The organism is Comamonas sp. 26 (assembly GCF_002754475.1).
GTDB lineage: Bacteria > Pseudomonadota > Gammaproteobacteria > Burkholderiales > Burkholderiaceae_C > Comamonas.
On the sequence record NZ_PEFL01000002.1, the window covers coordinates 344,947 to 402,027 of the forward strand.

50 protein-coding genes (2 of these 50 cut by a window edge) are annotated in these 57,081 nt (G+C 59.4%); 22 read left to right on the forward strand and 28 right to left on the reverse strand.

The features are described 5' to 3' along the window. The 4 genes from CLU84_RS16125 to CLU84_RS16140 all read right to left on the reverse strand — a co-directional run. Nucleotides 1-420, reverse strand: partial view of an ABC transporter ATP-binding protein gene (locus CLU84_RS16125; protein ID WP_099738347.1) — the 5' portion only. 363 nt of this gene lie to the left of the window's left edge; the window shows 420 of its 783 coding nt (coding positions 1-420); the start codon lies at nt 418-420; the stop codon falls past the left edge of the window. Nucleotides 421-450: 30 nt separating this feature from the next. Beyond that, complete coding sequence (locus CLU84_RS16130; protein WP_099738349.1) at nt 451-1,530, reverse strand: ABC transporter ATP-binding protein; 1,080 nt, start codon at nt 1,528-1,530, stop codon at nt 451-453. A gap of 9 nt (nt 1,531-1,539) precedes the next feature. After that, on the reverse strand, nt 1,540-2,469 hold the full coding sequence (locus CLU84_RS16135; protein ID WP_099738351.1) for a branched-chain amino acid ABC transporter permease: 930 nt from the start codon (nt 2,467-2,469) through the stop codon (nt 1,540-1,542). Between the two features lie 368 nt (nt 2,470-2,837). Next, nucleotides 2,838-4,205 (reverse strand): replication-associated recombination protein A, encoded by a 1,368-nt coding sequence (locus tag CLU84_RS16140; protein WP_099738353.1) that lies wholly within the window; start codon nt 4,203-4,205, stop codon nt 2,838-2,840. Between the two features lie 407 nt (nt 4,206-4,612). Here CLU84_RS16140 and brnQ point away from each other — a divergent pair, with 407 nt between their 5' ends. Beyond that, entirely contained in the window at nt 4,613-5,938 is a 1,326-nt protein-coding gene (brnQ, locus tag CLU84_RS16150) for a branched-chain amino acid transport system II carrier protein (RefSeq protein ID WP_099738357.1), read from the forward strand. 150 nt (nt 5,939-6,088) lie between these two features. Here the strand turns inward: brnQ and lolA are convergent, their stop codons facing one another. Together lolA and CLU84_RS16160 are read right to left on the reverse strand one after the other, a co-directional pair. Further along, nucleotides 6,089-6,724, reverse strand: a complete 636-nt coding sequence (gene lolA / locus CLU84_RS16155; protein WP_099738359.1) for an outer membrane lipoprotein chaperone LolA — start codon at nt 6,722-6,724, stop codon at nt 6,089-6,091. 105 nt (nt 6,725-6,829) lie between these two features. Then, nucleotides 6,830-9,193 carry a DNA translocase FtsK gene (locus tag CLU84_RS16160; RefSeq protein ID WP_099738361.1) on the reverse strand — a complete coding sequence of 788 codons (2,364 nt, stop codon included), beginning with the start codon at nt 9,191-9,193 and terminating at the stop codon, nt 6,830-6,832. A 258-nt stretch (nt 9,194-9,451) separates the two neighbouring features. Between CLU84_RS16160 and trxB the strand changes: the two genes are divergently transcribed. From trxB to CLU84_RS16180, 4 genes are all read left to right on the forward strand, one after another. Beyond that, nucleotides 9,452-10,405 (forward strand): thioredoxin-disulfide reductase, encoded by a 954-nt coding sequence (gene trxB, locus CLU84_RS16165; protein ID WP_099738363.1) that lies wholly within the window; start codon nt 9,452-9,454, stop codon nt 10,403-10,405. 277 nt (nt 10,406-10,682) lie between these two features. Beyond that, a complete protein-coding gene (gene rpmB / locus CLU84_RS16170) occupies nt 10,683-10,916 on the forward strand; it encodes a 50S ribosomal protein L28 (protein ID WP_066539714.1) in 234 nt (77 codons plus the stop codon). A 22-nt stretch (nt 10,917-10,938) separates the two neighbouring features. Next, nucleotides 10,939-11,109, forward strand: a complete 171-nt coding sequence (rpmG, locus tag CLU84_RS16175) for a 50S ribosomal protein L33 (protein WP_054067538.1) — start codon at nt 10,939-10,941, stop codon at nt 11,107-11,109. Between the two features lie 128 nt (nt 11,110-11,237). Beyond that, complete coding sequence (locus CLU84_RS16180) at nt 11,238-11,996, forward strand: hypothetical protein (RefSeq protein WP_099739074.1); 759 nt, start codon at nt 11,238-11,240, stop codon at nt 11,994-11,996. A 15-nt stretch (nt 11,997-12,011) separates the two neighbouring features. Here CLU84_RS16180 and CLU84_RS16185 read toward each other — a convergent pair whose 3' ends face one another. After that, complete coding sequence (locus CLU84_RS16185; protein ID WP_099739076.1) at nt 12,012-13,544, reverse strand: PLP-dependent aminotransferase family protein; 1,533 nt, start codon at nt 13,542-13,544, stop codon at nt 12,012-12,014. Between the two features lie 197 nt (nt 13,545-13,741). Here CLU84_RS16185 and CLU84_RS16190 point away from each other — a divergent pair, with 197 nt between their 5' ends. Next, entirely contained in the window at nt 13,742-14,167 is a 426-nt protein-coding gene (locus CLU84_RS16190) for a hypothetical protein (RefSeq protein ID WP_099738365.1), read from the forward strand. Here CLU84_RS16190 and CLU84_RS16195 read toward each other — a convergent pair. Continuing rightward, the gene (locus tag CLU84_RS16195) at nt 14,142-15,365 is read right to left on the reverse strand and encodes a fatty acid desaturase (protein WP_099738367.1); all 1,224 of its coding nucleotides are present in this window, start codon (nt 15,363-15,365) and stop codon (nt 14,142-14,144) included. The two genes, CLU84_RS16190 and CLU84_RS16195, sit on opposite strands and share 26 nt — an antisense overlap. Nucleotides 15,366-15,490: 125 nt before the next feature. After that, entirely contained in the window at nt 15,491-16,822 is a 1,332-nt protein-coding gene (locus CLU84_RS16200; protein WP_099738369.1) for an RsmB/NOP family class I SAM-dependent RNA methyltransferase, read from the reverse strand. Between the two features lie 139 nt (nt 16,823-16,961). Between CLU84_RS16200 and CLU84_RS16205 the strand changes: the two genes are divergently transcribed. Continuing rightward, nucleotides 16,962-17,219: a DUF1653 domain-containing protein gene (locus CLU84_RS16205; RefSeq protein ID WP_099738371.1), complete on the forward strand. Its 258-nt coding sequence runs from the start codon at nt 16,962-16,964 to the stop codon at nt 17,217-17,219. Between the two features lie 51 nt (nt 17,220-17,270). On the opposite strand, the gene purN is transcribed toward CLU84_RS16205, so the two are convergent. Next, on the reverse strand, nt 17,271-17,849 hold the full coding sequence (purN, locus tag CLU84_RS16210; RefSeq protein WP_099739078.1) for a phosphoribosylglycinamide formyltransferase: 579 nt from the start codon (nt 17,847-17,849) through the stop codon (nt 17,271-17,273). Nucleotides 17,850-17,934: 85 nt separating this feature from the next. Between purN and CLU84_RS16215 the strand changes: the two genes are divergently transcribed. The 4 genes from CLU84_RS16215 (at nt 17,935) to CLU84_RS16230 (ending at nt 21,856) form a co-directional block, all read left to right on the forward strand. Then, the gene (locus CLU84_RS16215; RefSeq protein WP_099738373.1) at nt 17,935-18,639 is read left to right on the forward strand and encodes a YceH family protein; all 705 of its coding nucleotides are present in this window, start codon (nt 17,935-17,937) and stop codon (nt 18,637-18,639) included. Nucleotides 18,640-18,885: 246 nt separating this feature from the next. After that, nucleotides 18,886-20,067, forward strand: coding sequence for an acyl-CoA dehydrogenase family protein (locus CLU84_RS16220; protein ID WP_099738376.1), 1,182 nt, complete (start codon nt 18,886-18,888; stop codon nt 20,065-20,067). 18 nt (nt 20,068-20,085) lie between these two features. Next, the gene (locus tag CLU84_RS16225) at nt 20,086-21,201 is read left to right on the forward strand and encodes an acyl-CoA dehydrogenase family protein (RefSeq protein ID WP_099738378.1); all 1,116 of its coding nucleotides are present in this window, start codon (nt 20,086-20,088) and stop codon (nt 21,199-21,201) included. Nucleotides 21,202-21,361: 160 nt separating this feature from the next. Then, on the forward strand, nt 21,362-21,856 hold the full coding sequence (locus CLU84_RS16230) for a nucleoside deaminase (RefSeq protein WP_099739080.1): 495 nt from the start codon (nt 21,362-21,364) through the stop codon (nt 21,854-21,856). Nucleotides 21,857-21,936: 80 nt separating this feature from the next. Here the strand turns inward: CLU84_RS16230 and CLU84_RS16235 are convergent, their stop codons facing one another. Both CLU84_RS16235 and CLU84_RS16240 read right to left on the reverse strand, forming a co-directional pair. After that, nucleotides 21,937-22,884: a bestrophin family protein gene (locus CLU84_RS16235; protein WP_099738380.1), complete on the reverse strand. Its 948-nt coding sequence runs from the start codon at nt 22,882-22,884 to the stop codon at nt 21,937-21,939. 83 nt (nt 22,885-22,967) lie between these two features. Then, nucleotides 22,968-23,525 carry an HNH endonuclease gene (locus CLU84_RS16240; RefSeq protein ID WP_099738382.1) on the reverse strand — a complete coding sequence of 186 codons (558 nt, stop codon included), beginning with the start codon at nt 23,523-23,525 and terminating at the stop codon, nt 22,968-22,970. Between the two features lie 170 nt (nt 23,526-23,695). On the opposite strand from CLU84_RS16240, the gene CLU84_RS16245 reads away from it, so the two are divergent. The 3 genes from CLU84_RS16245 (at nt 23,696) to lspA (ending at nt 28,347) form a co-directional block, all read left to right on the forward strand. Further along, nucleotides 23,696-24,757: a bifunctional riboflavin kinase/FAD synthetase gene (locus tag CLU84_RS16245; protein ID WP_099738384.1), complete on the forward strand. Its 1,062-nt coding sequence runs from the start codon at nt 23,696-23,698 to the stop codon at nt 24,755-24,757. 105 nt (nt 24,758-24,862) lie between these two features. Beyond that, nucleotides 24,863-27,718: an isoleucine--tRNA ligase gene (gene ileS, locus CLU84_RS16250; protein ID WP_099738386.1), complete on the forward strand. Its 2,856-nt coding sequence runs from the start codon at nt 24,863-24,865 to the stop codon at nt 27,716-27,718. 116 nt (nt 27,719-27,834) lie between these two features. Next, nucleotides 27,835-28,347 carry a signal peptidase II gene (gene lspA, locus CLU84_RS16255; protein ID WP_099738388.1) on the forward strand — a complete coding sequence of 171 codons (513 nt, stop codon included), beginning with the start codon at nt 27,835-27,837 and terminating at the stop codon, nt 28,345-28,347. 79 nt (nt 28,348-28,426) lie between these two features. Here the strand turns inward: lspA and CLU84_RS16260 are convergent, their stop codons facing one another. After that, nucleotides 28,427-29,149 carry a hypothetical protein gene (locus tag CLU84_RS16260; RefSeq protein ID WP_099738390.1) on the reverse strand — a complete coding sequence of 241 codons (723 nt, stop codon included), beginning with the start codon at nt 29,147-29,149 and terminating at the stop codon, nt 28,427-28,429. 211 nt (nt 29,150-29,360) lie between these two features. Here CLU84_RS16260 and CLU84_RS16265 point away from each other — a divergent pair, with 211 nt between their 5' ends. Beyond that, a complete protein-coding gene (locus CLU84_RS16265) occupies nt 29,361-31,025 on the forward strand; it encodes a Na/Pi cotransporter family protein (RefSeq protein WP_099738392.1) in 1,665 nt (554 codons plus the stop codon). 739 nt (nt 31,026-31,764) lie between these two features. Here CLU84_RS16265 and CLU84_RS16275 read toward each other — a convergent pair. Continuing rightward, complete coding sequence (locus CLU84_RS16275) at nt 31,765-32,568, reverse strand: NUDIX domain-containing protein (protein WP_099738396.1); 804 nt, start codon at nt 32,566-32,568, stop codon at nt 31,765-31,767. A 151-nt stretch (nt 32,569-32,719) separates the two neighbouring features. Between CLU84_RS16275 and CLU84_RS16280 the strand changes: the two genes are divergently transcribed. Continuing rightward, a complete protein-coding gene (locus tag CLU84_RS16280) occupies nt 32,720-33,619 on the forward strand; it encodes a DMT family transporter (RefSeq protein ID WP_099738398.1) in 900 nt (299 codons plus the stop codon). Nucleotides 33,620-33,680: 61 nt separating this feature from the next. On the opposite strand, the gene CLU84_RS16285 is transcribed toward CLU84_RS16280, so the two are convergent. From CLU84_RS16285 to CLU84_RS16325, 9 genes are all read right to left on the reverse strand, one after another. Beyond that, entirely contained in the window at nt 33,681-34,478 is a 798-nt protein-coding gene (locus CLU84_RS16285; RefSeq protein ID WP_099738400.1) for an SDR family oxidoreductase, read from the reverse strand. Between the two features lie 102 nt (nt 34,479-34,580). Beyond that, nucleotides 34,581-35,888 carry a DUF3422 family protein gene (locus tag CLU84_RS16290; protein ID WP_099738401.1) on the reverse strand — a complete coding sequence of 436 codons (1,308 nt, stop codon included), beginning with the start codon at nt 35,886-35,888 and terminating at the stop codon, nt 34,581-34,583. Nucleotides 35,889-36,014: 126 nt separating this feature from the next. After that, nucleotides 36,015-37,526: a tripartite tricarboxylate transporter permease gene (locus tag CLU84_RS16295; RefSeq protein WP_099738402.1), complete on the reverse strand. Its 1,512-nt coding sequence runs from the start codon at nt 37,524-37,526 to the stop codon at nt 36,015-36,017. A gap of 15 nt (nt 37,527-37,541) precedes the next feature. Then, complete coding sequence (locus CLU84_RS16300) at nt 37,542-38,030, reverse strand: tripartite tricarboxylate transporter TctB family protein (RefSeq protein ID WP_099738404.1); 489 nt, start codon at nt 38,028-38,030, stop codon at nt 37,542-37,544. A gap of 379 nt (nt 38,031-38,409) precedes the next feature. Next, nucleotides 38,410-40,212 (reverse strand): GspE/PulE family protein, encoded by a 1,803-nt coding sequence (locus tag CLU84_RS16305; protein WP_099738406.1) that lies wholly within the window; start codon nt 40,210-40,212, stop codon nt 38,410-38,412. Nucleotides 40,213-40,318: 106 nt separating this feature from the next. Then, nucleotides 40,319-40,672, reverse strand: a complete 354-nt coding sequence (locus CLU84_RS16310) for a FlxA-like family protein (protein WP_099738408.1) — start codon at nt 40,670-40,672, stop codon at nt 40,319-40,321. 67 nt (nt 40,673-40,739) lie between these two features. Next, nucleotides 40,740-41,594, reverse strand: a complete 855-nt coding sequence (locus CLU84_RS16315; protein ID WP_099738409.1) for a spermidine synthase — start codon at nt 41,592-41,594, stop codon at nt 40,740-40,742. A 15-nt stretch (nt 41,595-41,609) separates the two neighbouring features. Next, complete coding sequence (locus CLU84_RS16320; RefSeq protein ID WP_099738411.1) at nt 41,610-42,140, reverse strand: DNA-deoxyinosine glycosylase; 531 nt, start codon at nt 42,138-42,140, stop codon at nt 41,610-41,612. Nucleotides 42,141-42,245: 105 nt separating this feature from the next. Beyond that, nucleotides 42,246-43,073: a TatD family hydrolase gene (locus tag CLU84_RS16325; protein ID WP_099739082.1), complete on the reverse strand. Its 828-nt coding sequence runs from the start codon at nt 43,071-43,073 to the stop codon at nt 42,246-42,248. A gap of 169 nt (nt 43,074-43,242) precedes the next feature. Between CLU84_RS16325 and CLU84_RS16330 the strand changes: the two genes are divergently transcribed. Next, nucleotides 43,243-44,667, forward strand: a complete 1,425-nt coding sequence (locus CLU84_RS16330; protein ID WP_099738413.1) for a methyl-accepting chemotaxis protein — start codon at nt 43,243-43,245, stop codon at nt 44,665-44,667. A 71-nt stretch (nt 44,668-44,738) separates the two neighbouring features. Here CLU84_RS16330 and lolD read toward each other — a convergent pair whose 3' ends face one another. Together lolD and CLU84_RS16340 are read right to left on the reverse strand one after the other, a co-directional pair. After that, nucleotides 44,739-45,428: a lipoprotein-releasing ABC transporter ATP-binding protein LolD gene (gene lolD, locus CLU84_RS16335; protein ID WP_099738415.1), complete on the reverse strand. Its 690-nt coding sequence runs from the start codon at nt 45,426-45,428 to the stop codon at nt 44,739-44,741. Beyond that, entirely contained in the window at nt 45,421-46,674 is a 1,254-nt protein-coding gene (locus CLU84_RS16340) for a lipoprotein-releasing ABC transporter permease subunit (protein WP_099739083.1), read from the reverse strand. The genes lolD and CLU84_RS16340 overlap by 8 nt, the downstream gene beginning before the upstream one ends. 127 nt (nt 46,675-46,801) lie before the next feature. Here CLU84_RS16340 and CLU84_RS16345 point away from each other — a divergent pair, with 127 nt between their 5' ends. Next, nucleotides 46,802-47,773, forward strand: coding sequence for a phosphoglycerate mutase (locus tag CLU84_RS16345; protein WP_099738417.1), 972 nt, complete (start codon nt 46,802-46,804; stop codon nt 47,771-47,773). Nucleotides 47,774-47,816: 43 nt separating this feature from the next. After that, entirely contained in the window at nt 47,817-49,556 is a 1,740-nt protein-coding gene (gene recJ, locus CLU84_RS16350; protein WP_099738419.1) for a single-stranded-DNA-specific exonuclease RecJ, read from the forward strand. Nucleotides 49,557-49,609: 53 nt separating this feature from the next. Here recJ and CLU84_RS16355 read toward each other — a convergent pair whose 3' ends face one another. Both CLU84_RS16355 and CLU84_RS16360 read right to left on the reverse strand, forming a co-directional pair. Then, nucleotides 49,610-51,355 carry a methyl-accepting chemotaxis protein gene (locus CLU84_RS16355; protein WP_099738421.1) on the reverse strand — a complete coding sequence of 582 codons (1,746 nt, stop codon included), beginning with the start codon at nt 51,353-51,355 and terminating at the stop codon, nt 49,610-49,612. A 309-nt stretch (nt 51,356-51,664) separates the two neighbouring features. Then, on the reverse strand, nt 51,665-53,401 hold the full coding sequence (locus CLU84_RS16360; RefSeq protein ID WP_099738422.1) for a methyl-accepting chemotaxis protein: 1,737 nt from the start codon (nt 53,399-53,401) through the stop codon (nt 51,665-51,667). Between the two features lie 203 nt (nt 53,402-53,604). On the opposite strand from CLU84_RS16360, the gene CLU84_RS16365 reads away from it, so the two are divergent. Further along, nucleotides 53,605-54,507: a 3',5'-nucleoside bisphosphate phosphatase gene (locus tag CLU84_RS16365; RefSeq protein ID WP_099738424.1), complete on the forward strand. Its 903-nt coding sequence runs from the start codon at nt 53,605-53,607 to the stop codon at nt 54,505-54,507. Nucleotides 54,508-54,525: 18 nt separating this feature from the next. Next, a complete protein-coding gene (locus CLU84_RS16370) occupies nt 54,526-55,170 on the forward strand; it encodes an L-threonylcarbamoyladenylate synthase (protein WP_099738426.1) in 645 nt (214 codons plus the stop codon). Between the two features lie 78 nt (nt 55,171-55,248). Here the strand turns inward: CLU84_RS16370 and CLU84_RS16375 are convergent, their stop codons facing one another. Continuing rightward, nucleotides 55,249-56,502: a methyl-accepting chemotaxis protein gene (locus tag CLU84_RS16375; RefSeq protein WP_099738428.1), complete on the reverse strand. Its 1,254-nt coding sequence runs from the start codon at nt 56,500-56,502 to the stop codon at nt 55,249-55,251. A 231-nt stretch (nt 56,503-56,733) separates the two neighbouring features. Between CLU84_RS16375 and CLU84_RS16380 the strand changes: the two genes are divergently transcribed. Further along, nucleotides 56,734-57,081 carry the 5' portion of a site-2 protease family protein gene (locus CLU84_RS16380; RefSeq protein WP_099738430.1) on the forward strand. Its footprint extends 321 nt past the window's final position, so only the first 348 of its 669 coding nucleotides appear in the window; its start codon is at nt 56,734-56,736; its stop codon lies off the right edge, out of view.

Below are 57,081 nucleotides of genomic sequence, written 5' to 3' on the forward strand. Positions count from 1 at the left end.
CTCTCGCGCCCGCTGGCGAATCGCAGCTTCCTCGGCCTTGAAGCCCTTGGTACGAAACACTGCCCCCAGCAAGCCTGAATGTGTGCGTACATGGCGGCCCACCATCACATTCTCAAGCGCCGTCATTTCGGCAAACAGGCGAATGTTCTGGAAGGTTCGGGCAATTCCCGCTCTTGCCACCTTGTGCACGGCCGTAGGTTCGTAGGGCTTGCCAGCCAGCTCAAACTTGCCGGTATCTGGCGTATACAGACCGGTGATGACGTTGAAAAAAGTCGTCTTACCTGCACCATTGGGGCCAATCAGGCCATAGACCTGCCCCCGCTCTATCTTCATGTTGACGTCGGACAGTGCCTGCAAGCCGCCAAAGCGCTTGGAGATGCCCGAGACGTTGAGGACCGTGGAAGTCGTGTTCTCTGCCATATCAGTTCACATTCCTTGTCTTCACTGTCATCAGGACACATGGTCCAGGTTTTTGGCGCGCTCTGGCGTGGGCCACAGCCCGCGTGGACGCATGAGCATGATGACGATCATGGCCAGCGCAATCAGCAACTGGCGCAGGATGGAGGCGTCTAGCCGCCCGCCCGTCATCTCCTGCAGAGGGCCAGCCACATAGCGCAGCGCCTCGGGCAAGGCCGAGAGCAGAACCGCCCCCAAAATCACGCCGGGGATATGGCCCAGACCACCGAGAACCACCATGGCGACGATCATGACGGACTCCATAAGGCTGAACGACTCTGGCGAGACGAAGCCCTGAAAAGCAGCGAACATGGCCCCGGACACACCGCCAAACGATGCGCCCATGCCAAAGGCCAGCAGCTTCATGTTGCGCACATTGATACCCATGGCCTTGGCGGCGATTTCATCTTCACGAATCGCCATCCAGGCACGGCCAATACGCGAGTCCTGCAGGCGGTAGCAAATCAGCACCGTGAACAGCACCAGCACCAGAAACAGGTAGTAGTACATCGTGACCGATGCCACATCAAAACCAAAAAACTCGTGGCGCTTGGCCAGGTCAAAGCCAAAGACCTTGACCGAGTCGATCTGACCAATGCCTTTGGGGCCATTGGTGATGTTGACGGGCTGATCCAGGTTGTTCACGAAGATGCGGATGATCTCGCCAAAGCCCAGCGTCACGATGGCCAGATAGTCCCCGCGCAGCCGCAGCACTGGCAGCCCCAGCAACACCCCTGCACACGCTGCAATCAGCATGCCTAGCGGAATAACCAGCCAGATAGAGGTGTGCAGCCCGTCCGGGAACATGGCCGCGAACCCCTCAAAAGTCTCAGCCAGATGAGGCGATGCCATCAGCGCAAACATATACGCGCCCACGGCATAGAAGGCCACATAGCCCAAGTCCAGCAGACCGGCGTAGCCCACCACGATGTTCAGGCCCAGCGCCAACATCACGTAAAGCAGGGCCAAATCGGCAATACGCACCCATGCGTTGCCAAAGTACTGCAGGATGAATGGCAACACCAGCAGGCCAATGCCACCTAAAACCCAGGAAAGTATCTTTTTGTTTTTCATGGGTAATCCTCAGGCTCGATCAGCCACACGCTCACCCAGCAGACCCGAAGGACGCAGCGTCAGGATGATGATGAGCACGACGAAGGCAAAGATGTCGGTGTACTGGCTACCCAGAACCCCGCCCGTCAGATCGCCGATATAGCCCGAGCCTATGGACTCAATCAGCCCCAGCAGCAGGCCACCAACCACCGCACCGGCCAAGTTGCCGATACCGCCAAATACCGCTGCCGTAAACGCCTTCAGACCCGGCAAGAAGCCCATGGTGTGGTGCGCCGTGCCATAGTTGGAGGCATACAAAATACCTGCAATGGCCGCCAGCACCGCACCGATGATGAAGGTGGCAGAGATCACCATGTCCGGCTTCACACCCATCAGCGAAGCCACACGCGGGTTCTCGGCCGTGGCGCGCATGGCGCGGCCCAGCTTTGTGTAGTTCACCAAGTACATCAGCGTAGCCAGTGCCAGAGCCGTGACCACCAGCACCAGAATCTGCGTGGGCGTAATCACCGCTGTGCCAATTTCATAAGGCGTGCTGGAAAGCAATGTGGGGTAAGCCTTGTAGTTAGGCTTCCAGATGATCATGGCCAGCGTCTGCAGCAGGATGGAGACGCCAATGGCCGTAATCAGCGGCGCAAGGCGCGGGCTGCTGCGCAGCGGGCGGTAGGCCACTTTTTCGATCACGAAGTTCAGCGATGCAGCCACCACGCAGGCAATGATGGCGGATATCAAAAGCATGAGCCAGCCCGGCAGATAAGGCATGGCTTCCTGCATCAGACCGATGCAGCTCCAACTAGTTAAAGCTCCCACCATCAGCACTTCACCGTGGGCAAAGTTAATCAGCTGAATGATGCCGTACACCATGGTGTAGCCCAAGGCTATCAAGGCGTACATGCTGCCCAACACCAGACCATTGATGATCTGTTGCAGCAAGATATCCATAAGCGCGCTCCCCTTCTCTCGACCCAAGACGGAGACACAGCGAGCCTCTCATCCCGAACGACGGAGCCAGCAATGCCATGGTTCCTCTTTTGCAGTCCGCCGCTTTGTGAGCCGCTTGTCGCAAAAGAGTGAATCGATTCTAGGGAGCAGTTTTCATGCCAGAGGGCGGGGGTTTCCCGTGGCAGAGGCTGTTGATGCCGCAGCGCAAAAAGTTATCGGCCACGCAAGTTCAATAAATTCAGACACTTAGTCAGCATCAAGCGGCACAAATAGCGATAAAAGCCAAAAGCATCAGTAAGAGTGCCGCATTCCACTAGTCACCGTCTTGCAACACTGAGCAAATGGCCTACGGGCAGCGCTTGACGAAGTTACAGCTCAGGCTCAGGTTCCTGCTGCGGCTTGCCAGCACGCGCCGCCTCATTCAGCTCGCGCAGTTGCTCCAGCTTCTGGCCAATCTTGATTTCCAGCCCGCGCGGTACCGGCTGGTAAAAGCCGGGGTCTTCCATGCCATCGGGCAGATAGCTCTCGCCGGCCGCAAAACCGCCTTCTTCGCTGTGCGCGTAGCGGTAGTCCTTGCCATAGTCCAGCTGCTTCATCAGCTTGGTCGGTGCGTTGCGCAAATGCAGGGGCACAGGGCGCGTGGCGTCGGCCTTCACAAAGGCCTTGGCCTTGTTGTAGGCCATGTAGCCCGCGTTGCTCTTGGGAGCCACGGCCAAATAGATCACCGCCTGCGCCAGCGCCAGTTCGCCCTCGGGACTGCCCAGGCGCTCGTACGTCGCCGCTGCGTCATTGCACATCTGCATGGCGCGCGGATCGGCCAAACCAATATCTTCCCAGGCCATGCGCACAATGCGGCGCGCCAGATAGCGCGGGTCTGCACCGCCATCCAGCATGCGAGTGAACCAATACAGTGCGGCATCCGGGTCAGAGCCGCGCACGGATTTGTGCAGCGCGCTGATGGTGTCGTAGAACTGCTCGCCGCCTTTGTCGTAACGGCGCATGCGCTCTCCCAGCACCTTGAGCAGCCAGACATCGGTAATCGTTTCCACCTTGGCCTGCTCAGCCGTGATGGATAGAGTCTCCAGCGTGTTCAGCAAACGGCGTGCATCACCGTCGGCATAAGCGATCAGGCGTTCAATCGCTTCGTTTTCGATAGCTGGAAGCGCTTTTATGGCCTGCGCTTTAGCCACTATTTGCTTTAAATCTGCTTCCGCCAGCGACTCCAGCACATAGACCGCCGCACGTGAGAGCAACGCCGAGTTAACTTCAAACGACGGGTTCTCCGTCGTCGCGCCGATAAAGGTGAACAGGCCGCTTTCCACATGAGGCAAAAACGCATCCTGCTGGCTTTTATTGAAGCGGTGCACCTCGTCCACAAACACGATGGTGCGCTGCTGCATCAGCCCGTCGCGCGCCAGCTGCGCCTGCTCCACGGCTTCGCGAATGTCCTTGACGCCGCCCAGCACAGCGCTGATGGAGATGAACTGCGCATCAAACGAATCGGCCATCAGGCGGGCAATCGTGGTCTTACCCACGCCGGGCGGGCCCCAGAGAATGCAGCTGTGCGGGCGACCCGACTCAAACGCCAGGCGCAGCGGCATGCCCTCACCCAGCACTTGTTGCTGACCGACCACCTCGCCCAGCGTGCGCGGGCGCAGACGTTCTGCCAGTGGCTGATGGGAAACCGCCGAGTGATGGGAAACCGCCGAGGAATGAGTGTTGTTGTGCATGACCATGACCCCTCAAGTATCCAACGCGCCAGCCCTGCGCGCAGCCGAAGGGGCTGAGCTGTTTGGCACAGCTACCTGCATAGCCAGTGCCACCTGCGTTAACCTTTATTTCCTATCAGAATTATTGATAAGAGAAAATAGCGTTTTAACGGATTAAATCTCTCCATTAACGAGGTCACCCCTCGCCTTCATGGAGGTACTGCCCCTGTTCTGCCTGCCAAAAGCCAGGTCAGCCATGCGCGGCAGCGCGTTTAGATTCATTGCCAGCTGCCCCACCTTCGGCAGGCAATGCCTGAGACTGATACGGCTACCGCCTGTCAGCCAGCACTCAATCGAAAGCATCCGCAACTTTCCTTGATTCCAACTGACTCTGGGCGCGCTGCTGCAAGCACCGTGCGCCAGATCCTATGCGTATGAAAAAACTCAAGACGTGGGACATTTTTGCCCTCGGCTTCATGACCTTTGCCTTGTTCCTCGGGGCAGGCAACATCATCTTCCCCCCCATGGTGGGCATGGCTGCGGGTGAAAACCTGCTGGGCGCATCGGCCGGCTTTTTGCTGACCGGCGTGGGCCTGCCACTGCTTGGCGTGATCGCTCTGGCCCGCGTGGGCGGTGGTCTGGACACCCTGACTCACCCCATCGGCCGCATTGCCGGTCTGGTTCTGGCGGTTGCCATTTACCTCACCATAGGCCCGCTGTTCGCCACGCCGCGCACAGCCACGGTCTCGTTTGAGATGGGCCTGGCTCCGTTTGTGGGCAACACACCTGGCATGCTGCTGGCCTTCACCATCACCTATTTTGTGATGGTGGCGCTGCTGTCGCTGTTCCCCGGCAAGCTGATGGACAACGTGGGCAAGATCATCACCCCCGTGCTGATTGTGGCTCTGGCTGTACTCGGCGGCTCTGCCGTGCTGGCCCCCGTGGGCGGCTACAGTGTCAGCACCACGGCCTATGCCACGCAAGCTGCAGCCTTCTCCGAAGGCTTTTTGCAGGGCTACCAGACCATGGATGCGCTGGCTTCGCTGATCTTCGGCATCGTCATCGTCAACGCCATCAAGGCGGCTGGCGTGCATGACACCAAGCTGCACACCCGCTACTGCATCTACGCCGGCATCATTGCCGCCGTGTGTCTGGGTCTGGTCTATGCATCACTGATGTACCTGGGTGCCACCAACAGCAATCTGGCAGCCAATGCCACTACCGGTGTGCAGATTCTCACGGCTTTTGTGCAGCAGACCTTTGGCCCCGCAGGCCTGTGGCTGCTGGCCATCGTCATCATGCTGGCCTGCCTGACGACCGGGATCGGCCTGATCACGGCATGCAGCAGCTTCTTCAGCGAGCTGACCGGCATCAATTACCGCGCCATGGTCATCGGCCTGTCCGTCTTCAGCGCTGTTGTCGCCAACCAAGGCCTGGCCCAGCTGATTGCCGTGGCCGTGCCTGTGCTCGTGGGTCTGTACCCTCTGGCCATTGCCCTGATCGCCCTGAGCCTGCTGCACCGCTGGAACCAGCCATCGCGCGTCTACATCCCCGTCATGGCCGTCGCACTGGTCTTTGGCATGTTCGACGCAGCCAAGGCTGCCAACTTTGATTTGCTAGTCCCCGCATGGCTGAACAGCCTGCCCGGTGCCGCTATGGGCATGGGCTGGGTCACTCCCGTTGTCTGCGTGCTAGTCATTGCGGGCGTGCTGGACTTTGCCACCGGCAGCAAACAAGCCATGAGCGCCAAACGCGCCTGATGGCTCCATCTTGAACCGGCCCAGCCACTATCAAAAGCGCAGCACGTTACGCTTATATATAAGGGCCACAGCCTGATTCAACAATAAAAAAGGCCTGCGGAGATTAATCCGCAGGCCTTTTTTGCGCTCGCCACCCAGGGCTAGCCATGTTTACTGCTTGAGCACGTCCGCACCCTTAGGCGCTTTGAACTGGAAGGTCGATGCTGGCAAAGAAGCCTGTGTCTGCAAAGACTGGAACTTCATCAGCGAATGCTGGCCGAAGCTGTCTTCAATGCTGAGCGCCGCCAGCTGCCCTTCGGGCGTAAAGCCAATGCGCACGCTTTTAAGCTGACCGCCCTTTTGCTTGGGGCTGGCCAGCACCCATTCCATACCATCGCCATTGGGCTCGTTGCTCAGCTCAAAGTCTGCCTTGAGCGCCTTCAGATCCGTGGCCGAAGTCAAAATTGCCGCCGGCGTGCTGCCCAGAGCCTGCGCCTGCGCGCGCTCTGTGACTTGATTCAGGTCGGCGTCATACAGCCACAGCGTCTTGCCGTCCGCCACGATCAGTTGCTCAAACGGCTTGACGTAGTTGAAACGAAACTTGCCGGGGCGCTGAAATTCAAAGCTACCGCTGGAAATCTTGGTGCGCGCCTCCTGCCCCTGCTTGGGAGGAGCCGTCACCGACTGCGTGAACTCCGCCTTGCCTGCGCGGACGTTCTTCATAAAGGACTCAAGGCTTTTCAAGCCATCAGCCATTGCTGTGCTTGCGCCAGCAGCTATCAAAATTGCAGTCAAAAGACGTTTCATCTTTTCTCCAAAAATTTATCCATTGAGGCAGTGGCTTAGCGAGAGACACCAAGCAAGAGCCGCCTCAGGACGCAGTTTCCCCTCAAAGGGAAGCCGCAACGGTGCTCAGGAAGCATCCCGGTTCGGCACCAGCACATCACGCTGCCCACTGGAGGTCAGCGAGCTAACCAGTCCGGCCTGCTCCATCTGCTCCAGCAGGTTGGCCGATCGGTTGTACCCAATGCGAAGTTTGCGCTGAACGTAGGAAATGCTGGCCTTGCGGTCTTTCAGCACAATTTCCACAGCTTGGTCATAGAGTTCATCTTTCTCGCCACCGCCGCCTTCGCCACTCGCTTCTGCGTCACCATCGACAGTTCCGCCTTCCAGAATGCCTTCGATGTAGTCAGGATCGCCCTGCGCCTTGAGGTAGCTGACCACGCGGTGCACCTCGTCATCCGACACAAAAGCGCCATGCACGCGAATCGGCTGGCCCGTACCGCTGGCCATGTAGAGCATGTCACCCATGCCAAGCAAGGATTCGGCCCCCATCTGGTCCAGCACGGTACGGCTATCGATCTTGCTAGATACCTGGAAGGCAATACGCGTGGGAATATTGGCCTTGATCAGACCGGTAATCACATCCACGCTGGGGCGCTGGGTGGCCAGAATCAGGTGAATGCCTGCAGCACGCGCCTTCTGCGCCAGACGGGCGATCAGCTCTTCAATTTTCTTGCCCACTACCATCATCAGGTCGGCCAGCTCATCAATGACGATGACCACATGCGGCAAGCGCTGCAGCGGCTCGGGCTCTTCAGGCGTCAGACTGAACGGGTTGGGAATCGATTCCTCACGCGCCTTGGCCTCATCAATTTTGGTGTTGTAGCCGGCCAGATTGCGCACTCCCAGCTTGCTCATCAGCTTGTAGCGGCGTTCCATCTCGGCCACGCACCAGTTCAAGCCATTGGCCGCCTGCTTCATATCCGTCACCACAGGGCACAGCAGGTGGGGAATGCCTTCATAGACCGACATTTCCAGCATCTTGGGGTCGATCATCAGCAAGCGCACATCGCGGGCCTCGGCCTTGTAAAGCAGAGACAGAATCATGGCGTTGATACCCACGGATTTGCCGGAGCCGGTGGTACCCGCCACCAGCACGTGGGGCATCTTGGCCAAATCAGCCACCACGGGGTTGCCCACGATGTCTTTGCCCAAGCCCATGGTCAGCATGCTCTTGGCATCGTGATAGACCTGTGAGCCCAGCACTTCAGACAGGCGAATCGACTGGCGCTTGGCATTGGGCAGCTCAAGCGCCATGAAGTTCTTGCCCGGAATGGTCTCAATCACCCGCACAGACACTAGCGACAGTGAACGCGCGAGATCCTTGGCCAAGTTGACGATCTGCGAGCCCTTGACGCCCGTGGCGGGCTCAATTTCATAGCGCGTAATTACAGGACCGGGCATGGCCGCAACCACCCGCACTTCCACGCCGAAGTCTTTCAAACGCTTTTCAATCAGGCGGCTGGTCATCTCCAGCGTCTCGGCAGAGACTGACTCCTGGCGCTGAGGTGCCTCGTCCAGCAAGTCAACCTGCGGCAGCTTGCTGTCGGGGTGATCTGTGAACAGCGGCTTCTGGCGCTCCTTCACCACACGGGCGCTAGGCTGGGCCGCTTCTTGCAGCACAGGCTCAATAATCTGCACCGGCTGATGTACAGGGGGACGAATTTCGCCGTCAGTGCGGTCAAACACGACTTCCTCGCGCTCGCGGGCTGCCTTTTTGCCGACGGAAACATCCTTGGCGATCTCGCGGCGCTCGCGGCCAAATTGCACCAGACCATCCAGGCGCGCGCCCAGACCTTCGGCCAAAGAACCCCATGAAAAGCCAAATACCATGGCCGCACCCAGCACGAACAGGCAGATGCCAATCAGGCCAGAGCCTGCAAAGCCCAGCCATTTGAGGCTATTGAAGCCCATCATGTAGCCAAATACGCCGCCAGCCGGGCCAGGCAGCAGGCTTTCAAAACGATAAAGACGAGTCCACTCCAGCGCACAGCTGGCCACCATCAAGACAGCCAGACCGCCCCAGAACAGAAAGCGGCGACGCCACAGCGGCATCAGCGCTATTGGTGAGCCATCTTTGTTCACGCCACCACGCATCCAGCGCACCAGCGATGTGATCCAGGTCTGCACCGAGGCCAGCACCAGCCACCAGATGGACATGCCAAAGCCGAAATAGCAGGCATCTGCCAGCCAGGCACCAACGCGGCCCATCCAGTTTTGAACAAACGGCCTTTGCCCGGCACCAGAAGTGGACCAGGCGGCATCCTGCGGGGAATAGGTCAGCATGGCTGTGAGCCAGAAAACCAGAGCCAGCAAGCCAATGAGCAGCAAAACTTCCTGACTGAAGCGAATCACTCCATAGCGCGGAGTGGTTGCCCGGGCTTTGGATTTGCTGGAGGAAGACGCCTTCGAAGCGTTCAATGTGTATGTCATACGCAGGCGCAAGCTTACCTTAGCCCTTTATCCAAGCGGTGATTCAGCCAGTACGATTTTCCAGCCTAATGCAAGCACATGCAACAAAGCTGCCAGTCAGCACAAATAAACGCTTACTCACTATCATTTTTAACAATTGCAGTGATTAAAAACAGCAGAGCACACAGTCCTTGATACGGAGCGATACTCCCATACCTTTTCAATGCTTTCATGACTGCGCGCCGGTTGTCGGCCTGCTTATTTTCAGAGTCACGCTTCATGTCCTCCACCAAACACGCACAAGTTCTCATCCTGGGCTCCGGCCCTGCTGGCTACACGGCCGCCGTGTACGCCGCCCGCGCCAACCTTAATCCGCTGCTGATCACTGGCATGGCCCAAGGCGGCCAGCTGATGACCACCACCGAAGTGGACAACTGGCCAGCCGATGTGATGGGCGTGCAGGGTCCCGAGCTGATGCAGCGCTTTCAGGAGCACGCAGAGCGCTTCAAGACTGAAATCGTGTTCGATCACATCAACAAGGTCGACTTCTCCAAGCGCCCGTTCACACTGACTGGTGACAGCGGCACTTACACCTGCGACTCACTGATTCTTGCGACCGGCGCATCGGCCAAGTATCTGGGCCTGCCCTCTGAAGAAGCCTTCATGGGCCGCGGCGTTTCTGCCTGCGCCACCTGCGACGGGTTCTTCTACCGTGAACAGCCTGTCTGCGTCATCGGCGGCGGCAACACTGCAGTGGAAGAAGCGCTGTACCTGTCCAACATCGCCAGCAAGGTCACTCTGGTACACCGCCGCGACAAGTTCAAGGCTGAACCCATTCTGGTCGACAAGCTGATGGCCAAGGTCAAGGAAGGCAAGATCGAGCTCAAAACCCACTTCACGCTGGATGAAGTGCTGGGCGACCAGAGCGGCGTGACTGGCATCCGCATCAAGAGCACGCAGGACGGCCACACCGAAGAAATCAAGCTGCTGGGGGCCTTCATTGCCATTGGCCACCACCCCAACACCGACATCTTCCAGGGCCAGCTGGAGCTGGAAAACGGCTACATCGTCACCCAAGGCGGCCTCAAAGGCTTTGCCACACAGACTAGCGTGCCCGGCGTGTTTGCCGCTGGCGACTGCCAGGACCATGTGTACCGCCAAGCCATCACCAGCGCTGGCACGGGCTGCATGGCAGCCCTCGACGCACAGCGTTTCCTGGAGCAAGAGTCCTGATAGACAGCAAGCGCCGTTATTAATGGCGCTCACAAAAGCCCTTGAGCTTGGCCTTCTTTGGCCCGCCTCAGGGGCTTTTTACTGAAAACGCTATAATCGCAGACTTTGCTGAATTCAAGGTAGTACAGACCAAGTGCTTTATGCACTTTGTGCCATCGGGACTTCCGCAATCGGGCTACCGCCACCCATTACAAACTGGCGAGGTGAGGTTGTCGGCACCTTCTGCGCAATGCAGGATGGCAGCGCTGGCAGCCGATTCAACTATCGGAGTGTCCAAATGGCACGCGTATGTGAAGTTACGGGCAAGAAGCCCATGGTGGGCAACAACGTTTCCCACGCCAACAACAAGACCAAGCGTCGTTTCCTGCCTAACCTGCAGTACCGTCGTTTCTGGGTCGAAACAGAAAACCGTTGGGTGCGCCTGCGCGTTTCCAGCGCTGCTCTGCGTTTGATCGACAAGAACGGCATCGACTCCGTGCTCGCAGATATGCGCGCCCGTGGCCAAGCTTAATTTCCACTAAAGGAGAATCAACATGGCTTCCAAAGGCGGACGCGAAAAGATCAAGCTGGCTTCTACTGCTGGCACCGGTCACTTCTACACCACAACCAAGAACAAGAAGACGATGCCTGAAAAGATGTCGATCATCAAGTTCGACCCCAAGGCTCGCAAGCACGTCGAGTACAAGGAAACCAAGCTGAAGTAATTCAGCCTGTTTCTTGAAAAACCGCCTCACGCAAGTGCAGGCGGTTTTTTTATGCTGGCAGCGGTGCAACAGCTCGGGCCAGGACCCTCTCTATACTGGGTGCTTTGCAACGAATAGGGATGGATCACATGAATCGCAAGACGCTGAGCACATTGCTTTTTTCGCTTGCCGTGTCGCCAGCCGTCTTCAGTCAGACTTTCATCTGCCCCACGGGCCCCGGCCCCGGCCAGCGCCAGGTCGGCATGACAGGCGGCTCACCAGGCCTAGCTTCCGTGCCTGTCTGCGAACAGTTCAGCACAGCGCCCGCAACCACCCAACGCGCCGATCCGTCCCCCGCAGATGCCCTTGGCGGCTTGGTACGGAGTCAGATCGAGCTATTGCGAGAGGGGCAGGAGCTGGTCAAGGAAGGGCAGAGAATTGCACAGGACCCGCAGTACCAGAAACTGCGCAAGGGCTACTGGATGTTTTCGCATGACGAGAAAAACCCGCGCTCGGGTCTTGAATGTGCGGCGATTTTCGGCAACATCTCCGGTGCCGTTCAGCTTTCAGGCCCCACAGCCAAACACAACGGTGCCCTGCTGACTTTTCTGGGCATGGACATTCCTCAACCCGCTAGCCCGCGCAAGGTCAGAACCACGCTGACCCAGAACCAGGACAAGCCCCAAGAGGTTGGAGCCATCAACTACACCATGTCCAATGGCAAATGGGGAGCCATCGTCTATGCGCTTGGCGGATCCGAAGCGCTGGTCAAAGAGCTTGGGGAAGAGGAAGAATCCCGCTTCAAGGTCTCTGTCGAAGGCAAGGAGGTTATCAACACCTTCTACAAAGAGGGAGCCAAGGCCCGTGAGTTCCTGCGCCAGTGCATGGCCGGTCAGCTAGCGAAATAAACACACAGGGCCGCTCTAGCTACGCGGAGCCTGCCCCAGTTGTCGGCAAGCCATCGCTCCGAGATCCTGCATCGCCCTCTCCATGAGTTCGTCGACCGGATGGGTGCAGGCCAAGCGCATGCAGTTCTCGTAGCGACCAGAGTTGGAAAACATGCTGCCCGGCGCAATCCTGATGCCCTTGTTCAGGGCCGCCGTGAACAGCTCCGAGGTGCGCATTTCTGCGGGAAACTCCAGCCACAAACACAGCCCCCCTGCAGGCAGGCTCATGCGCGTGCTCAAGGGAAAAAATCTGGCCACCAGTCTGGCCATGGATTCACGCTGCTTCTTCAGCTGCTGCCTGAGCTTTTCCAGACTGCGCTGATGCGTGGGCGAGCCCAGCACCTCGGCCACCACGAGCTGCCCCAGCGTCTGGGTATTGCGGCTTTGCGCAAATTTGAGCATTTGCACCCGACCATGCCACTGGCCGCCATTCATCCAACCCTGGCGCAGACCCGGTGCCAGACTCTTGTTGAAAGCCTGGCAGTAGATCACATGACCCGAGACACTGTCCCAGGCTTTGAGCGGCTTGACGGCCTGCTGCCCCTCCACGAACAGGCCGTAGGAATCATCCTCAATCAGCGCAGCGCCATGCGCAGCGCACAGGGCGACCAGCCTGGCCTTGTTCTCGTCAGGCATGCGGGCACCCAGCGGCATCTGCAATTCCGGCACCACCACCACGGCCTTCAGCCGTGGCTGGGTCTGAAATGCCAGCTCCAGCGCCTCGATGGACATGCCTGTGCGCGGACTGCAGGGAATCTCCAGGGTTTGCAGCTGCAGCGACTCCACCACCTGCAGCAGCCCGTAATAAGTGGGTGACTCGACCGCCACCAGATCACCTGGCGAAGCCACGGCCGCCAATGCCAGACTCACTCCTTCTGAATTACCCGTCGTAGCCAGCACATCCGCCGGGGCCACGCGTATCCCGGCGGCCAGCGCCCTGCGCGCCATGGCCTGCTGAAACTGGGGATGATTGCCCTGATTGGCCAGCAAAGAGCGGCCTTGCGAAAGCAGCGTCGGGTGCTCGCGCAACAGCCGCGTCACGGTCTTATTCAGGTAATGGTGGTCGAACAGCGCGGCAGGGGGCGTGCAGCCGCCGATATCCATATACACATCCGACTGGCGACCACGCTCCAGCAGCAGCGAAATATGCTCATTGATGCCCACAAAATGCGCATAGGGGTTGGGCTGCACAGGCTGGCTCAAGTCGGGCTCGCTCGTCAAAGGCACTGTGGCAACTGCCCCCGTTTCGCGCACGAAATAGCCCACGCGAGGCCGGGCTTCAAGATAGCCGTTCTCTTCCAAATAGCGCAGCACCTGCAAAGCCGTGGACAGACTGACCTCATGCCGCACCATCAGCTCACGCACCGAGGGCATGCGCTCGCCGGGTTTCAAGGTTCCCAGCGCCATGGCGGCGCTGTAGTTGGCAGCCAGCCGCTGATACAGCGGCAATGCCGGGCTATTGGCCTGGCTGTTGGCGAATGACGAATCAAGAGTGGCGGAAGTCAGCATGGTGACGGTGCGAGCTGCTGGGCCTGCATCATGCCAGCAAGACCTGTTCTGCAACAGATACAGAATCACCGCAAACAAGGCAGAACAGGGCAACCCCGATCTGCACTGATACGCCTTGGCAACTTGTGCGCTGTACCTGTTGCGCAAGCCGTGTCAAACCTACGCTTGAGGCTTGGAACACTTCTGACAAAAATCCCATGCATTGCCCTCAAAGCACGCCATCACAGTACCAGCTTCGCAGCGGTCAGGCCTTGTCACTGCATCTGCCTCAAGGCCACGAACTGTTCTGCCAACAAGGACCGTTGCAACTGGCCATCGGCCCCTTGAGCTTTACCGACAACCATTTCGGCCAGCTCATGGTGCTGCACACGGGCCAGAGCTGGCGCTCACCCTCAAATACCTGGGTACAACTGAGCACCCGGCAAGCGGGTCATGCCCAAGTGCAGGTTCATCAGCCCCAGATTCAGCAAAGCTGCACTACTCCCATCGAAGAAGCAGTGCAGCTTGCTAAAAATGACCAGCCTCCGGGCCTGAACTCCACACCGGCCAAAACCTGGCGGCAGGTACTGAGCATGCGCAGTCTCAGCTGGAGCAGCTTCAGGCGCGGGCAGCGCGCAGCTTGACCGAGAAGTCTTTGAGCGCGGCAATACCACTGGCTTCTGCACGCTGGCACCAAGCCTGCAGCTGACTGGTCAGTTGCTCGCGGCTCAGCGTGGTATTCAGCCACAGCTGGCGCAGCTCTTCACGCATGGTCAACATCTGATCAATCACCGGGTGGGCGGCCCGCGCCTGCGCCAACTGGCCTTGTGCGCGCTCTGGCACTTTTTCTGCATCACGATGCAGCCAGCGCTGAACACCCTTGAGTAAAGAAACATCTGATTTTTGCGCCTGCTTTTGCTTGAGCAAGTCCAGCTCTTGCTGAACAGCAGAGCGCACGCCGCGCGCATAGCGGGCCATGACTTCGTAGCGGTTGGCGATGATGGCTTCCAGAGTCAACTCATCAGCCACCGGCTTGACCGCGCCCATGCGCAGGCGCGGCGGCGTCTTCTTGACCTTGGCCCAGCCCAACTTCTGCATGATGCTGATATAGAGCCAGCCAATATCAAACTCATAGGGCTTGACCGAGAACTTGGCCGACGTTGGATACGTATGGTGGTTGTTGTGAAGCTCTTCACCACCAATGATGATTCCCCAGGGCGACAGGTTGGTGGAGGCGTCCGTTGCCTCGTAATTGCGATAGCCCCAGAAATGGCCTAAGCCATTGACCACGCCAGCGGCCCAGAAGGGAATCCAGACCATCTGCACCGCCCAGATGCTCATGCCGATGACGCCGAACAGCGCCAAATTCAGAATCAGCATCAGCGTGGGGCCCCAGACCGAGTGCTTGGAGTACAGATTGCGCTCCAGCCAGTCATCGGGCGTGCCATGGCCAAACTTCTTGATCGTTTCCGTATTCTTGGCTTCGCTGCGGTACAGCTCAGCGCCTTCGCGCATGACTTTGCTCAGGCCACGCGTCTGCGGGCTGTGAGGGTCGTCCACGGTTTCGCACTTGGCGTGGTGTTTGCGGTGAATGGCCACCCATTCCTTGGTCACCATGCCCGTACCCAGCCAAAGCCAGAAACGGAAGAAATGGGAAGGCACAGGCCCCAGATCCAGAGCCCGGTGCGCCTGACTGCGGTGCAGAAAAATCGTGACACCCGCAATCGTGAAATGGGTGGTGATCAAGGTGTACAGCAGCAACTGCCACCATGACAGATCCCACAGCCCGTTGGCCATCCATTCCACGACTTCATTCCAGAGCAAGCCAATATCCAGCGACATAAATAACAAAGCCTTTGGCAAAAAACCATGCTCTACCTTATAAAGCACGGTCGTGCAATTTTAGGTGAGCTGCTTACAAGCCTACTGCTGATACCCTGACAGCTGATACCGGATTTGCACTGAAGTTACGCTTTCTTCACCCAAACAGCGGCGAAAAACCCGTCAGTTTCGTGCTGATGCGGCCACAGGCGCAGATAGCGCTTACCGTCACCTCCACCGCTGCACAGCTTGTCGCCATCGGCAATCTTCAGCTGCTCCAGCACGTCGGCAGCATTCAAGGGCTCAAACTCAGGGTGAGCAGCGCTGAAGGCTTCGGCAATGGCTTCGTTTTCCTGCGGCAGGATGGAGCAAGTAGCGTAGATCAGGCGGCCACCGGCCTTGACCAGACGGGCGCTGCTTTCCAGAATAGCGGCCTGCTTGACAGTCAGCTCTTCCACGGCCTTGGGGCTTTGGCGCCACTTCAGGTCAGGGTTGCGACGCAAGGTACCCAAGCCCGAGCAAGGCGCATCCACCAGCACGCGGTCAATCTTGCCGGCCAGGCGCTTGACGCGTTCATCACGCTCATGAGCAATGGCTGCGGGGTGCACATTGGACAGACCCGAGCGCGCCAGACGTGGCTTGAGTGCATCCAGGCGGTGACCCGACACGTCAAACGCATACAGGCGGCCGGTGTTGCGCATGGAAGCGCCAATCGCCAGAGTCTTGCCGCCGGCACCGGCGCAAAAGTCCACCACCATCTCGCCGCGCTTGGCATCCAGCATCAGTGCTAGCAGTTGCGAGCCTTCGTCCTGCACCTCAATCGCACCACGATTGAAGGCATCGACCTTGGCCAGCGCAGGCTTGCCATCGACACGCAGACCCAGTGGCGAGAACGGTGTGGGCTTGGCCTTGATGCCAGCTTTTTCCAGTTCTTTGCGCACTTCAGCGGGCTTGTCGTTCAGGGCGTTGACGCGCAAGTCCAGCGGCGCAGCCTTTTCCATGCTCGCAGCCAAGGCCCAAAATTCGTCACCCACCTGGGCCTTGAGCGGCTCAACCAGCCACTCGGGCAGGTTGTGGCGGTGGGATTCCATCAGCTCTTCAGGCTTGATGTTGTCGCAAGCGTCCAGCCACTTGAGTTCCTGAGGCGTCAGCGCAGCCTTGATAAAGGTCTCGCTGTCCTGGCCGTCCTTGTTCTTGACGTTGCCTTGCTTCTTGCCCTGCTCACGCAGGACAGCAGCAAAGCCGAGAATGGCCAGACGGCGCTCACGCGGGCCGCTGCCGGAATGTGCCAGGCCTTCAAACAACAGCTTCTTGCGCAGCACGGTGTAAGTGGTTTCGGCCAGAGTGGCGCGCTCACGCGGGCCGAGGTAACGGTTTTCGCGGAAGAAGTAAGACACCACGGAATCAGCCGCGTGTTCAAAAGTCATGGCGCGCTTGACGAGTTCAGCGCAAGCGTCGAGAAGCTGTTTGGGATGCATAGCCCCAATTGTCCCACTGTCACCCTGGCCTTGGCTTGCGCCAGAAATCTATGGCCCCAAGCGTCAACGAAGATTCATAGTAAAAACAGGCTCTAGCCCTTTTAGAGCATGCACTAACCGCTCATCTTTTAAAAACATCATGTCCGACCACAACCTGCCGCCCCTCATCACCACCCCGCCCGGCCTGTACGAACATTACAAAGGCATGCCCTATGAAGTGATTGACACCGTGCGCCACAGCGAAACGCTGGAGCCTCTTACGCTGTACCGCGCCCTGTATGGCGAACGTGGCCTGTGGGTGCGCCCTGCCGCAATGTTTAATGAAACCGTGGTGATTGATGGCGTGGAGCAGCCACGCTTTCGCCGTCTGCCGGAAGAGCAACAGAAATTGGCATAAAAATGGCTGCTAGCGCTTATTCAATAAGCGCTAGCAGCTATCAAATCTGATTTAGCTCTTGATCAGATCAAGCACCGCACGCGGGTAAATGGCGTGCTCTTGCACCAGCACGCGCGCGGCCAGCAGGTCGGCTGTATCGCCGGGCAGCACAGGCACCACGGCTTGCTCCAGAATCGGGCCCACATCCAGCTCAGCCGTCACGCGGTGCACGGTGCAGCCTGCAAACTTGCAACCTGCATCAATGGCGCGCTGATGGGTGTGCAGGCCCGTAAAGGCGGGCAGCAGCGAGGGGTGGATGTTGATGAGGCGACCTTCGTAATGCGCCACAAAGCCGGGCGTCAGAATGCGCATAAAGCCAGCCAGCACCACCAGATCGGGCGCATGGCGGTCAATCACCTGCATCAGCTCGGCATCAAAGGCCTCACGGCTATCAAACTGTTTGTGATCCAGCACCTCGGTGGCGATGCCGTTATCGCGCGCAAAGACCAGTCCTTTGGCCTCAGCCTTGTTGCTGACCACGGCCGCGACCCGGGCGTTGTACTGCTTTGCCCAGTTCTGCTGCTGGGATGCACGCACAATGGCGGCCATGTTCGAGCCGCCGCCCGAGATCAGGATCACGATGTTTTTCATGGGCGGCGATTGTCGCATTGACGGGCTAACCCTTGGTGGCTTGCAGCCGTTCCCGTGCGCCGTTCTAGACTTTTGAGGAGACAACATGCCTTTTGACCCACGCAACATCCCCCTCACTCCCATTGAGGCCCGCGTTCTGGCCACGCTGATGGAAAAGGCCCGCACCGTACCGGATAGCTATCCGCTCACGCTCAACAGCCTCATCACCGGCTGCAACCAGAAGTCCAGCCGCGACCCGGTGATGGAAATCAGCGAAGGCGAAGCCCAGGAAGCGCTGGACAACCTGCGCATGAAGACGCTCGCCGTGCAGATCAGCGGCACCCGCTCAACCCGCTGGGAGCACAACTTTCCCCGCGGCATCGGCGTGCCCGACCAATCCGCCGTGCTGCTGGCCCTCTTGATGCTGCGCGGCCCCCAGACGGCGGGCGAGCTGCGCATCAACTCCGAACGCTGGCACCGCTTTGCCGATATCTCCTCGGTCGAGGCATTTCTGGATGAACTGCGCGAGCGCAGCGAAGAAAAAGGCGGCCCGCTGGTCGTACTGCTGCCCCGTGCGCCCGGTGCCCGCGAATCGCGCTGGGCCCATCTGCTCTGCGGCCCGGTCGATGTAGCCGCCCTGCAAAGCGCAGCCAGCGCCAGCGGTGGCACGGGCGGCGGCAATGCATCTGCCCTGCAGCAACGCGTGGATACGCTGGAAGCGGAAGTGGCTCAGTTGCGCGCCACCGTGCAGATGCTGTGCGAATCACTGGGCGTGGAGCCACCTGCCATCCAGACAGCGCCAGTTGAGTAAGCCGTCGCATTGAAATTGATAGCTGCTAGCGCTTGATGAATAAGCGCTAGAGACATATTTCAATCAAATGTAAAAAACTGGCGCGCTCCAAGCCAGAGACAGCAGGGCCGCCATCACACTCAGGGGACGGCGCAAAGCGCCTCAGGGGGGTCAACAACCTCGGGGGAACCCTTCCTTGTCACGACCCGGACAGGAAGAAAAAGAACGTGCGTGCTACAAAACATCCAGATTTTCTGGAGACACCGCATGGACTTGGCATTCACCCCTGAAGAACAGGCTTTTCGCGATGAAATCCGCACCTGGGTGCGGGCAAACCTGCCCGAGGATATTGCGCACAAGGTGCGTAACGATCTGCACCTGACGCGTGACGACATGCAGCGCTGGGCCAAAATTCTGGGCAAAAAAGGCTGGCTCGGTTACGGCTGGCCCACTGAATTTGGCGGCCCCGGCTGGTCAGCCGTGCAAAAGCACTTATTCGAGGAAGAATGCGCTCTGGCCTGCACGCCGCGCATCGTGCCCTTCGGCCCGGTGATGGTGGCCCCGGTCATCATGGCCTACGGCACACCCGAGCAGCACAAGCGCTTTCTGCCCGGCATTGCCAGCGGCGAAGTCTGGTGGAGCCAGGGCTACAGCGAACCCGGCTCGGGCTCTGACCTGGCCAGCGTCAAAACCCGCGCCGAGCGCGTGGGTGACAAATACATCGTCAATGGCCAGAAGACCTGGACCACGCTTGGCCAGTACGGTGAGTGGATCTTCTGCCTGGTGCGCACCAGCAACGAGGGCAAGCCCCAGACTGGCATCAGCTTCTTGCTGATCGACATGAAATCGCCCGGAGTGACCGTGCGCCCCATCAAGCTGCTGGATGGTGGCCATGAAGTCAACGAAGTCTTCTTCGACAACGTGGAAGTACCCGCCGACCAGTTGATCGGTGAAGAAAACAAGGGCTGGACCTACGCCAAGCACCTGCTCAGCCACGAGCGCACCAATATTGCGGACGTGAACCGCGCCAAGCGCGAGCTGGAACGCGTCAAGCGCATTGCCAAGGCCGAAGGCGTGTGGGAAGACCAGCGCTTCCGCGATCAGATCGCCCTGCTGGAGATTGATGTGATCGCGCTGGAGATGCTGGTGCTGCGCGTGCTCTCGGCCATGAAATCGGGCAAGAACCCACTCGACATTGCCGGTCTGCTCAAGATCAAGGGCAGCGAAATCCAGCAACGCTATGCCGAGCTGATGATGCTAGCCGCCGGCCCCTACGCCCTGCCCTATGTGCAGGAAGCCATGGAGGCAGGCTACCAAGGCGACTTCCCCGGCGGCGTGCTCAGCAACGCCCCTCTGGCCGCCACCTATTTCAATATGCGCAAGACCACCATTTACGGCGGCTCGAACGAGGTACAACGAAACATCGTGGCTCAGACGGTTCTTGGCTAAAGGCCACAGGAGACAAATATGGATTTCGATTTTTCCGACGACCAGCAACAACTGCGTGATGCCGTGGCCCGCTGGATCGACAAGGGCTATACCTTCGAGCGCCGCCAGAGCATTGCCAAGCAAGGCGGCTTTTCGCGCGAGGTCTGGAACGAGCTGGCCGAACTGGGATTGACGGCTCTCACCGTGCCCGAGCAATACGGCGGCCTGGGTCAGGGCGCAGTCGATGTGATGGTGGTGATGGAAGAACTGGGCCGCGGCCTGGTGATGGAGCCGCTGACTCAGGCTTTTGTGGCCAGCGCCCTGCTCAGCCAGTTTGGCAGCGAGGCCATCAAGCAAAGCTGGCTGCCCCAGATTGCAAAGGGCGAGAAACTAGTGGTGCTCGCATCTCAGGAGCGCAAAGCGCGCTACCGTATTGACGTTTGTGATTCAAAAGCCAATAAAACTGCCAACGGCTATACGGTAGACGCTACAAAAAACATAGTTCTTGCTGGCGACAAAGCCGATACCTTCATCGTGCCTGCCCAGCTGGATGGCAAGATTGCGCTCTTCCTCGTCGAAAACGGTGCCGAAGGGGTGTCAACCAAGGCTTATGTCACTCAGGATGAAGCCCGCGCCGCCGATCTGGTCTGCAAGGCAGCGCCCGCCACGCTGATCACCAGCAACGGCCTCGCCGCACTGACGCTGGCGCAGGATGTGGCCAACGCCGCACTGTGCGCCGAAGGTGTCGGCGTGATGGAGCAAACGCTCAAGCTCACCACCGAGTACATGAACCAGCGCAAGCAATTCGGCGTTGCTATCTCCAGCTTTCAGGCCCTGCGCCACCGCGTGGCCGATATGAAGATGCTGCTGGAGCTGGCCCGATCCATGAGCTATTACGGCACGCTCAAGCTCAGCGCCCCGGCGGAAGAGCGCCATCTGGCCATGGCTCGCGCCAAGGTGCAGCTGGGCCAGTCCATGCGTTATGTGGGCCAGCAGTCCGTGCAACTGCATGGTGGCATTGGCGTGACCGATGAATACGTGGGCAGCCACTACTTCAAGCGCCTGACGCAGATGGAGATGACGGGCGGCGACACCCTGCACCATCTGGGCACTGTGTCTGCGCACATGCAGGACAGCGCTGGCGTCTTCGCCTAGAAAGCCGCAGAAATACATAGCAAATTACGGCAACTGCATTCAACATAAAAGCAAAAGTCAACAGCACGCTATGGCGTGCTGTTTTGCTTTAGGCATGCGCTATGCACAGCTCTGCGCTTCCTATGATCTTTGCGCCATTCACAAGATCAAGGAGACACGCATGAGCACGCAAGACACCGAAAAGTACCTGTTGGAGTCCATCCGCCTGGCCATGGGCAACGTCAAAGGCCGCGAACGCGCCACCTGGCCCTTCGGAGCCGTTCTGGTGCGTGACGGCCAGGTGCTGGCTCGCGCCGTTAATCAGGTCGATGAGCTGTGCGACCCTTCGGCCCACGCCGAGATGCAGGCCCTGCGCATTGCCGCCAAGGAGCAAGCCAGCACCGATCTGTCCGGCTCGGTGATGTATGCCAGCGGCTACCCCTGCACCATGTGCCACACGGCCATGCTGCTGGCCGGGGTGAAGAAGGTCTTTGTCGCCTACTCCAACGAAGAGGGCAAGCCCTATGACCTGTCCGCCTCCCGTGGCTACGACGAACTGGCTCGCCCTGAAGACAAGCGCGAGATGCCCGTCATCAACCACCGCGTGCGTGATACGGGTGAGGATCTGTACGAAGCATGGCAAAAAGCCGTGGATGAAGATCGCGCCACCGTCTAAGCAGCACAAGCGCCAGGCGCTATCAAAAACCAAGCCCTGAATGATGAGTTCAGGGCTTTGTTGTTTTCAGCACAGCGGCTTCAGGTCAGCAGATAGTCCACCGGCTTGAGGGGTGGTGGCACCTGCGGATCGCCCAACGACTGGCTCAGGCTGATCTCAATGCCACGGCACATGGAGTCCAGTGCCAGATCATTGCTCTCCATGCCAAAAGGCTCTTCCAGCTCATCGCCAAGGGCATCAAGACCGTAGAAGGTATAGGCCACGATGCCCACCACAAAGGGGGTCATGAAGCCCGTGATATCCACCAGACCAAAGGGCAGCAAGAAGCAGTAGAGATGCGCCGTGCGGTGCAGCAGCAAGGTGTAAGAGAAGGGAATTGGCGTGTTCTGAATGCGCTCGCAGGATGCTGCAGCCGAGGTGAACCCGCTAAGCGTCCTGTCAACCGACACCGCCAGACAAGGATCGATGCGCTTGTCCTTCAGGCATTGCCCCAGGTCCTGCCCCATGGCCAGAACAATGGCGTCTGTGCGCTGGCCCAGCGGCAATTGCTTCAAGCGCAGCCATTCGTCATCGGTCAGCCATTGCTGGGCCGCCACATCGTCATTCAGGCCGCGCAGCTGGGCGCGCAGCGCGTGGGCAAAAGCCACGGCGCGGTGCACCATGCGCACGCGCACATCGTTGGCACGCTGGCGCGGGTCAATGGGGTGATCGGATTCAATCAGACTCTGGCACTGGCGCGACAGGGTGCGCGCGTAGATGACGATTTCGCCCCAGAGCCTGCGCCCTTCCCAGTAGCGCGAGTAGGCGGTGTTGTTGCGAAAGCCCAGAAAAATCGCCAGAGGCAGACCAATCAGCGTGAACGGGATAGGCGTGATGGGAATCTTGGTGTGAAACAAGGTGCCGTGGGCCACCGTGACGATGACGGCAAGCACAACATTCACGGCCAGCACACTTTTGATGCGTTGCAGCACCGAGCCCCGGACAATCCAGAACAGCCTGAAGCCCGATGGGCGATCTCTGACGATCATGAAAACCTAAATAGGTATAAACCCCAATTCAATCACAGACCCCGGGAGCTTTCAGCCAGCGCAGCAAACTCCCACTATCTTGCTCAACTGCGCCAGCGCGAGCCACGCGGCACGTGGGCGACGAGAAACTCCATCTGGTCGGCCAGAATGCGGCGGTTTCTCAAAATGAAGTCTTCCCACAGTGTGGGAGTGTAGGGGGTGTAGAGCAGCGGCATGCGCGCCTGCTCGGGCGTTCTGGCACCCTTGCGGTGGTTGCAGGCACGGCAGGCGGTGACCAGATTCATCCAGGTGTTCTGGCCGCCGACACTTGCGGGAAGAATATGCTCGCGCGTCAGGTCGCCCTCATGGAACTGACGCCCGCAATAGGCACAGACGCAATGGTCACGCGTAAAGAGCTTGCCGTTGGTCAGACCCGGCAGCAGCTCGTGCGGGTTGATACTGGGCATGCCCTTGGTGCCAATGATGGAGTTGATGTGAATGACTGACTGCTTGCCGGTCACCGCATTGTGGCCACCCCGAAAACAGGCGATTTCGGCACCGGCTTCCCAGCGCACATCTTCAGCTGCATAGTGCAGCGCCGCTTGCTCTAGCGTTACCCAGGACTGCGGCAGCCCTTGGGCTGTCAGCTTCAAGACTTTCACAACACGCCTCCAGTCAGTCAACAAGACCACAGAAAACGGCAGAGCGTCTTGGCGCTCTTTTGCAGCCTCCTCAGCTGCATTGATTGAAGCAATATACTCTGAAATTATGTCAAATAGACGGCTTGCGCCGCATGCATAGGCGCTAGCTGCTACAAATAACAAAGCAGCCCATGAAGATTTTTCGCGGTATAAATCATCCCGGACTGGCCCCCGCCTGCGCCGTGACCATTGGCAATTTTGATGGTGTGCACCGGGGACATCAAGCCATGCTGGGCCTGCTCAAGGCAGAAGCCGCCCAGCGTGGCATTCCCAGCTGCGCGATGACCTTTGAGCCGCACCCGCGCGACTACTTTGCGCAAAAGCTGGGCAAGCCCGAGCTGGCACCGGCGCGCGTGGGCACGCTGCGCGACAAGCTCAGCCAGCTCGAAATCTGCGGCGTCGATCAGGTCGTGATCCTGCCCTTCAACGAGTCCCTGGCCAGCCAGCGCCCCGAAGACTTTATTCAGGATGTACTGATTTCCGGCCTGGGTGCCAGATACGTGCTGGTGGGCGATGATTTCCGCTTTGGCAACAAGCGCGCCGGCGACTACGCCATGCTGGACAACGCCGGTCAGGCTCTGGGCTTTGATGTGGCGCGCATGAACAGCTATGAAGTCCACGGCCTGCGCGTCTCCAGCACCGAGGTGCGCGCAGCCCTGGCGGCCGGCGATATGCAGCAAGCCGCCAAGCTGCTGGGCCACCCCTACAGAATCTCGGGCCATGTGGTTCACGGCCGCAAACTGGGCCGCAAACTGGCCGAATCCCAAAACGGTGCCAATGACGGCTTTCGCACATTAAATTTGCGCTTTGACCACTGGAAACCCGCGGCCAGCGGCATTTTTGCGGTGCTGGTGCATGGACTGTCGGACCAGCCGCTGCGCGGTGTCGCCAACCTGGGCGTGCGCCCTTCTCTGGACCCCAATGACATCAACGGCGGACGCGTGCTGCTGGAGACCCACTGCTTTGATTGGCCCGCACAGCTGGGAGGGGAAGGTGCCTACGGTAAAATCATCCGCGTGGAACTTCTGCACAAACTGCACGACGAGCTGAAGTATGACAGTCTCGATGCCCTGACGGCAGGCATCGCCAAGGACTGCGATGACGCGCACGCGTTTTTCGCCTCAGGCCACACGCCGTCTCATACTTCTGCACACACAGAGACTCGTCGCCAGACCACGCGCGACCGAATTTGACGCTCGCTGCTCGCACGCCAAGGCGCAGCAGCGCATCTGGCGCTCACCTCATCATTCACGCCCAGGCAGCACTGCCCGGGCCCAGTATTGCTCTCAAGGTTTCCCATGTCTGATTCGAAGTCCAACAAGCCCGAAGCGTCCGTCTATCGCGCCACGCTGAACATGCCCGACACCCCCTTCCCCATGCGCGGCGACCTGCCCAAGCGCGAGCCGGCATGGGCCAAGGAGTGGGACGATCAGGGCACCTATCAAAAGCTGCGCGTGGCACGCAAGGGCGCACCCATGTTCATCCTGCATGACGGCCCCCCCTACGCCAACGGCAAGATCCACATCGGCCATGCCGTCAACAAAATCTTGAAGGACATGATCGTCAAGAGCCGCCAGCTCGAAGGTTTTGACGCGCGCTACGTGCCCGGCTGGGACTGCCACGGTCTGCCCATCGAAAACGCCATCGAAAAGCTGCATGGCCGCAACCTGCCCCGCGACGAGATGCAGGCCAAGAGCCGCGCTTTTGCTACCGAGCAGATCGAGCAGCAAATGGTGGACTTCAAGCGCCTGGGCGTGCTGGGTGACTGGGACAACCCCTACAAGACCATGAACTACGCCAACGAGGCGCTGGAGCTGCGCGCCTTGAAAAAGGTGATGGAGCGTGGTTTTGTGTACCGTGGTCTGAAGCCCGTGTACTGGTGCTTTGACTGCGCCTCGTCGCTGGCCGAATTCGAAATCGAATACCAAGACAAGCAAAGCCAGACGCTGGATGTGATGTTCCCCGCTGCCGAGCCCGCCAAGCTGGCCGCAGCCTTTGGCCTGCCCCAACTGGACAAGGAAGCCTTTATCGTCATCTGGACGACTACGGCCTGGACCATCCCCGCCAATCAGGCGCTGAACGTCAACCCCGATCTGGAATACAGCCTGGTTGAGACCGAGCGTGGCCTGCTGATCGTGGCCTCGGCCCTGGTAGAAAAGTGCCTGACACGCTGGAAGCTGGAAGGCACCGTAGTTGCCACCGCCCAGGGCAAGGCACTCGACCACATGCCCTTCAAGCACCCGCTGGCCCATGTGGACAAGGGTTTTGACCGCATCTCGCCCGTGTACCTGGCCGACTACGCCACGGCTGACGACGGCACCGGTATCGTGCACTCCGCCCCTGCCTACGGCGTGGATGACTTCAACAGCTGTGTCAGCAACGGCATGGACTACAAGGACATCCTGAACCCCGTGCAGGGCAACGGCGTGTACGCAGCCGATCTGCCCATGTTCGGCGGCCAGTACATCTGGAAGGCTGTGCCCGTCATTCTGGATGCACTGAAGGTCGCCAACCGCCTGATGGACACCAGCAGCCTTGAGCACAGCTACCCCCATTGCTGGCGCCACAAGACGCCCGTCATCTACCGCGCTGCAGCGCAATGGTTCATCCGCATGGATGAAGGCGATGGAGTGTTCACCGACCCCGCTCAGAAGCCCGAAAAGACTCTGCGCCAGATCGCGCTGGACGCCATCGAGCAGACCCATTTCTACCCGCAAAACGGCCAGGACCGCCTGCGCTCCATGATCGCCGGTCGTCCCGACTGGTGCATCTCGCGCCAGCGCTCGTGGGGCGTGCCCATCCCCTTCTTCCTGCATGTGGACACGGGCGCTCTGCACCCGCGCACCATGGAGATCATCGACCAGGCGGCCGACATGATCGAGCAAGGCGGCATCGAGGCCTGGAGCCGCGTGACGACCGAAGAAATTCTGGGCGCTGAAGAAGCCAAGCAATACACCAAGAGCACCGACATTCTGGAAGTGTGGTTCGATTCTGGCAGCACCTTCTGGCATGTGATGCGCGGCACGCACAACGACATGCACCACGACCAGGGCCCGGAAGCCGATCTGTACCTGGAAGGTCACGATCAGCACCGCGGCTGGTTCCATTCTTCGCTGCTGCTAGCCTCAGCCATCTTTGGCCGCGCCCCGTACAAGGGTCTGCTGACCCATGGTTTCACCGTGGACGGTCAGGGCAAGAAGATGTCCAAGTCTGTGGGCAACACCGTGGCGCCGCAAGACGTCAGCAACAAGATGGGGGCTGAAATCATCCGCCTGTGGGTGGCCGCGACCGATTACTCGGGCGATCTGGGTATCGACGACAAGATTCTGGCCCGCGTGGTGGATGGCTACCGCCGCATCCGCAACACGTTGCGCTTCTTGCTGGCCAACGTCAGCGACTTTGACGTAATGACCGATGCCGTTGCCTATGGCGACATGCTGGAGATCGACCAGTACGCGCTGGCCCGTGCGGCGCAACTGCAAAAAGAAATCATCGGCCACTATCAGGTCTATGAGTTCCACCCCGTGGTCGCCAAGATTCAGCTGTTCTGCTCGGAAGATCTGGGCGGCTTCTATCTGGACGTGCTCAAGGATCGCCTGTACACCAGCGCGCCCAAGAGCCTGGCCCGCCGCTCGGCCCAGACCGCACTGCACCAGATCACCCATGCGCTGCTGCGCTGGATGGCCCCCTTCCTGTCCTTCACGGCCGAGGAAGCCTGGAAGATCTTTGGCAACAGCGAAACCATCTTCCTGGAGAAGTTCACCGACCTGCCCGAAGGCGACGACGCCCTGCTGGCCAAGTGGACGCGTCTGTGCGAAATCCGCAACGTGGTCAACAAGGACATCGAGAACGTGCGCGCCGACGGCAAGCTGGGCTCGTCCCTGCAGGCCGAAATCACGCTGTCCGCACAGCCCGAAGACCTGGCTTTGCTCCAATCGCTGGCGGATGACCTGAAGTTTGTCTTCATCACCTCGGCCGCCAACGCGGTGGCTGGCGATGCATTGCAAACCACAGTGAAGGTGAGCGAGAACGCCAAGTGCGAGCGCTGCTGGCACTACCGCGAAGACGTTGGCGTGAACCCCGAGCACCCCACCCTGTGCGGCCGTTGCGACAGCAATCTGCATGGCGATGGTGAAGTGCGCACCAAAGCCTAAGCCTTTAAAAAGTGAGCTGCCAGCGCCTGCTGGCAGTCTCTTTCAGCATAAAACCATGCTGAAACCTTTTTACATTAGGCGCTAGCCGCTATCAAAATCATTAGCAAAGAGCTGTCATGAGCAACACCCAGACATCTTCCGCAGGCTTTGGCCGAATCTGGCCCTGGCTTTTGTGGGCGCTTGTCATCATCGGCGTGGACCAGATCACCAAGCAGATCATCCTGACCCATTACCAGCTTGGGGACTGGACGCCCGTCACCAGTTTCTTCAACATCGTGCGTGCGCACAACACGGGCGCAGCCTTCTCCTTTCTGGCAGATGGCAGCGGCTGGCAGCGCTGGTTCTTTGTGGGCATTGGCGTCATCGCCACCGTGCTCATCGTCTGGCAGTTGCGCAAGAACCCCAACGAGAAAGTATTCTGCCTGTCGCTGTCCAGCATTCTGGGCGGTGCCATTGGCAACGTGGTTGACCGCCTGCAGCACGGCTATGTGGTGGACTTTCTGGACTTCTTCTGGGGCCGCAGCCATTTCCCAGCCTTCAACGTGGCGGATATGGCCATCACGCTAGGCGCTGTTTTGCTGATTCTGGATGAAATCCTGCGTGCGAGACGCGCCAGGAATCAAGCCTAAAAAAAGGCTAAACCCACGTCCAATAAGCGCTAACCACTATCTTTTTAAAAGCCGCAACCCACTGGGTCTGCGGCTTTTTTTATGGCATCTCGTACTCAGGAGTATTGGCCCAGACCAGTTGCCCATCCTTCCAGTAACGCACTGAAATGGGCGTGGTTTGATAGCAGGTATCCAGCACCCAGTCGGCCAGCGTCAGCGTCTGTGCTTTCTCGGGGATGACGAAGGGGTCACGTTCTTGCCTAGCGTTGAACTGCACCATATACCCCGCCTCACAATCCTCGGCAGGCCGCCCCTCACGCGCCGCAAACTGATGTGGCCTGGACAACTCCAGAGTCAGCTGGCCCGTCAGGCTCAGGGCATTGACCCATAACCCGCCCACCTCTACCGGCACGGGAAAGCGAATGTCCTGCACCGTGCGCAAATCGGGCTGGCCGTCAGCGCGCTCCACGCCACCTTCCGGCATATCGCGATACACATGGCTGCCAGCTGGCAAGGTGATATCACCCCAGACCACCGCGCGAGTCAGCGTGATGTGCATCAGCCTCTCCTGCTCGGCCATCTGCGCATCGCTATAGCGCTGACTCAACGTCATCTGCACCAGCATCACCCCTGTCGATATGGGCAGCACGGACAAGACCACGGCCACAATCCATTGCCACACCGCAAGCGGCGGCCTTGGCGTGCCACGCCCCACATGCCACAGCCGCCAGCCCCACCATGACAGCAAGAAAGCGCCTAACAGCGCAGCCAGAACCATCAACAAAAAACCTGCGGCGGCTGCGCCCCCTGCACCAGGAATCATGAAGCACCTTTTTCGTAGCGGCTTATACAAGCACGGTCACCACACTCGGATGAAATTTAGTCTGTTTCCTCCGTAAAAACGATGTTTGAAACCGTTCGCTTTTGTTCTATTGTGTTCTTTATTTCGCACTTGTTTGTGCGTTAACCGACGTCAATCCAAGCAGACTACCCCTTCTCAGGGGTATATTAGATCGCTCCTCCGCGGGCAGAACATGAAGCATTTATTGAATCTTTTAGCAGCCATTGCCCTGTTGATCTGGGGCTCTCAGATGGTTCGCACCGGCGTTCTGCAGGTCTTTGGCGCAAACCTGCGCAACATCCTTGCTCGCAGCATGAGCAACCGCTTTTCGGCAGCGCTATCGGGCATGGGTGTCACCGCTCTGGTGCAGTCCAGCACAGCCACATCGCTCATGACCTCGTCCTTTGTGGGTCAGGGCCTGATCACCCTGCCATCAGCGCTTGCTGTCATGCGCGGTGCCGACGTAGGCACCGCCATGATGGCTGTGCTGTTCTCAGCCGATCTGTCGTGGCTGTCGCCCCTGTTTATTTTTGTCGGCGTGCTGCTCTACATCACGCGCAAAGATTCCAAACCCGGCCGCATTGGCCGCGTGTTGATTGGTCTGGGCCTGATGCTGCTGGCCCTGCGTCTGGTGGTCGAGGCGACCGAGCCCTTGCTGCAAGCGCCTGCCGTGCGCACCCTGCTGGCCTCCGTCAGCAGCGACCTATTCATGGAGCTGCTGCTAGGCGCGGTGCTGGCCGTGGTGTCTTACTCCAGTCTGGCCGTGGTGCTCCTGATTGCTGCCATGGCAAGCTCAGGCGCCATTCCCATTGATGTGGCACTGGGCCTGACACTGGGCGCCAATCTGGGCAGCGGTCTGGTCGCAGCGATCACCACAGCCAAGTCTGCGGTGGAAGAGCGCCAGGTCACCATCGGCAATCTGCTGTTCAAGATCATGGGCGTAGCCATTGTTGCGCCCTTCATCGGACTATGGACGCAATACGTGCAGGTCTACCTGCCCAATGGCGGCCAGAACGTGGTGATGTTCCACCTGGCCTTCAACATTTTCAACAGCCTGTGCTTTATTGGCCTGACCCAGATCGTCGCCCGCTGGGTCACAGCCATCCTGCCCAAACCGGAGGATGAAAGCACCTCTACGCTGCTGCGCCCTCGCCACCTGGACCCTTCGGCGCTCTCCACGCCATCATTGGCCATTACCTGCGCCGTGCGTGAATCGCTGCATCAGGCTGACGTGATCGAATCCATGCTGATCGGCCTGCAAAAAGTGGCTGAGACCGATGACATCAAACTCTCCGAAGAAGTGCGCAACCTTGAAGGTACGGTGGACGATTTGTACTCCGCCATCAAGTACTACATGACCAAGATTTCGCGCACCGAACTGGACGAGCGAGAAGGACAGCGCTGGACGGAAATCATCAGCTTCACCATCAATATGGAGCAGATCGGGGACATCATCGAGCGCGTGCTGCTGGACCTGGAAGATAAAAAAATCAAAAAAGGCCGCAAGTTCTCGCAGGCCGGCATGCAGGAAATTCACGAACTGACCCAGCACCTGCTGGATAACCTGCGCCTTGCCATGAGCGTCTTTCTCAACGGCAATGTGCGTGAAGCGCAGAAGCTGCTGGAAGAGAAAGCACGCTTTCGCGACCTGGAGCTAGCCTACTCCGCCACCCACCTGGAGCGCCTGTCGCAGCACACCGTCAACAGCATCGAAACCAGCTCGCTGCATATCGACATGATCAGCGACTTGAAGCGCATCAACTCCCTGCTGTGCTCGGTTGCCTATCCAATTCTGGAGCAGGCCGGGGCGCTGGCACCTAATCGCTTGAAGCCCGTGATTACGGACACTCCGCGTTAAGCCTTGCCTGACTCGACATAGCGAACATGGTAGCCACGCGCTTCCATTATCCGCATCAGCTCGGGCTAGCCATACATGCCTTCGATGTCTTCCCGTGAGCAATGGCTGCGAACTGTCAGTGGGTGCAGTGAGGCCAGTTGCCAGTTACGCGAATGATGTCCAAAAATCCCAAATGCATCGGCACCTGAGTGCAAGGGGCCCGCGTGTTCAATCGCAAAACCAAGCGCAACCTCAAGGGGCGTAAAACACCGCTGAGCTGCACGTCCTCATTGAGCACATCGCCAGCCCAGCCAAACTGCAACCGCGACTAGGAAAACCAGTCTGGCGCAGAAACCTCCACCCGCAGCGCTGGATTCTCTGCAAACACGCGCATCAGCTTGCGGCTGCGCAAACTAAAGCCCTCCATCCAGCACCCAGCCATCGTCCTGACCGACCAGCGCACAGTCGCTCTCGATCCGCGCCAGAGCATGAACAGCATGAACCAGCTATAGCCCTGATAGTCCATAGGAGCAATAGCTCGATGCTCAGCGGAGGGCGGCGGCGGGACTGCACAGCAGCGCCCTTCAACCGGGCATTTGCGCCTGACTCAAGGCCAGTGCCCAGCCTGCAGCTGGCAGGCCTGTGACGGAGACAACCGTGATGCGACGCGCAGATTCTGTGGAGATAGCGGTGGGTTCTGGCATGGACATCCATTGTGACGATTTCACCCTCGCCGGAAACCCGAAAACTGCGGCTATGGCTACCAGCCCATATAGCTCGCCAGCACCAGCGATGCTTCGGGCGTAAAGCGCCCCTGCACCAGCCAGTCCTCCAGCGCACTCAAGGTCAGCCTCTCAAAGCGTTGCACCTCACCATCCTGATTCACAGGCTGCAGCACATCGGGCACCAGCGCCGAGAACCAATCTATGCGTTCGACCATATAGCCCTGGCCTTCGGCCTCATCACTGGGTCTGGAAAATTCGATGCATCCGCCATGTGCGACATGTGCCAGCTCGGTCACGTGCAGACCCGCCTCTTCCCAGGTCTCACGCGCCAATGCCTCGGGCAAGCTGTCTTGGGCAGAGACCATGCCGCCCATCAAGGTGTCCCACATGCCAGGGTTGTTCGCCTTGTCTTCTGAACGCTGCTGCACCCAGAGCGCGCCGTCCTCACAGTAGCCGACCAGATGCACCGCGCGCGTGGCAATGCCCAGCGGCCGCACGGCACCACGCTCAATCGTGGCAACCTTTTGTCCAGCCGCATTGCAAACCAGCAGTTGCTCATCGCGCCAGGCTCCAGCCAGACCTTGCGCACGCATGAGCTTCGCAAGTTGATTGAGCCTGAGCGTGCCATCAGTCTGCCCATCCAGCACCCAGGTGTCGTTGCGCCAGTGAAGATCCAAGCCGTACTGCTTGAGCGCATCAGCGCCCAGTTGCAGGACCAATGACTCCTCTATGCTCCCTATCAGCTCACCCTCTACAGACAGCCCATGCCTGGGCCTCTCAGGCTGCTGATGAGCCAGCAGGCGCTGCGTCTGCAGCCAAGCCGATGTTTCTTGCTTCATTGCCAATCTCCAGTGCTGCTCATTGTCACAAGCTTTCGCAAAGCGCCATGGCTTGCATCACCATTGATGACCGATATCCATCACCTGCCAAGCACCATCTGGGGAGGTATAGGTATCGGCACCCGTGACCACCGCGTTACAGTGGTTCTCCATGAATTCTTCACTCAAGCCCTCCACAGCCGCCATGCTCAGTCTGGCTCCTGCGCTGTGGGCCGGTAATGCGATTGTGGGTCGCCTCGCCCAAGACCTGATCTCGCCATTTGCGCTGAACTTCTTTCGCTGGTGCATCGCCTTTGTCCTGCTGCTGCCACTGGCCTGGCGGGTGCTGCGCAAAGACAGCCCCATCTGGCCGCTGTGGCGGCAGTACATGTTGCTGGGTCTGCTGGGTATTGGCTGCTACAACGCCTTGCTGTATCTGGCGCTCAAGACTTCTACGCCACTCAACGTGACGCTGGTCGGCTCCAGCATGCCGGTGTGGATGCTGGCGATTGGCCGCCTGTGCTGGGGGACTCCGGTCAGCCGCAAGCAGATGAGCGGCGCCCTGCTGTCTGTGCTGGGCGTTGTGGTGGTCATGTCGCGCGGTGATCTGCAAACGCTGCTGAACCTGCGCTTTGTGGCGGGCGACTTATTCATGGTGCTAGCAACGATTGCCTGGGCTTTCTACACATGGCTGCTGTCGCGCAGCACTGGGCCGCAGGAAGTGAAGTCGCACTGGGCGAGCTTTCTGTTGGCGCAGATTCTGTTCGGGCTGCTTTGGTCTGGCCTGTTTACGGGGGCTGAGGCAGCTCTGGGCGGCTTTCGCTTTGTGGTGGGCTGGCCGGTGCTGGGCACGTTGCTCTTTATTGCAATAGGCCCGGCCATTCTGGCCTACCGCTTCTGGGGCATGGGCGTGCAGCGCTCCACGCCTGCCATTGCAGGCTTTTTTGGCAATCTCATCCCGCTGTTTACGGCACTGTTCTCCATTCCCGTGCTGGGCGAAACGCCGCATCTGTATCACGGCATAGCCTTTGCCTTGATCGTGGCCGGTATCGTGGTTTCGTCCCGCAAATAAGCAGCAATAGCCATAAAAAAGCCTCGCAATGCGAGGCTTTTCAGATGTGCTCGAAGAGCGATCAATAAGTACCGGGGTACAGGCCACCGTCGGGCAGAAGGTTCTGGCCCGTCATATAGCCCGCCTGACGGCTGCAGAGGAAGGCACAGATCGCGCCAAATTCTTCAGCCGTGCCAAAGCGCTTGGCCGGAATTTGCGCAGCCTGAGCCTGACGAACCGCATCCAGCGCCTGGCCCGTCTTGGTTGCCGCTGCCTGATGGGTGGCCACCAGACGGTCGGTATCAAACTTGCCGGGCAGGATGTTGTTGATGGTCACGCCCTTGGCGGCAATGCCAGAGCGAGCCAGACCCGCTACAAAGCCCGTCAGGCCGCTGCGCGCACCATTGGACAGACCCAGAATGTCGATGGGCGCCTTCACCGCACTGGAGGTGATGTTGACGATGCGGCCAAAACCGCGCTCGGCCATGCCGTCCACCGTGGCCTTGATCAGCTCAATGGGGGTCAGCATATTGGCGTCTACCGCCTTGATCCATGCTTCGCGGTCCCAGGTGCGGAAGTCGCCTGTGGGCGGGCCACCGGCATTGGTCACGACGATGTCATAGTCCTTGCCCGGGCCGCCAGCGGCTTCAAACACGGCGGTGCGGCCTTCAGGGGTGGTGATATCCGCTGCCACACCAATCACCTTAATCTGCGGAGCGATGGCTTGCAGCTTTTGCACGGCGGTCTGCAGTGCTTCGGGATTTCTGCCGTTGATGACCAGATTCACGCCCTCTTCAGCCAAAGCCTTGGCGCAGCCAAAACCCAAGCCCTTGCTGGCGCCGCAGACCAGTGCCCAGCGGCCGGTGATACCAAAGTCCATTTCAAAGTCCTTTCACACAGTTATCAGACCGGGCAATGCCAGCCCGGAAGTATCAAAATCTATAGCTACTAGCGATTTATTGATAAGCGCTAGCGGTCAATTTCATGATTGACGCCCATGAAACAGCTTGTGGTGTAGCCTGCGCAGCGACCACCAGACACAAAAGGCCACCACCGGGATGGCAACGGCCGCAGTCGACTCAGGCGACCAGGGCCAGCCCAGCTTTTGAGCGCCCTTGGCCAGATAGCTGATGAGACCGGTGATGTAGTAGGTAATCGCAGCAACGGACAAACCTTCCACCGTGGACTGCAGCTTAAGCTGCGTGCCCTGGCGGTCATTCATGGTGCCCAGCAGTTCCTGGCTGCTTTGCTGCTGCTCAATCTCGACGCGCGTGCGCAGCAGACTGCTGACCCTGGAAACCCGTTCAGACAGCGCATTCTGGCGACGTGTGGCCCACTCACAGGTCGCGCGGGCGGGCGTCAGCCGTCTATCCATGAACTCGCGAATGGTCTGAATGCCACTCAGCCGGGTTTCCTGAATCTCCTGAATGCGGCGGTCCACCAGCTCAAAGTAGGCTGAGCTGGCCGAAAAACGCGAATGCGTAGCTGCATATTCGCTCTCGACCTGGCCGGCCAGACGCGTCAGCCGATCCAGCAACGCAGGCTCGGCGTCGCGGTCTGCGGCGCGAATGGCATGGGCCAGCTCGGCCAATTCACGCTCTGCCGTCGCCAGCACTGCGGCGGCCTTGCGCGCAGCGGGCAGACCCAGCAGCGCGGCCATGCGATAAGTTTCAATCTCCAGCACACGCTGCACCAGCCGACCCAGACGGCGTGGTGTCAAGCTGGCTCCCGCCAGCAGCAGCATGCGCGAGAAGCCATCGGGGTGAATGGCAAAGTCGGTATAGATGGATCCTGCATCGCCAGACACACGCGAGCCGACAAGGGTGTCGGCATGCAGCATGTGGCGAATCAGGTGCTGCGCATCCACATCCTGCTCGTTCAGCGCCCACATATGCAGGCTGCTCAGGCAATGGCCGGGCAAACTCGCCACCCAGTCTTGTGGCACCGCATCAATGGCTGTTTCGGGCTCACGCACATCGGCCACGGCGGCTTGCTCCATGGGCGTGGTGAAGGTCCAGGCCACAAATTCGGTGTGCTGCTCCCAGCGCAGGCGAAACGCGCCCAGGTCGATCAGCACATGGGTGGTGGCAGCATCGGGCAAGGGGCGGTGATGATTGCGCAGCAGCGCCACTACATGCTCGCGGCTGGCCTCGCGCTGGGCAGCATCGGTCAACATCACGATATGCGTGATGGCCAGCGGCGCCTGCATGATTTCTGCAGGACGGGCGTGGATTTCGTTGTGCAGCAAGACCCGCTGAGGGTGCTGCGCGGGCAATAAAGACAAGGCCATGCAATCTTTCCAGTAACTGCATCTATTTTGCAGCCCGAATCCGTATTTTCCTGAGCAAAAGTCCCCAGATAAAAAAAGCGGCCCTTTTGGGCCGCTTCAAACTTGATTCAGCAGTCTGGCAAGACCTTAGTCTTCCACGAAAGCTTCTTCACGCTTGTTCTTGACTGCAGGCATCAGAACGATGACCAGCAGAACCACAGCAGCAGCCAGCAAGCAGGCGGAGATAGGACGTGTCACAAACACGGACCAGTCACCACGCGACAGCAGCAGAGCGCGGCGCAGGTTTTCTTCCATCATCGGGCCCAGAATGAAGCCCAGCAGCAGCGGTGCAGGTTCGGTACCCAGCTTGTGGAACACATAGCCAATGAAACCGAAGATACCGACCATCCACACGTCCCATGCATTGTTGTTGGTACCGTACACGCCGATAGCGCAGAACAACACAATGGAGGGGAACAACCAGCGGTAAGGCACCGTGAGCAGCTTGATCCAGACGCCGATCAGCGGCAGGTTCAAGATGATCAGCATCAGGTTACCAATCCACATGGAGGCGATCAGACCCCAGAACAGCTCTGGGTTGCTGGTCATCACCTGAGGGCCGGGCTGAATGTTGTGAATCGTCATGGCACCCACCATCAGCGCCATCACGGCGTTCGGGGGGATACCCAGAGTCAGCAAAGGAATGAACGAAGTCTGCGAACCGGCATTGTTGGCCGACTCAGGAGCGCACACACCACGGATGTTGCCTTGACCGAAGGGAACTTCGCCGGGTTGCAGCTTGGTCTTCTTTTCAATCGTGTAGGCAGCAAAAGCCGACAGCATGGCACCGCCGCCAGGCAAGATACCCAGAGCAGAGCCCAGAGCCGTACCGCGCAGCATCGCAGGAATCATGCGCTTGAAGTCTTCCTTCGTAGGCATCAGACCCGTCACCTTGGCGGTGAACACTTCACGCTCGTCATCTGGCTTGGACAGGTTGGCAATAATTTCGCCGTAACCAAACACACCCATGGCGATCACGACGAAGTCGATACCGTCGGTCAGCTCAGGAATATCAAAGCTGTAACGAGCCACACCGGAGTTCACGTCCGTACCGACCATGCCCAGCAGCAGACCCAGCACGATCATTGCGATCGCCTTGAGCAGCGAGCCGGAAGCCAGCACCACAGCACCGATCAGACCCAGGGTCATCAGCGAGAAGTACTCGGCAGGGCCGAACTTGAAAGCGACTTCAGTCAGCGGAGGAGCGAAAGCAGCCAAGATGATGGTGCCCACGCAACCTGCGAAGAAGGAGCCAATACCGGCCGCCGCAAGCGCGGGTCCCGCACGACCTTTTCGGGCCATCTGATAACCGTCAATCACAGTCACCACAGACGACGACTCACCTGGCAGGTTCACCAGAATGGCGGTGGTGGAGCCACCGTACTGAGCGCCGTAGTAAATACCGGCCAGCATGATCAGCGCCGCCACAGGGGGCAGAGCGTAGGTTGCGGGTAGCAACATGGCGATGGTCGCCACTGGGCCAATACCTGGCAGCACACCGATCAGCGTACCGAGCAGACAGCCCACAAAGCAGTAGATCAGGTTCTGGAACGTGAAAGCCACGCCAAAACCTATCGACAAGTTATTAATCAGATCCATGGACAAAGCTCCTAATTAACCAGCGATGAAGCTAGGCCACACGGGGAACTGCAGATTCAGTGCCCACACGAAAGCGATATAGCTGCCTGCCGCCAAGATGGTGGCCAGGACGGCTGTTTCCTTGAGATTGAAAGTCTGACCTGCCAAGCTTGCGATGAAGACCAGCGCGTAGATAGCGATGATCAGACCGAACTGAGGGATACCCACAGCAGGCACGCCCACCAACAAGATGCCGAAGGCAAAGTTGGCAGCCAGCACGAAGAACACAGGCTTCCAGGCCCACTTGCCAACCTTGTCGCCATCAGAGGGGCCCTTGGTCAGGCCGCCTACGCAGATGGCTGCACCCAGGATGGACATAAGTACACCCAGAATCAGCGGAAAGTAACCGGGGCCCATACGTGCGCCAGTACCAATGGTGTAGTTGGATGCGCCGATCGCAAATGCGAGTCCGACGACCAAGAACATCAGACCGGAAAAAAAGTCTTTTTGGCTCTTGATTTTCACAAAAATGTCCCCTTACGGAAATCACGACTTGGCGATTCTCGTTTCTTAAAAATGCCAAATTGATGTGGATTCCACCTACAAAGGGCTTACCCTATGGCCGATGCTCTATACGCATTAACCGCAAGCACGGCATAAAAGTGCTGATTGATTAGCCTGCGCAAGACAAAAAGCAAGCACTTGCACTCAAAACGTTTTTACGCATTCCTTGGTGCCGAACCAGCAAATGCACGGGCACTAAGAATGGAGATGAAATCGGGTGATTTTTTCGCGCAACGGCTTGCTTTTCCCCCCGGGAAAGCTGCGTCGCATCACTGCGAACTCACCCCCGGTTGCGGCTCAACGCGACACCCTAGAGATAGATAAGCACGCTCTTGAATCGTCAGATTTCGCTCATCAGCGGCGTGCAGGCCAGCACTTCTGACAATGTGGTGATGCCTTCTGCGACGCGCAAAGCACCGGCCAGACGCAGCGGGCGCATGCCGTCCTGCACGGCCTGACGGCGTAAAACATCCATGGATGGCGCATCGTGAATCTGCTTTTTCAGACCCTCGCTCACAATCAGCAGCTCATACAGGCCCATACGGCCGCGATAGCCGGTCATGCGGCAATCCTCACAGCCCACGGGCTTGAAAGGCTGGTAGCTACCGGTCAGCTTCCACGGCTTGACGCTCTCAGCCAGCTCATCGGGGGCAGCTGCTTCATCGCGCACCTTGCAGCTGATGCACAGCGTGCGCACCAGCCGCTGGGCCAGTACGCCCAGCAAGGTTGCGTTAATCAGGTAAGAAGGCACACCCAGTTCCATCAAGCGGCTAACGGCACTGGGAGCATCGTTGGTGTGCAGGGTGGAGAACACCAGATGCCCCGTCAACGCCGCTTGCACAGCCATCTCCGCTGTGGCGAGATCACGAATTTCACCCACCATGATGATGTCCGGGTCTTGGCGCATCAGCGCGCGCAGGCCTTCGGTGAAAGTGAAATCGAGCTGAGGCTGAACCTGGGTCTGGTTGAAGCTGGGCTCGATCATTTCGATGGGGTCTTCCACCGTGCTGACGTTAACCTCTTCGGTCGCCACGCGCTTGAGTGTGGAGTACAGCGTGGTGGTCTTGCCCGAGCCTGTAGGCCCGGTCACCAAAATAATGCCGTGCGGGCGCTTGACCAGATCTTCCCAGCGCTGCGCATCATGGGCACTGAAGCCCAGAGCATCGAGGTTCTTGACCGTGTTTTCAGGGTCAAAGATGCGCATCACCATCTTCTCGCCAAAGGCCGTGGGCAGCGTGGAAAGGCGCATTTCCACTTCTTCGCCGCGCGGGTTGCGGGTCTTGATGCGGCCATCCAGCGGGCGGCGCTTTTCCACCACATCCATGCGACCCAGCAGTTTGACCCGCGCCACCATGGCATTGAGCACACCCATGGGCATTTGATAAACGGGGTGCAGCACGCCATCGATACGAAAACGAATCACGCCCTGCTCGCGCCGCGGCTCCAGGTGAATATCGCTGGCGCGCTGGTCAAACGCGTACTGCCACAGCCAGTCCACCACCTTGACCACGCCTTGGTCGTTCGCATCCAGCTGCTTGCTGCTCTTGCCCAGCTCTACCAACTGCTCAAAGCTCGCACCACCTGTGGCACCACCGGCCTTTTCAGCCGCACGCACAGACTTGGCCAGTGCAAAGAATTCAGCTGTATAGCGTTTGATATCCAGCGGGTTGGCGACCACACAGCGCACACTGCGGCGGGCCTGGCGCTCTACCTCGCTCATCCAATCGGTAATAAAGGGCTCAGCCGTGGCAATCACCACTTCCTTGGACGTGACCTGCACGGGCAGCACCTTGTGGCGCTCCGCATAGCTGGCGCTCATGGCCTCGCCCACGCGGCCCACATCCACCCGCAGCGGATCAATGCGCAGATACGTCAGACCACTGCGCTGGGCCAGGTACTGGGTCAGGGTTTCAAGATCCAGTGGCTTCAGCGTCTGCGCGCTGACCACGCCCACATTGGCCAGTCGCACCAGCGGCAGTTGCGCGCTTTCAGCGGCAGAACAACGCATCACTGTGCGCTCAGCCTCCTGCGCGGTGATGACGCCATCATCCTGCAGCCAGCGCACCAGCATGCGCCAGTCCAACGGACCTTCGTAGCGGGCTGGCTTGATGGGCTGGGGAAAAATGGATTCAGTCAATGACATGGCAGGCTGTGGCGATAGAACTGCCTTGAATGTACCCCGATCGGCAGAGCCTCTTCAGCGGGCCCGCTCCAGGCGGCCCCCATCCATGCGACTTCTCTGATTCAGCTCAGGCGTACTCGTCAAGCAGACTGCCAAGACTGCCATCGCTGCGGCTTTTGCTCTGAGGCTGCACATCCTGCGTCGGCCTGACTGACTCCAGCCCACGCTGCGCAGACTTCTGCGCCTCCAGCGTCTGTTGATTCTGCAAGGCTTCTATCTGTGCCTGCAGCATCTGGATCTTGGCCTGCAGCAGTTGCAACTTCTGTTGCTTGGTCTCGGCATCAGAGTCGCTGTTGGCAAGCTGCTTGAGTTCATTGTTCGCTTCCTTGAGCTGGTTTTGCAGCTGCTGGATGCGCGATGCCGCATTCGCACCCGAAGAAACGGAGCTTGAGGAGCTGGAAGAGATGGCACTGATCGTCATCTTCCTATGATCGGCAGAAATTAGCTCGACTCAACCCCTGCATCCCAGCTTTACTCAGACTTTGCGATCAACTCGCCTTGACCCGACTGGCCTTGGCCTTGACTGACTTGCTCCCCGCCTCTGCATCGCGTGCAGTCACAAACACTTTGGACCAGCGCAGAGTTGGCAGGTCCCAGCGGGCCTGAACCTGATCACAGGCAGCTTCCAGCTCGGCGCTATCCAGCACGCGCGGCGTGCGCTGGGCCAGCACCACGGTGTTGCCCTCGCGCGTGGGGCGAAAGGCCCAGAGAGCATCTTCACCAAAGGCCTGTGCCATCTGGTCCAGACTCTTGTCAAAGCTCGACGAGCGACCGAACAGGTTGACCGTCATGATGCCGTCTTCGGTCAGCAAATTGCGGCAATCGGCATAGAACTCGGCACTATCGAGCACGGGGGCCGCCGCCTCGTGGTCGTACAAGTCCACGGCCAGCGCATCTACGGTGCCATGCCATTCGCTTTTCTTAATCTCCAGCGCGGCATCGGCCAGCACCACCTTCAAAGTGCTGCTGTCGGGCGGCAGTTTGAACCAGCTGCGGCACACGGCCAGCACCTGCGGGTTCAGCTCAATAGCCGTGGTCTTCATGCGCAGCTTTTTGTGGCAGAACTTGGTGATGGCTGCCGCGCCCAGACCCAGCTGCATGGCGTGCTTTTCAGGCACGCTTGCCGGGTCGGTGAACAGCAGCCAGCCCATCATGCGCTGCACATATTCCAGATCGATATCGAACGGGTCTCGGATGCGCATGGAGCCCTGCACCCAGGGCGTACCCAGATGCAGATAGCGCACATCGCCGTCGTCAGAAACGCTGACTTCGGGCAACTCCTGCACGCTGGCAGCATTCTTGTCTTGCGCGGGCTTTGCGCCACCACGGGTTTTACGAATCACGTTTCACACCAATCTTCAAAGCAGGCCATGAGCCGCCAGCGCGTCGCGCCAGGCCTGCAGTTTTTTATCGAATGACCAGCTGGCATGCGCCGGGCTGGTAGATGGCAGCTTCAGAGCCGTCAGCCCCAGCGCCTCGGTCTGGCGCGCGTGCTTGTAGCTCTCTGCGCCGTTATGCAATGCCAGTTTCAAATCCGGGCAGCGCTGACGCAGCCCTGCAAAGTCGTTGACCTGAGCGGCACGAATCGCGCTATCCAGACTGCCTTCTCGCTCGCAGCTGGCGTACACATCCCACAGACCCAGCCCGCGCGCCAGCAGCCATTCACAGCGGCCCGCATAGTCATCGCGCGGCGGCTGTGCATATTGCGGCCACAAGGCCTGCAGCAGCGGCCAGAGCTGGTTCTGTGGATGGGCATAATACTGCTGCAGCTGCAGCGATTTCAGCCCGGGGAAGCTGCCCAGCACCAGTGCACGTGTGCGCGCATCGGCCACCGCAGCCAGCCCCTGCCAGCGCGTGCCAGTCCGGGTTGCAGAAGAATCCTCAGTCATGCCTTATTGTCGCCCAGCCGCCATCAGCGTGCGCTGCGCACTGCTATTCAAAAGATGAGCAGCTAGCGCTTTATCAACAAGGGCTGAGCCTTGTTTTGGCTTGAACTATGCCAGCTGCAGCGCAGGCAGACCTTTGAGCGCCGAGCGGGCATTGGCCGTGCTGGCCTGCGCCAACTCAGCAGCGCTGATACCGCGCAACTGCGCCACTTCTGCAGCAATGCGCGGCAGCTCAGCCGAGCTGTTGCGGCCTTGCGGCTGACCAGCAATTCGCTGCTCTGCCGTGGTGTAGAGCCAGTGCGGGGGAATGTCAGGCGCATCGGTTTCCAGTACCAGTGCATCCAGCGGCAGGCTGGCAGCCATTTCGCGCAGCTTGAGCGCTCTGTCATAAGTCACAGCCCCGCCAAAACCCAGCTTGAAGCCCAAGTCGATAAATGCCTGCGCCTGCTGGGCGCTGCCGTTGAAAGCATGGGCGATGCCGCCCACCACCGGATGCTTGCGCAAGGTCTTGAGCAGGCGATCGCTGCTTTTGCGCACATGCAAGATGACGGGCAGATCAAACTCACGTGCCAGCTTGATTTGCTGCTCGTAAAACCAGATCTGCCGGTCCACATCAAGACCCGGAACAAAAAAATCCAGCCCGACCTCGCCAACAGCCACCAGATGCGGGTCATCACGCTGCTGCGTCAGCAACTCGCGCAGCGCTGCAATATCGGACTCATCTGCGCCCGGCGTATACAGCGGGTGTATGCCCAGCGCGTAGCTATCGCCATGGCGGTGCGCCAGCGCAATCACCTCCTGCCAGTGGCTGCGCTGCACAGCAGGAATCACCAAATGACTTACACCCTCAGCACTGGCGGCGGCGCGCACGGCATCGCGGTCTGGCGCGAATTCGGCAGCGTCCAGGTGGCAGTGGGTATCTATCCAAGTCGGCATTTGCGCATCATGCACCGGCTCTTGCGCCTGCGTTGCAATGCCATTTGAGGCGAGTCGGTGTAAACCCACAGGCAACATCCAATTTTGTCCTACACGAAACAGATTGAAACAAATAAAACATTGGGCAACCTCACCCTCTGCACTTTGCGACTGGCCAAAGGATCACGTTATGACAGGACTTCTGCAAGGCACGCTCTGGCAACGACTGAGCCGAAACCAGCAACGCAATGACATGCAAAGCAAGCTGGCCGCGCTTGATCAGGTGCAGGCCGTGATCGAGTTTGATCTGCAGGGCCATGTGCTGTCGGCCAACGAAAACTTTCTGCGCACCATGGGCTATGAAGCCGAGCAGATCATTGGCCAGCACCACCGCCTATTTGTGGATGAGGAAACCCGTGAATCCGCCGAATACGCACAGTTCTGGCAGCGACTGGCAGCGGGCGTGCACGACAGCGGGCGCTACCGCCGCATCAACAGTCAGGGGCAGGATGTGTGGCTGCAGGCCAGCTACAACCCGATTCTGGACAGCCACGGCAAGCCGCGCAAAGTCATCAAGTACGCCACCGACATTACCGAGCAGCAGCAAAACGAAGACGATGCACGCGGCCAGCTGGAGGCCATTGCCAAAGTGCAGGCCATCATTGAATTTGATCTGGATGGCACCATCATCACGGCCAATGATCTGTTTTTGCAGACCATGGGTTACCACCTTCAAGAAGTAGTGGGCAAGCACCACCGCATGTTTGTGCCGCCGCATGAGGGCCAGAGTCTGGCCTACCAGCACTTCTGGCAAAAGCTGGGCATGGGTCACAACGATGCGGGGCAGTACTTGCGCATAGGCAAAAACGGCCGCCAAGTGTGGATTGAAGCCAGCTACAACCCAATTCTGGACGCTGAGGGGCGGCCTTTCAAGGTTGTCAAATTTGCCACCAACATTACTCAGCGCGTGACGGCTGCGCACACTTTGCGCGCCACAGTGGAAGGTCTGACTGAAAGTGCCAACCATGCACGTCAAGCCAACGAACTGGCGCAAGACGCCTGCAGCGTGGCCGAGGCCGGTGGCCGCACCGTGCAAGAGGTGGTCACGACCATGGAATCCATCAGCGCGAGCTCACGCAAGATCAGCGACATCATCGGCATGATGGATTCCATCGCCTTTCAGACCAATCTGCTGGCGCTCAATGCAGCGGTAGAAGCAGCGCGCGCTGGCGATCAGGGCCGGGGCTTTGCCGTGGTGGCCAACGAGGTGCGCCAGCTGGCCCAGCACAGCGCAGAAGCGGCCAAGGAAATCAAGCAACTGATTCAGGCATCGGTCAATCAGGTTACGCAAGGCGTCACGCAGGTACGTGAGGCAGGCACAACCATGGCCGAGATCGTCACCTCATCGCGCCAGGTCACGCAGATCATGGGCGAGGTGGTTCAGTCATCGCTGACCCAGTCGGCCAGACTGCGTGAAGTGACTGACGACCTGACAGCGCAGGATGCTTCTGGCAATCAACGCACAGAACGCCCCCACGCATCGCTGCAGAATAGTCAATCGGCACGTGCGCAAGCGCATATCGCTATCAAAAACGCAGCTGCTACCGCTTATTGAATAAAGGTTGCATGCCTTTATTCATCAAAAAAGGCCCGGAATCTCCGGGCCTTTTGTTCATGCAATAGCTATCAGCCTAGCTGACCAAGACCCAGTCTCACCATGCGGTCGCAGCGGGCCGCCAGTGCTTCGTCATGGGTGACCATCACAAAGGCCGTGCCGTTGTTGCGGGCCAGCTCCAGCATCAGCGCAAACACGGTGTCAGCCGTGCCGCGGTCCAGATTGCCCGTGGGTTCATCGGCCAGCACGCAGGCCGGGCGGGTAACCAGCGCACGCGCAATGGCCACGCGCTGGCGCTCGCCACCAGAGAGTTCGGCCGGGCGGTGCGTCAAACGGTCGCCGAGGCCCACAGCGCGCAACATCTCGGCGGCACGTTCCATGCAGTCATCCTTGGCATCGCGACGAATGCGCAGCGGCATGGCCACGTTTTCCTGCGCCGTAAATTCGGCCAGCAGGTGGTGAAACTGGTAGATAAAACCCAGATGCTGATTACGCAGCATGCCTTGCTTTTGTGGGCTGAGCTGGTTCAAGGGCTGGCCCATCAGGCTGACGCTGCCAGTGGTCGGTGCATCCAGCCCCCCCATCAGGTGCAGCAAGGTACTCTTGCCCGAGCCCGACGCCCCCACCACGGCCAGCGTTTCGCCGGCCTTGACTTGCAAGTCCACGCCCTGCAGCACCGTCACATCCAGCTTGCCTTCGGCAAAGCGCTTGGTCAGGCCGCGCGCTTCAAGCACGGTCTGTCCCATCACAACATTATTCATAGCGCAGTGCCTCCGCAGGGTTCACGCGGCTGGCGCGCCAGCTGGGGTAAATCGTGGCCACAAAAGAAAGAATCAGAGAAATCACGGCAATCGGCACGATGTCTGTGGACTGCGGCTCACTGGGCATCTTGCTGATGAGGTAAATGTCCTTGGGCAGGAAGTTGGCGTGCAGTGCCTGCTCAATAGCGGGCACGATCACATCAATATTGAAAGCAATACCCAGACCCAGCACCAGACCGGCCAGCGTTCCAATCACGCCCACCATGGCACCCTGGACCATGAAGATGCCCATGATGGACGAAGGCGAAGCGCCCAGGGTGCGCAAGATGGCAATGTCGGCACGCTTGTCCTGCACGCTCATCACCAGGGTGGACACCAGATTGAAAGCCGCCACGGCCACGATCAGCGTGAGGATGATGAACATCATTCGCTTTTCAAGCTGTACGGCGGCAAACCAGGTCTTGTTCTGCTGCGTCCAGTCGCGGATGAACAAGCGGTCGCTCAGCGTATCGGCCAGCTCATGCGCCACGCGCGGTGCTTCGTGCAAGTCCTTGAGCTTGAGGCGAATGCCGGTCGGGCCTTCCAGGCGGAAGAGGCGCTGCGCATCTTCGTAATGCATCATTACCAGTGCCGAGTCGTATTCGTAGTGGCCCGAGTCAAACGTGCCCGCCACCGTCATCTGTTTCATGCGCGGCAGCACACCGGCAGGCGTGACCTGGCCACTCGGAGCAATCATGGTGATGACATCGCCCTCGATCACGCCCAGCGAGCGGGCCAGCTCAATGCCCAGCACCACTTTGAATTCACCGGGAATCAGGCGCTTGAGCACCTCGCCGCTGGTCGCAGCCAGATCGGTGACTTCGCCTTCCCGCGCCGGGTCAATGCCGCGCACCAAGGCCCCTTTCATATCTTCACCGCGCGCCAGCAGTGCCTGAGCAGCTACAAAAGGTGCAGCGCCAATCACGTCCTTATTGGAGCGCGCCTCGCGCATGGTGCGCTCCACATCGGGCAAGGGTGCGCCTTGCGGGGCGTAGATTTCCACATGGGAGACAACGCTGAGCATGCGGTCGCGCACTTCCTTCTGGAAGCCGTTCATCACACTCAGCACAATGATCAGCGCCGCCACGCCCAGCGCAATGCCAAGCATGGAGACACCCGAGATAAAGGAGATGAAGCCATTGCGGCGTGTAGCGCGCCCTGCACGGGTGTAGCGCCAGCCCACGGCCAGTTCGTAGGGAAATTGCATGTTGACCGCATTGTGGCATTGCCCGGGATGCCCTGCAGCCTGCGCCAGCCTTGTGCAAATTTTTACCAGTGCAGCCTTCCAGCCCTTGCCGGGGCATATGTAGCGGCCATGCACGACAATAGCCAGCATGTCTTTGACCGCGCCTTTGCTACCTGCTGCCCACGCCCTGGGCACAGGCACCTCTGAAATCATTGTTGCCTACGCCAGCGGCCCTGCCGACATTCCCAAAGCCTGGGATGGCCTGCAACTCCCCCAGCTGCAAGCCCTGCTGGCAACGCTGACGCCCACCTCGGTGGTGCAAGGTGACGAGATGGATTTCTCGCCCCCGCACGAGCGAGCACTGGCCCGCGCCATGCAACTACCCGACACACCGGGCCTGATCCCATGGGCCGCACTGGCATCGGGCGAGACCACACAGCCCTGCGCCTTCATCACGCCCTGCCACTGGCATATCACGCCCGATCAGGTGCACCAGACTGATCCCGCCAGCGCCCCGCTGAGCGAAGACGAATCCCGCCAGTTGCTGGCGCTGATTGCGCCGTGGTTCAGTGATGACGGCATCACGCTGGAATATCTGCTCCCCGACCTCTGGCTGGCGCGCGGCGCAGCATTCAAGGACTTGGCCACCGCCTCGATGGACCGCGCTCTGGGCCGTGATGTCCGCCCCTGGATGCCCAACCCGATTCAGGGCGCCATCATTCAGCGCCTGCAGACCGAGCTGCAAATGCTGCTCTACACCAACGTCTTCAACGACCAGCGTGCCGAGCGCCGCCTGCCGCCCATCAACTCCTTCTGGGTACATGGCACGGGCAGCCTGCCCCGCTTGCCCGTGACCAAACCACAGGCTGTCTGCATCGACGACCTGCGCCAGGCCACCTTGCAAAGCGATGTGCAGAGCTGGCAAAAAGCCTGGCAAGCGCTGGACAGCGGCCTGATCGCCGACCTGCAGCAACGCGCCGCCAAGGGCGAGCCCATCAAGCTCACTCTTTGCGGCGAGCGCAATGCCGTGCAATGGCAAAGCCAGCCACGCAGCTTCGCGGAAAAAATAAAGAGTCTTTTTGGAGCTAAGCGCTTACCAGATTTGCGAGAGATGCTATGAAAATCAAATCTCTCATCGCCCTGCAAGCCAAAGCCGCTCAGCCATGAAGATCACGCCCCGCACCATTCCCAGCGACAGCGTATCGACTCTGCTGCAGGCCCAGATTCACCCGCTGCTGGCCCAGCTCTACGCCGCGCGTGGCGTGTGCTCTGCCGATGAGCTGGATGACGCGCCCGCCTTGTTGCTGGCTCCATCTGGCTTGCACGGCATAGACAACGCTGTGCAGTTGCTGGCCGATGCCATTGCCCAGCAAAAGCGCCTGTGCATCGTGGCCGACTATGACTGCGACGGCGCTACCGCCTGCGCCGTAGGTATGCGCGGCCTGCGCCTGCTGGGCGCGCAGCATGTGGATTACCTCGTGCCCGACCGCGTGGTCGATGGCTACGGCCTCACTGCCCCCATCTCCCGTCGCGTCAAGGAAACCGGTGCCGACATGCTGATCACCGTGGACAACGGTATCGCCAGCGTAGAAGGCGTGGCCGTGGCCAAAGAGCTGGGCCTGTCTGTCGTCGTCACCGACCACCACCTGCCCGGCGACAGCCTTCCTCAGGCCGATGCCATCGTCAACCCCAACCAGCCCGGCTGCACGTTTGAGAGCAAATCCATGGCGGGCGTGGGCGTCATGTTCTACGTGCTGCTGGCCCTGCGCACCGAGCTGCGCAGCCGCGGCCGTTTTGATCGCCACACCCAGCCCCGCCTTGAACAATTGCTGCCACTGGTGGCACTGGGCACCGTGGCCGATGTGGTCAAGCTCGATGCCAATAACCGCCGGCTGGTGGCGCTGGGCCTCAAACAAATTCGCAAAGGCATCATGCAGCCCGGCATTCGCGCGCTGTTTGAGGCGTCAGGCCGCCGCTTTGACATGGCCAGCACCATCGACTTTGGCTTTGCACTGGGCCCGCGCATCAACGCCGCAGGCCGCCTGGCCGACATGACCATCGGCATAGAATGCCTGACCACCGAAGATGCCAGCCGTGCCGACAATCTGGCCCGCATGCTGGACAGCATCAACCGCGAACGCCGTGAGATTGAAGTGGGCATGCGTGAGCAGGCTCTGCTGATGGCCGAAGGCCTGTTCAAGGACGGCATGACGCCGCCGCCCGCCATCAGCGTGTTTGACCCCGACTTTCACGAAGGCGTGGTGGGCGTGGTCGCATCCCGCATCAAAGACAAGCTGCACCGCCCCAGCTTTGTGTTCGCCGCCAGCGGCGCGCCGGGCAAAGAGCATGAAATCAAGGGTTCGGGCCGCTCCATCCCTGGCTTTCATCTGCGCGATGCACTGGACCTGGTCAGCAAACGCCACCCCGGCATGGTGCTGCGCTTTGGCGGCCACGCCATGGCGGCAGGCTGCACGATTGACAGAACACGCTTCAAAGACTTTGAACAGGCACTGGCCCAGGTCGCTCAGGAATGGCTGGATGCCGCCACGCTGATGCGCAGACTGGAAACCGACGGCCCGCTCTCGCCCCAATGGCTGGACACCGCCCTCATCGAGCAAATGCAACTGGCCGTTTGGGGCCAGGGCTTTGCCGCCCCCACCTTCAGCGAAGAGCTGGAGATCACCTCCCAGCGCCTCGTCGGTGAAAAACACCTGAAGCTGGAGCTGCTGCACCATGGCTCCAAAGTCGATGCCATCTGGTTCAACCATACCGACCCGCTACCCGCCCGCACCACGCTGGCCTACCGCCTCGACATCAACGAATGGCGCGGCGAACGCAAAGTGCAATTCCTCGTAGAAGCCGCGCAGGACTTTGAAGGCGGTGCCGGCAATATGGGCTTTTGACGCTGGCCAAATGAGCAGCCGCTACACAACGCAGAGGCTGCTCTTTTCAGCGTTTAGAACTGCTCCCAGTCATCGTCAGCCGCAGTGGCAGCAACCGGCTGCGGCTTCCTGGCGGCAGTCGCCAGCCTGGGCGCAGCCGATGCGGGCAGATTCGACGGTTTCATCACTTTAGCCGCAGCCATGCGTGGCGCAACTGCTGGGTCTGAAACGCCGACAGAAGCCCGCGCAGGCGTATGGATAGCGGCTGCCGTTTGCCGGCCAAGCTTGAAGACCGACACCACGTCCGAGAGACGGCGGGACTGCTCCTGCATGGACAAGGCCGCCGCACTGGACTCCTCCACCAGCGCCGCATTCTGCTGCGTCATCTGATCGAGATTGGTAACGGCCTGATTCACTTGATTGATACCGTCGCGCTGCTCAGTCGAGGAGGCGGTGATTTCACCAATCAGATCACTGACGCGGCGCACGCTGGCCACGATCTCGTTCATGCTCTTGCCTGCCAGCTCCACCTGCTGCGAGCCCGACCGCACGTTGTCCACGCTGGTGGTGATGAGCTGCTTGATTTCCTTGGCCGCATCGGCACTGCGCTTGGCCAGGGCTCGCACCTCGCTGGCCACTACGGCAAAGCCTCGGCCCTGCTCACCGGCACGGGCGGCTTCCACCGCCGCATTCAGCGCCAGGATATTGGTCTGAAAGGCAATGGAGTCGATCACGCCGATGATGTCGGAGATTTTGCGGCTGCTGTCGGTAATCTGGCCCATGCTTTGCACCACGCGCTGCACCACCTGACCGCCTTGCTCGGCAGCCTGTGCAGCAGTTGATGCCAGCTGATTGGCTTGACGGGCAGTATCGGCGGATTGAGTCACCGTCGCGGTCAGCTCTTCCATGCTGGCGGCGGTTTCTTCCAGATTGGCGGCAGTCTGCTCGGTGCGGGCTGACAAATCCTGGTTACCCGTGGCAATCTGGCCCGAGACCGAGGAGACGGACTCCACGCCCGATCGCACCTGACCGACCACTGTGCGCAAGCGCGCAGCCATGGCATTGAGCGAGCGATGCAGATGACCTAACTCGTCATCTCGTTGATGGTCTGTAGTGACGCTCAAGTCAGCATCTGCAATGGCATCCGCCAGTTCAACCGCCTTCATTAGCGGCTGGGTAATGGATCGCATGATAAGCACGCCGCTCACCAGCCCCAGCGACATGATCAAACCGCAGGCAGCGGCAATAACCCAATAGGCTTTGGTGCGGCTGGCTTCTCCATCTTCCAGCGCCTGCAGGCGATAACGATCCTGCAGTTGCACATAGGCATCAAGGGCGGCGTAGTATTTCTGAGCACCCGGGTTGAGCTGCTCTTCAATCAGTTTCTGAGAATGCTCAAAATCACGTGCACGCCGGGCTTGATCGACCTCCTTGTTCGCTGCAAACAAGGTGTCGCGGTGCTTGTTGACATCAGCCATCAACTTCTTGGCTTCATCGGTATGCACTTGCGCCAGCACTTTCTCACGCAGCGCATTAATGCTGGCGATCAGGCTTCCCATCAGCTTGTACTGATGCTCCACCAGGTTTTCCTCAGTCGACATGGCTGCCGCCGTAAAGCGGTCCATGCTCATCTGCGTCAGGATGCGCCATTCTTTGGCCTGATCAGCCGCAGTCTGTGCCTGCACGGCTGCCGAGAAAACGCTTTCATTGACACGACTGGAATAGGCCAGACTGCCCGCCACCAGCAACAACATGCTCGCCAAAAGACCGATCACCAGCACCCATAGCTTCTGGGCCACCGTGAATTGAAACAACTTCATGAACCAACCAATCCAGACAAGAAAATCCAAACACTGGTACGTCACGCATCGTGAACTCTGGGCTGGCTTATTCATGACTCTGACGGTCAATTCCTGGCCCTTGACGTCCTCTCTCAAGCCAGGCGGAGATAGCTCCTCAAGGCTGCCCCGGAATATTAATAATTGTTACAACTGCTTTCTATCTTGAACATAGCACTTGTTATCAGGACTTTCCCGCTTACCGCAACACGTCATTTCATAAAGAAGGCGTGAAAAAGCCCGCAGCTTCTTTTCAGACGCTGCGGGCTTTTGGCATGCGGATGCGGCTGCTTAAAAAGTTTCCCAGTCCCCATCATCAGCCGCTGCAGCGGACTTGCTGCTGTTAGCCAAAGACTTGGGCATAGCGACCTTGCTGGCAGGCTTAGTTGTCATCGCTGCTGCACGCGGCTTGACGGGCGCCATGGCTGGCACCGTGCGGCTTGCGGCACGCTGGGGTGCAGCCACCTTGGGATAGCCGCTTTCATGGCCCAGCTTGAAGATGGAAACCACCTCGGCCAGACGCTCTGCCTGCTCTTGCATGGAAAGCGCAGCCGCACTGGACTCTTCCACCAGCGCCGCATTCTGCTGCGTCATCTGATCGAGATTGGTGACGGCCTGGTTCACCTGGTTGATGCCGTCGCGCTGCTCAGTCGACGAGGCCGTGATCTCGCCAATCAGGTCGCTGACGCGGCGCACGCTGGCCACGATCTCGTTCATGCTCTTGCCTGCCAGCTCCACCTGCTGCGAGCCCGACTGCACGTTGTCCACGCTGGTGGTGATGAGCTGCTTGATTTCCTTAGCAGCATCGGCGCTGCGCTTGGCCAAGGCTCGCACCTCGCTGGCCACCACGGCAAAACCACGCCCCTGCTCACCAGCACGGGCCGCTTCCACCGCCGCATTCAGCGCCAGGATATTGGTCTGAAAGGCAATGGAGTCGATCACACCGATGATGTCGGCGATTCTGCGGCTGCTGTCCGTGATCTGCCCCATGCTCTTCACCACCTGCTGCACCACCTGGCCGCCCTGCTCGGCAGCCTGTGCAGCAGTTGATGCCAGCTGATTAGCTTGACGGGCAGTATCGGCGGATTGAGTCACCGTAGCGGTCAGCTCTTCCATGCTGGCAGCGGTTTCTTCCAGATTGGCGGCAGTCTGCTCGGTACGGGCTGACAAATCCTGGTTACCCGTGGCGATCTGGCCCGAGGCAGAAGACACGGATTCCACACCCGAGCGCACCTGTCCGACCACGCTGCGCAGACGCTCGGTCATGGCGTTCAAGGCCTTGAGAAGCAAACCTAGTTCATCATTGCGATCCGCATTGACGGAGGCCGTGAGATCGCCCCCCGCAATGGTGTTGGCCAGGGCCACGGCTTCGTTCAAAGGATGGGTCACGGAGCGCACGATCAGCACGGCCATGACCAAGCCCAGCAACACCAGCAAGCCGCACACGCTGGCGCTGACCCAGTAGGCGTTGCTGCGCAGCCGATCGCCATTGCTTCTGGCCTGGTCACGGTGCTGCTCTTGCAGGCGCACAAAGGCTTCCTGGGCATCGATATAGGCCTTGGCGGTGGGGCGCAGCTGCTTTTCCACGAGGTCGTAGGTTGCGGCAAAGTCGCCGTTGCTGCGGGCCTGCTGCACTGCTGTATTGACTTCCAGCGTCTTGCGGCGATGCTCCGCAATGCCTTCCAGCGCCTTTTGCGACTCTTCGGAACGAGCGGTTTCCGCCACCTGCTTTTGCAGGGCATTGATGCGCTCAATGCCCTGGGCCATCAGCTGGCGCTGCTGCACGACCAGGTTTTCCTCGCTGGAGATGGCCGCCACGATGGAGCGATCAATGCTGGTCTCGGTGAGGTTGCGCCACTCACGCGCCAAGGTAGCAGCGATCTGGGTGCGGTCTACGTTGTCGGCGATGGTGGTGTTGACATTGTGCAAATACACCAGGCTGCTGGCGTTCACCACCAGCATGCCCAGCAACAGGCCAATCACCAGCACCCACAACTTTTGGGCCACAGTGAGTTGATTCAACTTCATGGAAAACCAATCTAAGCAATACGTTTGAGCAAGAGCAGCCCCAGTCTGCACGGACCCCAACCGCCAGGAGCGTTTGGCGGCGCCCATGTCAGTCCGGAACGGCGTCCCCCGTATCATCGTCATCGCCCTGAGAATATTAAATACTGTTACAAATCAAGCACTCCGCACTCCGGCACCTTGCCTGCAAAGCCATATCAGCCCGGATGGGCAACACAAAAAATACGGCAATCTACAATGAAGCCGTGCCAAAAACATATCTGAACGCCGATCTCCACTGCCACTCTGTCGTCTCCGACGGCACTTTGACGCCTGAGCAACTGGCCCAGCGTGCCGCTGCGCGAGGGGTGGAGCTGTGGGCGCTGACCGATCACGATGAAGTCGGCGGCCAGCACCGCGCAGCCGCAGCGGCCAAGGCGGCCGGTCTTGACTATCTGACGGGCACTGAAATCTCCGTCAGCTACGCAGGCAGCAGCGTGCATATCGTGGGTCTGGGCTTTGATGCCGACAACGCGGAATTGACGCAAGGTCTGTACGACACCCGCCATGGCCGAGGCCCGCGTGCCCGCGAAATGGCGCGTCTACTGGAAGAAGCAGGCATTCCCGGTGCCTACGAAGGCGCACTGCGCCACGCTGGCAACCCCGAGCTGGTCTCGCGCACCCACTTTGCGCGCTTTCTGGTGGAGACCGGGGTTTGCAGCGATACCTATGAAGTCTTCAGGCGTTACCTGACAGAAGGCAAACCCGGCTATGTCTCCCATGTCTGGGCCAATCTGCGCGATGCAGTGCGCTGGATTGTGGATGCCGGAGGCGTAGCCGTCATTGCCCACCCGGCGCGATATGACTTCAGCGCGCTTGAGGAATACGCGCTGTTTTCAGAATTCAAGCAACTGGGCGGCCAAGGCGTAGAAGTTATTACCGGCAGCCACCGCCCGCATGAATATGTGACCTATGCCGATATGGCCAAAGAATTCGATCTCGCCGCATCACGCGGCAGCGACTTCCACAGTCCCGAAGAATCACAAATCGACCTGGGACAGCTTCCCTACCTGCCCGACAACCTCACCCCTGTATGGGAGTTGCTGCAAGACCGCATTCAGCGTGCCTGAATCTCAACGAAAGCTCGCATGACCACCGTTTTTGAAGTCTATCCAGAGAACCCTCAGCCCCGCATCATCAAGCAGGCTGCAGACATGCTGCGCAAGGGCGCGATCTTGGCGGTGCCTACAGATTCGAGCTACGCCCTGGTCTGTCACCTTGATGACAAGAACGCAGTAGACCGGCTGCGCCGCATTCGCCAGATTAACGACAAGCACCACCTCACACTACTGTGCCGCGACCTGTCAGAGCTGGCTAATTACGCCCGCGTGGACAACCGCCAGTACCGCCTGCTGAAGCTGGCCACGCCCGGCCCCTACACTTTTATTCTTGAAGCCAGCAAGGAAGTGCCCAAGCGCCTGAGCCACCCCTCGCGCAAGACCATCGGCCTGCGCGTGCCTGATCGCAAGGGCCTGCAACTACTGCTGGAGGAACTGGGCGAACCGTTGCTGGCAACCACCTTGATTGCTCCCGGAGAGACCGAGCCGCTCAACGATGCGGAATCGATTCTGGAGCGCTTTCCGCATGAGCTCGACGCCGTAGTTGATTCCGGCGCTTGCCCGCAGCAGCCGACCACCGTGCTCGACCTCACGCCCATGGCCCTGAATAACCCGCCCGTCGTGGTGCGTCAGGGATTGGGCAGTCTGGAAGACATTGGCCTTCAAGCCGACTGAACTCAAAAAACTCTTCACCCAATATTGATAGCACATAGCGCATGTCAATATTAGGCTACAGCCTTGTTTCACCTGAAATCAGTATTCTTCATACGCCAGCGCTGGCTTTGATAAGGCAGATGCACGCCGTCCCGCAGGCGCCATGGCTGGGTGCAGCGGCAACATGGTCGCGGGCGCATCGTCGTCATCCAGCTTGAAAGCACCCACGGCCTGCTGCAAATCTTGCGTGCGGGCATTGAGCGCGGCCGCAGCCTGCGTGGCCTGCATGACCAGCGCTGCGTTTTCCTGATTGGTACTGTCCATATGCGCCACGGCCGTATTCACGTGGGCAATGCCCTCGCTTTGCTCCTTCAGTGCGCCGGAGATTTCGCCCAGCAACCCCGTCACCTGACCTACGGACTGCATGATGTCCTGCATGGTGCTACCGGCTTGCCCCACCAACCCGGAGCCACTTTCCACCTGCGCCACGCTGGCGGTAATCAGCTCCTTGATCTGTTTGGCAGCCTCAGCACTGCGGCCTGCCAGAGAGCGCACCTCGCTAGCCACCACGGCAAAGCCACGGCCTTGCTCGCCGGCGCGGGCGGCTTCCACGGCAGCGTTCAGCGCCAGGATATTGGTCTGGAAGGCGATGCCTTCAATCACCTGAATGATGTCCACAATCTTGCGTGAGCTACCGCTGATGGCATCCATGGTGTCGACCACCTGATTGACCACCTGCCCACCGCGCCCTGCATTAGCCGATGCCGTCACGGCCAAAGAGCTTGCCGAATGCGCACGCTCAGCGTTCTGGCGCACTGTGATGGTGAGCTGCTCCATGCTGGCCGCCGTTTCGGTCAGCGCGCTGACCTGTTGTTCGGTGCGACTGGAGAGGTTGGAGTTACCTGCATCAATCTCATACGCCGATACGGCCAGCGAATCCGTGGACTGCTTGATGCGCCCCACCAGTTCAGTCAGCGTGTCCTCCATGGTGCTCAGCGCTGTCAGCAGACGACCAAACTCACCGGTGGCGTTGGATGAAAACTCTTTGCTCAAGTCACCCGCAGCAACGGTCTCGGCAATCAAGATCGCTTCCTGCAAAGGCGCCACAATGCCCCGGCGCAGACTGAACCACGACCACGCGCAAGAAATACACACCCATGCCCCCAGCGCCAGCAACCACCAGCGCGAGCGTTGGACTTCAGTCATCAGTTGCTGCGACTGCTGGGCCGTGAGCGAGCCCGCTTGCAGCACCGTCAGCACATCAGACATCGCCACCCACGCAATGCCCATCAGCGCCAGCACAAATACGCTGATGCTGACAAACGCAACCACCAGTCGATTGCTCACCGTCATATTGATCCCCTTGCCCAGCCCTGCTGTGCCGAACGCGTTGTTATTAATTGATTTATCTGTCTCGCATACGACCTGAGCAGCGTCCAAGCGCTGACCTAAAGCTGCATGCAGGTTGCATTTTGCAACACTTACTTGATCTGGCAATTATGTGCAACCCGAATTTCAGGCCCTGAAACTGACTTGTGCGAGAGCAAGACAGCGCCAAGGCGCGACGTCTGAGACAATCACTGGGTGGAATTCGCCCAACTCATTCAAACCGTCCTGATCTACGCACTGCCTGTGCTGTTCGCCATTACCATTCATGAGGCGGCGCACGGCTATGCGGCGCGTCATTTTGGCGACAACACCGCAGCCATGATGGGGCGCATCACGCTCAACCCCATCAAGCACATAGACCCCATCGGCACCATCCTGATGCCGCTGATGCTGTACTTCGCCACGTCAGGGACTTTTTTGTTTGGCTACGCCAAGCCCGTTCCCGTGCGCTTTGACCAGTTGCGCAATCCCAAGCGAGACATGATCTGGGTGGCGCTGGCTGGCCCGGCATCCAACTTTGTGCAGGCCATTTTCTGGGCGCTG

What these genes read in the sequence shown, in the direction of transcription:
- CLU84_RS16370 (WP_099738426.1), top strand. Translation starts at nt 54,526, where the DNA reads ATGACCACCGTTTTTGAAGTCTATCCAGAGAACCCTCAGCCCCGCATC.
- CLU84_RS16345 (WP_099738417.1), top strand. Translation starts at nt 46,802, where the DNA reads ATGTCTTTGACCGCGCCTTTGCTACCTGCTGCCCACGCCCTGGGCACA.
- lolD (WP_099738415.1), bottom strand. Translation starts at nt 45,428, where the DNA reads ATGAATAATGTTGTGATGGGACAGACCGTGCTTGAAGCGCGCGGCCTG.
- CLU84_RS16365 (WP_099738424.1), top strand. Translation starts at nt 53,605, where the DNA reads ATGGGCAACACAAAAAATACGGCAATCTACAATGAAGCCGTGCCAAAA.
- recJ (WP_099738419.1), top strand. Translation starts at nt 47,817, where the DNA reads ATGAAGATCACGCCCCGCACCATTCCCAGCGACAGCGTATCGACTCTG.
- ileS (WP_099738386.1), top strand. Translation starts at nt 24,863, where the DNA reads ATGTCTGATTCGAAGTCCAACAAGCCCGAAGCGTCCGTCTATCGCGCC.
- CLU84_RS16190 (WP_099738365.1), top strand. Translation starts at nt 13,742, where the DNA reads ATGCATTGCCCTCAAAGCACGCCATCACAGTACCAGCTTCGCAGCGGT.
- CLU84_RS16205 (WP_099738371.1), top strand. Translation starts at nt 16,962, where the DNA reads ATGTCCGACCACAACCTGCCGCCCCTCATCACCACCCCGCCCGGCCTG.
- CLU84_RS16305 (WP_099738406.1), bottom strand. Translation starts at nt 40,212, where the DNA reads ATGTCATTGACTGAATCCATTTTTCCCCAGCCCATCAAGCCAGCCCGC.
- CLU84_RS16140 (WP_099738353.1), bottom strand. Translation starts at nt 4,205, where the DNA reads ATGGTCATGCACAACAACACTCATTCCTCGGCGGTTTCCCATCACTCG.
- CLU84_RS16225 (WP_099738378.1), top strand. Translation starts at nt 20,086, where the DNA reads ATGGATTTCGATTTTTCCGACGACCAGCAACAACTGCGTGATGCCGTG.
- rpmB (WP_066539714.1), top strand. Translation starts at nt 10,683, where the DNA reads ATGGCACGCGTATGTGAAGTTACGGGCAAGAAGCCCATGGTGGGCAAC.
- CLU84_RS16375 (WP_099738428.1), bottom strand. Translation starts at nt 56,502, where the DNA reads ATGACGGTGAGCAATCGACTGGTGGTTGCGTTTGTCAGCATCAGCGTA.
- brnQ (WP_099738357.1), top strand. Translation starts at nt 4,613, where the DNA reads ATGAAAAAACTCAAGACGTGGGACATTTTTGCCCTCGGCTTCATGACC.
- rpmG (WP_054067538.1), top strand. Translation starts at nt 10,939, where the DNA reads ATGGCTTCCAAAGGCGGACGCGAAAAGATCAAGCTGGCTTCTACTGCT.
- trxB (WP_099738363.1), top strand. Translation starts at nt 9,452, where the DNA reads ATGTCCTCCACCAAACACGCACAAGTTCTCATCCTGGGCTCCGGCCCT.
- CLU84_RS16280 (WP_099738398.1), top strand. Translation starts at nt 32,720, where the DNA reads ATGAATTCTTCACTCAAGCCCTCCACAGCCGCCATGCTCAGTCTGGCT.
- CLU84_RS16275 (WP_099738396.1), bottom strand. Translation starts at nt 32,568, where the DNA reads ATGAAGCAAGAAACATCGGCTTGGCTGCAGACGCAGCGCCTGCTGGCT.
- CLU84_RS16285 (WP_099738400.1), bottom strand. Translation starts at nt 34,478, where the DNA reads ATGGACTTTGGTATCACCGGCCGCTGGGCACTGGTCTGCGGCGCCAGC.
- CLU84_RS16130 (WP_099738349.1), bottom strand. Translation starts at nt 1,530, where the DNA reads ATGAAAAACAAAAAGATACTTTCCTGGGTTTTAGGTGGCATTGGCCTG.
- purN (WP_099739078.1), bottom strand. Translation starts at nt 17,849, where the DNA reads ATGAAAAACATCGTGATCCTGATCTCGGGCGGCGGCTCGAACATGGCC.
- CLU84_RS16330 (WP_099738413.1), top strand. Translation starts at nt 43,243, where the DNA reads ATGACAGGACTTCTGCAAGGCACGCTCTGGCAACGACTGAGCCGAAAC.
- CLU84_RS16185 (WP_099739076.1), bottom strand. Translation starts at nt 13,544, where the DNA reads ATGCTGACTTCCGCCACTCTTGATTCGTCATTCGCCAACAGCCAGGCC.
- lolA (WP_099738359.1), bottom strand. Translation starts at nt 6,724, where the DNA reads ATGAAACGTCTTTTGACTGCAATTTTGATAGCTGCTGGCGCAAGCACA.
- CLU84_RS16290 (WP_099738401.1), bottom strand. Translation starts at nt 35,888, where the DNA reads ATGGCCTTGTCTTTATTGCCCGCGCAGCACCCTCAGCGGGTCTTGCTG.
- CLU84_RS16220 (WP_099738376.1), top strand. Translation starts at nt 18,886, where the DNA reads ATGGACTTGGCATTCACCCCTGAAGAACAGGCTTTTCGCGATGAAATC.
- CLU84_RS16325 (WP_099739082.1), bottom strand. Translation starts at nt 43,073, where the DNA reads ATGCCGACTTGGATAGATACCCACTGCCACCTGGACGCTGCCGAATTC.
- CLU84_RS16310 (WP_099738408.1), bottom strand. Translation starts at nt 40,672, where the DNA reads ATGACGATCAGTGCCATCTCTTCCAGCTCCTCAAGCTCCGTTTCTTCG.
- CLU84_RS16195 (WP_099738367.1), bottom strand. Translation starts at nt 15,365, where the DNA reads ATGTCGCTGGATATTGGCTTGCTCTGGAATGAAGTCGTGGAATGGATG.
- lspA (WP_099738388.1), top strand. Translation starts at nt 27,835, where the DNA reads ATGAGCAACACCCAGACATCTTCCGCAGGCTTTGGCCGAATCTGGCCC.
- CLU84_RS16200 (WP_099738369.1), bottom strand. Translation starts at nt 16,822, where the DNA reads ATGCATCCCAAACAGCTTCTCGACGCTTGCGCTGAACTCGTCAAGCGC.
- CLU84_RS16260 (WP_099738390.1), bottom strand. Translation starts at nt 29,149, where the DNA reads ATGATTCCTGGTGCAGGGGGCGCAGCCGCCGCAGGTTTTTTGTTGATG.
- CLU84_RS16230 (WP_099739080.1), top strand. Translation starts at nt 21,362, where the DNA reads ATGAGCACGCAAGACACCGAAAAGTACCTGTTGGAGTCCATCCGCCTG.
- CLU84_RS16355 (WP_099738421.1), bottom strand. Translation starts at nt 51,355, where the DNA reads ATGAAGTTGTTTCAATTCACGGTGGCCCAGAAGCTATGGGTGCTGGTG.
- CLU84_RS16295 (WP_099738402.1), bottom strand. Translation starts at nt 37,526, where the DNA reads ATGGATCTGATTAATAACTTGTCGATAGGTTTTGGCGTGGCTTTCACG.
- CLU84_RS16235 (WP_099738380.1), bottom strand. Translation starts at nt 22,884, where the DNA reads ATGATCGTCAGAGATCGCCCATCGGGCTTCAGGCTGTTCTGGATTGTC.
- CLU84_RS16320 (WP_099738411.1), bottom strand. Translation starts at nt 42,140, where the DNA reads ATGACTGAGGATTCTTCTGCAACCCGGACTGGCACGCGCTGGCAGGGG.
- CLU84_RS16215 (WP_099738373.1), top strand. Translation starts at nt 17,935, where the DNA reads ATGCCTTTTGACCCACGCAACATCCCCCTCACTCCCATTGAGGCCCGC.
- CLU84_RS16135 (WP_099738351.1), bottom strand. Translation starts at nt 2,469, where the DNA reads ATGGATATCTTGCTGCAACAGATCATCAATGGTCTGGTGTTGGGCAGC.
- CLU84_RS16180 (WP_099739074.1), top strand. Translation starts at nt 11,238, where the DNA reads ATGAATCGCAAGACGCTGAGCACATTGCTTTTTTCGCTTGCCGTGTCG.
- CLU84_RS16340 (WP_099739083.1), bottom strand. Translation starts at nt 46,674, where the DNA reads ATGCAATTTCCCTACGAACTGGCCGTGGGCTGGCGCTACACCCGTGCA.
- CLU84_RS16360 (WP_099738422.1), bottom strand. Translation starts at nt 53,401, where the DNA reads ATGAAGTTGAATCAACTCACTGTGGCCCAAAAGTTGTGGGTGCTGGTG.
- CLU84_RS16265 (WP_099738392.1), top strand. Translation starts at nt 29,361, where the DNA reads ATGAAGCATTTATTGAATCTTTTAGCAGCCATTGCCCTGTTGATCTGG.
- CLU84_RS16245 (WP_099738384.1), top strand. Translation starts at nt 23,696, where the DNA reads ATGAAGATTTTTCGCGGTATAAATCATCCCGGACTGGCCCCCGCCTGC.
- CLU84_RS16160 (WP_099738361.1), bottom strand. Translation starts at nt 9,193, where the DNA reads ATGACATACACATTGAACGCTTCGAAGGCGTCTTCCTCCAGCAAATCC.